59 protein-coding genes and 4 tRNA genes (2 of these 63 only partly in view) are annotated in these 54,143 nt (G+C 73.4%); 39 read left to right on the forward strand and 24 right to left on the reverse strand.

What is annotated here, in order from left to right:
- The 3 genes from EUA98_RS03695 to EUA98_RS03705 form a co-directional block, all read left to right on the forward strand.
- Positions 1-522, forward strand: the 3' portion of a protein-coding gene (locus tag EUA98_RS03695; protein WP_130101320.1) for an enoyl-CoA hydratase/isomerase family protein. 240 nt of this gene lie to the left of the window's left edge; the window shows 522 of its 762 coding nt (coding positions 241-762); its start codon lies beyond the left edge, outside the window; its stop codon occupies positions 520-522.
- A gap of 78 nt (positions 523-600) precedes the next feature.
- Positions 601-1,560, forward strand: a complete 960-nt coding sequence (locus EUA98_RS03700) for a phosphodiester glycosidase family protein (protein WP_130101321.1) — start codon at positions 601-603, stop codon at positions 1,558-1,560.
- A gap of 9 nt (positions 1,561-1,569) precedes the next feature.
- Positions 1,570-2,652: a glycosyltransferase gene (locus EUA98_RS03705; RefSeq protein ID WP_130101322.1), complete on the forward strand. Its 1,083-nt coding sequence runs from the start codon at positions 1,570-1,572 to the stop codon at positions 2,650-2,652.
- Here the strand turns inward: EUA98_RS03705 and EUA98_RS03710 are convergent.
- Entirely contained in the window at positions 2,621-3,532 is a 912-nt protein-coding gene (locus tag EUA98_RS03710; RefSeq protein WP_130101323.1) for a LysR substrate-binding domain-containing protein, read from the reverse strand. The genes EUA98_RS03705 and EUA98_RS03710 overlap by 32 nt on opposite strands.
- Positions 3,533-3,637: 105 nt before the next feature.
- Here EUA98_RS03710 and EUA98_RS03715 point away from each other — a divergent pair, with 105 nt between their 5' ends.
- Positions 3,638-4,708 (forward strand): YeiH family protein, encoded by a 1,071-nt coding sequence (locus tag EUA98_RS03715; protein WP_130101324.1) that lies wholly within the window; start codon positions 3,638-3,640, stop codon positions 4,706-4,708.
- Positions 4,709-4,748: 40 nt separating this feature from the next.
- Here the strand turns inward: EUA98_RS03715 and EUA98_RS03720 are convergent, their stop codons facing one another.
- Positions 4,749-5,582 (reverse strand): pentapeptide repeat-containing protein, encoded by an 834-nt coding sequence (locus EUA98_RS03720; RefSeq protein WP_130101325.1) that lies wholly within the window; start codon positions 5,580-5,582, stop codon positions 4,749-4,751.
- Between the two features lie 76 nt (positions 5,583-5,658).
- Between EUA98_RS03720 and EUA98_RS03725 the strand changes: the two genes are divergently transcribed.
- A complete protein-coding gene (locus EUA98_RS03725) occupies positions 5,659-5,877 on the forward strand; it encodes a hypothetical protein (RefSeq protein WP_242511254.1) in 219 nt (72 codons plus the stop codon).
- Positions 5,878-5,943: 66 nt separating this feature from the next.
- On the opposite strand, the gene EUA98_RS03730 is transcribed toward EUA98_RS03725, so the two are convergent.
- From EUA98_RS03730 to EUA98_RS03740, 3 genes are all read right to left on the reverse strand, one after another.
- Positions 5,944-7,779 (reverse strand): carbohydrate-binding domain-containing protein, encoded by a 1,836-nt coding sequence (locus tag EUA98_RS03730; RefSeq protein WP_130101326.1) that lies wholly within the window; start codon positions 7,777-7,779, stop codon positions 5,944-5,946.
- A 62-nt stretch (positions 7,780-7,841) separates the two neighbouring features.
- A complete protein-coding gene (locus EUA98_RS03735) occupies positions 7,842-8,657 on the reverse strand; it encodes a polyphosphate polymerase domain-containing protein (RefSeq protein ID WP_130101327.1) in 816 nt (271 codons plus the stop codon).
- A complete protein-coding gene (locus EUA98_RS03740) occupies positions 8,654-9,262 on the reverse strand; it encodes a DUF4956 domain-containing protein (RefSeq protein ID WP_130101328.1) in 609 nt (202 codons plus the stop codon). The genes EUA98_RS03735 and EUA98_RS03740 overlap by 4 nt, the downstream gene beginning before the upstream one ends.
- A 151-nt stretch (positions 9,263-9,413) precedes the next feature.
- Between EUA98_RS03740 and EUA98_RS03745 the strand changes: the two genes are divergently transcribed.
- The 3 genes from EUA98_RS03745 (at position 9,414) to EUA98_RS03755 (ending at position 11,637) form a co-directional block, all read left to right on the forward strand.
- Positions 9,414-10,247 carry a DUF72 domain-containing protein gene (locus tag EUA98_RS03745; RefSeq protein ID WP_130101329.1) on the forward strand — a complete coding sequence of 278 codons (834 nt, stop codon included), beginning with the start codon at positions 9,414-9,416 and terminating at the stop codon, positions 10,245-10,247.
- A gap of 106 nt (positions 10,248-10,353) precedes the next feature.
- Positions 10,354-11,109 carry an ANTAR domain-containing protein gene (locus tag EUA98_RS03750; protein WP_130101330.1) on the forward strand — a complete coding sequence of 252 codons (756 nt, stop codon included), beginning with the start codon at positions 10,354-10,356 and terminating at the stop codon, positions 11,107-11,109.
- A 99-nt stretch (positions 11,110-11,208) separates the two neighbouring features.
- Positions 11,209-11,637, forward strand: coding sequence for an ATP-binding protein (locus tag EUA98_RS03755; protein ID WP_242511255.1), 429 nt, complete (start codon positions 11,209-11,211; stop codon positions 11,635-11,637).
- Positions 11,638-11,671: 34 nt separating this feature from the next.
- On the opposite strand, the gene EUA98_RS03760 is transcribed toward EUA98_RS03755, so the two are convergent.
- Positions 11,672-12,037, reverse strand: coding sequence for a GntR family transcriptional regulator (locus EUA98_RS03760; protein WP_130101331.1), 366 nt, complete (start codon positions 12,035-12,037; stop codon positions 11,672-11,674).
- A 177-nt stretch (positions 12,038-12,214) separates the two neighbouring features.
- Here EUA98_RS03760 and nagB point away from each other — a divergent pair, with 177 nt between their 5' ends.
- The 4 genes from nagB to EUA98_RS03780 all read left to right on the forward strand — a co-directional run bounded on the left by nagB (position 12,215) and on the right by EUA98_RS03780 (position 15,519).
- The gene (gene nagB / locus EUA98_RS03765; protein WP_130101332.1) at positions 12,215-12,997 is read left to right on the forward strand and encodes a glucosamine-6-phosphate deaminase; all 783 of its coding nucleotides are present in this window, start codon (positions 12,215-12,217) and stop codon (positions 12,995-12,997) included.
- Positions 12,998-13,024: 27 nt separating this feature from the next.
- The gene (locus tag EUA98_RS03770; RefSeq protein ID WP_130101333.1) at positions 13,025-13,267 is read left to right on the forward strand and encodes a hypothetical protein; all 243 of its coding nucleotides are present in this window, start codon (positions 13,025-13,027) and stop codon (positions 13,265-13,267) included.
- A 63-nt stretch (positions 13,268-13,330) separates the two neighbouring features.
- On the forward strand, positions 13,331-13,690 hold the full coding sequence (locus EUA98_RS03775; RefSeq protein WP_130101334.1) for a DUF3039 domain-containing protein: 360 nt from the start codon (positions 13,331-13,333) through the stop codon (positions 13,688-13,690).
- Complete coding sequence (locus tag EUA98_RS03780) at positions 13,687-15,519, forward strand: DEAD/DEAH box helicase (protein WP_130101335.1); 1,833 nt, start codon at positions 13,687-13,689, stop codon at positions 15,517-15,519. The genes EUA98_RS03775 and EUA98_RS03780 overlap by 4 nt, the downstream gene beginning before the upstream one ends.
- A 27-nt stretch (positions 15,520-15,546) precedes the next feature.
- Here EUA98_RS03780 and EUA98_RS03785 read toward each other — a convergent pair whose 3' ends face one another.
- A complete protein-coding gene (locus EUA98_RS03785; protein ID WP_130101336.1) occupies positions 15,547-16,941 on the reverse strand; it encodes a nicotinate phosphoribosyltransferase in 1,395 nt (464 codons plus the stop codon).
- A 114-nt stretch (positions 16,942-17,055) separates the two neighbouring features.
- Between EUA98_RS03785 and clpS the strand changes: the two genes are divergently transcribed.
- The 6 genes from clpS to rdgB are packed head-to-tail and all read left to right on the forward strand — an operon-like array spanning position 17,056 to position 21,229.
- Complete coding sequence (gene clpS, locus EUA98_RS03790; RefSeq protein ID WP_130101337.1) at positions 17,056-17,349, forward strand: ATP-dependent Clp protease adapter ClpS; 294 nt, start codon at positions 17,056-17,058, stop codon at positions 17,347-17,349.
- Entirely contained in the window at positions 17,349-18,047 is a 699-nt protein-coding gene (locus EUA98_RS03795) for a DUF2017 family protein (protein ID WP_130101338.1), read from the forward strand. The genes clpS and EUA98_RS03795 overlap by 1 nt, the downstream gene beginning before the upstream one ends.
- 38 nt (positions 18,048-18,085) lie before the next feature.
- Complete coding sequence (gene murI / locus EUA98_RS03800) at positions 18,086-18,901, forward strand: glutamate racemase (RefSeq protein WP_130101401.1); 816 nt, start codon at positions 18,086-18,088, stop codon at positions 18,899-18,901.
- Complete coding sequence (locus tag EUA98_RS03805) at positions 18,898-19,686, forward strand: MBL fold metallo-hydrolase (RefSeq protein WP_130101339.1); 789 nt, start codon at positions 18,898-18,900, stop codon at positions 19,684-19,686. The genes murI and EUA98_RS03805 overlap by 4 nt, the downstream gene beginning before the upstream one ends.
- 50 nt (positions 19,687-19,736) lie before the next feature.
- Positions 19,737-20,504 carry a ribonuclease PH gene (rph, locus tag EUA98_RS03810; RefSeq protein WP_130101340.1) on the forward strand — a complete coding sequence of 256 codons (768 nt, stop codon included), beginning with the start codon at positions 19,737-19,739 and terminating at the stop codon, positions 20,502-20,504.
- Between the two features lie 11 nt (positions 20,505-20,515).
- A complete protein-coding gene (gene rdgB, locus EUA98_RS03815) occupies positions 20,516-21,229 on the forward strand; it encodes an RdgB/HAM1 family non-canonical purine NTP pyrophosphatase (RefSeq protein WP_130101341.1) in 714 nt (237 codons plus the stop codon).
- On the opposite strand, the gene EUA98_RS03820 is transcribed toward rdgB, so the two are convergent.
- Positions 21,138-21,572, reverse strand: a complete 435-nt coding sequence (locus tag EUA98_RS03820; RefSeq protein WP_130101342.1) for a DUF3054 domain-containing protein — start codon at positions 21,570-21,572, stop codon at positions 21,138-21,140. The two genes, rdgB and EUA98_RS03820, sit on opposite strands and share 92 nt — an antisense overlap.
- A gap of 114 nt (positions 21,573-21,686) precedes the next feature.
- On the opposite strand from EUA98_RS03820, the gene EUA98_RS03825 reads away from it, so the two are divergent.
- The gene (locus EUA98_RS03825) at positions 21,687-23,309 is read left to right on the forward strand and encodes an ABC-F family ATP-binding cassette domain-containing protein (protein ID WP_242511264.1); all 1,623 of its coding nucleotides are present in this window, start codon (positions 21,687-21,689) and stop codon (positions 23,307-23,309) included.
- 106 nt (positions 23,310-23,415) lie between these two features.
- Here EUA98_RS03825 and EUA98_RS03830 read toward each other — a convergent pair whose 3' ends face one another.
- Positions 23,416-23,967, reverse strand: coding sequence for an NUDIX hydrolase family protein (locus EUA98_RS03830; RefSeq protein WP_130101344.1), 552 nt, complete (start codon positions 23,965-23,967; stop codon positions 23,416-23,418).
- A 131-nt stretch (positions 23,968-24,098) separates the two neighbouring features.
- Between EUA98_RS03830 and EUA98_RS03835 the strand changes: the two genes are divergently transcribed.
- On the forward strand, positions 24,099-24,473 hold the full coding sequence (locus EUA98_RS03835; protein ID WP_130101345.1) for a thioredoxin family protein: 375 nt from the start codon (positions 24,099-24,101) through the stop codon (positions 24,471-24,473).
- Positions 24,474-24,525: 52 nt separating this feature from the next.
- On the opposite strand, the gene EUA98_RS03840 is transcribed toward EUA98_RS03835, so the two are convergent.
- Both EUA98_RS03840 and bcp read right to left on the reverse strand, forming a co-directional pair.
- A tRNA-Leu gene (locus EUA98_RS03840) sits at positions 24,526-24,609 on the reverse strand.
- Between the two features lie 52 nt (positions 24,610-24,661).
- Positions 24,662-25,132 carry a thioredoxin-dependent thiol peroxidase gene (gene bcp / locus EUA98_RS03845; RefSeq protein ID WP_130101346.1) on the reverse strand — a complete coding sequence of 157 codons (471 nt, stop codon included), beginning with the start codon at positions 25,130-25,132 and terminating at the stop codon, positions 24,662-24,664.
- Between the two features lie 91 nt (positions 25,133-25,223).
- Here bcp and EUA98_RS03850 point away from each other — a divergent pair, with 91 nt between their 5' ends.
- The 5 genes from EUA98_RS03850 (at position 25,224) to EUA98_RS03870 (ending at position 28,822) form a co-directional block, all read left to right on the forward strand.
- Positions 25,224-25,520 carry a GroES family chaperonin gene (locus EUA98_RS03850; RefSeq protein ID WP_207218965.1) on the forward strand — a complete coding sequence of 99 codons (297 nt, stop codon included), beginning with the start codon at positions 25,224-25,226 and terminating at the stop codon, positions 25,518-25,520.
- Between the two features lie 110 nt (positions 25,521-25,630).
- On the forward strand, positions 25,631-25,852 hold the full coding sequence (locus EUA98_RS03855) for a hypothetical protein (protein ID WP_130101348.1): 222 nt from the start codon (positions 25,631-25,633) through the stop codon (positions 25,850-25,852).
- Between the two features lie 65 nt (positions 25,853-25,917).
- Positions 25,918-25,990: transfer RNA gene (locus EUA98_RS03860), tRNA-Lys, on the forward strand.
- A gap of 172 nt (positions 25,991-26,162) precedes the next feature.
- The gene (locus EUA98_RS03865; protein ID WP_130101349.1) at positions 26,163-27,380 is read left to right on the forward strand and encodes a cation:proton antiporter; all 1,218 of its coding nucleotides are present in this window, start codon (positions 26,163-26,165) and stop codon (positions 27,378-27,380) included.
- On the forward strand, positions 27,377-28,822 hold the full coding sequence (locus tag EUA98_RS03870; RefSeq protein ID WP_130101350.1) for a DUF2252 domain-containing protein: 1,446 nt from the start codon (positions 27,377-27,379) through the stop codon (positions 28,820-28,822). The genes EUA98_RS03865 and EUA98_RS03870 overlap by 4 nt, the downstream gene beginning before the upstream one ends.
- A gap of 10 nt (positions 28,823-28,832) precedes the next feature.
- Here EUA98_RS03870 and EUA98_RS03875 read toward each other — a convergent pair whose 3' ends face one another.
- From EUA98_RS03875 to EUA98_RS03885, 3 genes are all read right to left on the reverse strand, one after another.
- Complete coding sequence (locus EUA98_RS03875) at positions 28,833-29,840, reverse strand: glycine betaine ABC transporter substrate-binding protein (RefSeq protein WP_130101351.1); 1,008 nt, start codon at positions 29,838-29,840, stop codon at positions 28,833-28,835.
- A 98-nt stretch (positions 29,841-29,938) separates the two neighbouring features.
- Complete coding sequence (locus EUA98_RS03880) at positions 29,939-30,664, reverse strand: ABC transporter permease (protein ID WP_130101352.1); 726 nt, start codon at positions 30,662-30,664, stop codon at positions 29,939-29,941.
- Positions 30,661-31,332 (reverse strand): ABC transporter permease, encoded by a 672-nt coding sequence (locus tag EUA98_RS03885; RefSeq protein WP_130101353.1) that lies wholly within the window; start codon positions 31,330-31,332, stop codon positions 30,661-30,663. The genes EUA98_RS03880 and EUA98_RS03885 overlap by 4 nt, the downstream gene beginning before the upstream one ends.
- Positions 31,333-31,437: 105 nt before the next feature.
- Between EUA98_RS03885 and EUA98_RS03890 the strand changes: the two genes are divergently transcribed.
- Together EUA98_RS03890 and EUA98_RS03895 are read left to right on the forward strand one after the other, a co-directional pair.
- On the forward strand, positions 31,438-32,511 hold the full coding sequence (locus EUA98_RS03890; protein ID WP_130101354.1) for an ABC transporter ATP-binding protein: 1,074 nt from the start codon (positions 31,438-31,440) through the stop codon (positions 32,509-32,511).
- Positions 32,512-32,584: 73 nt separating this feature from the next.
- Complete coding sequence (locus tag EUA98_RS03895) at positions 32,585-33,496, forward strand: ATP-grasp domain-containing protein (RefSeq protein ID WP_130101355.1); 912 nt, start codon at positions 32,585-32,587, stop codon at positions 33,494-33,496.
- Positions 33,497-33,578: 82 nt separating this feature from the next.
- Here EUA98_RS03895 and EUA98_RS03900 read toward each other — a convergent pair.
- The 4 genes from EUA98_RS03900 to EUA98_RS20430 all read right to left on the reverse strand — a co-directional run bounded on the left by EUA98_RS03900 (position 33,579) and on the right by EUA98_RS20430 (position 34,926).
- A tRNA-His gene (locus EUA98_RS03900) sits at positions 33,579-33,651 on the reverse strand.
- Between the two features lie 65 nt (positions 33,652-33,716).
- The gene (gene orn / locus EUA98_RS03905; protein ID WP_255424270.1) at positions 33,717-34,370 is read right to left on the reverse strand and encodes an oligoribonuclease; all 654 of its coding nucleotides are present in this window, start codon (positions 34,368-34,370) and stop codon (positions 33,717-33,719) included.
- 10 nt (positions 34,371-34,380) lie between these two features.
- Positions 34,381-34,680, reverse strand: a complete 300-nt coding sequence (locus EUA98_RS03910; RefSeq protein ID WP_130101356.1) for a hypothetical protein — start codon at positions 34,678-34,680, stop codon at positions 34,381-34,383.
- 120 nt (positions 34,681-34,800) lie between these two features.
- On the reverse strand, positions 34,801-34,926 hold the full coding sequence (locus EUA98_RS20430) for a hypothetical protein (RefSeq protein ID WP_255424271.1): 126 nt from the start codon (positions 34,924-34,926) through the stop codon (positions 34,801-34,803).
- 242 nt (positions 34,927-35,168) lie between these two features.
- Here EUA98_RS20430 and EUA98_RS03915 point away from each other — a divergent pair, with 242 nt between their 5' ends.
- Together EUA98_RS03915 and EUA98_RS03920 are read left to right on the forward strand one after the other, a co-directional pair.
- The gene (locus tag EUA98_RS03915; protein WP_165372705.1) at positions 35,169-35,732 is read left to right on the forward strand and encodes a DUF998 domain-containing protein; all 564 of its coding nucleotides are present in this window, start codon (positions 35,169-35,171) and stop codon (positions 35,730-35,732) included.
- Complete coding sequence (locus EUA98_RS03920) at positions 35,729-36,439, forward strand: phosphatase PAP2 family protein (RefSeq protein ID WP_242511256.1); 711 nt, start codon at positions 35,729-35,731, stop codon at positions 36,437-36,439. Before EUA98_RS03915 ends, EUA98_RS03920 begins: the two co-directional genes overlap by 4 nt.
- A 12-nt stretch (positions 36,440-36,451) precedes the next feature.
- On the opposite strand, the gene EUA98_RS03925 is transcribed toward EUA98_RS03920, so the two are convergent.
- A tRNA-Arg gene (locus EUA98_RS03925) sits at positions 36,452-36,527 on the reverse strand.
- Between the two features lie 81 nt (positions 36,528-36,608).
- On the opposite strand from EUA98_RS03925, the gene EUA98_RS03930 reads away from it, so the two are divergent.
- The 7 genes from EUA98_RS03930 to EUA98_RS03960 all read left to right on the forward strand — a co-directional run bounded on the left by EUA98_RS03930 (position 36,609) and on the right by EUA98_RS03960 (position 46,419).
- A complete protein-coding gene (locus EUA98_RS03930; RefSeq protein WP_130101358.1) occupies positions 36,609-38,270 on the forward strand; it encodes a GTPase in 1,662 nt (553 codons plus the stop codon).
- Complete coding sequence (locus EUA98_RS03935) at positions 38,267-39,820, forward strand: GTPase (protein WP_130101359.1); 1,554 nt, start codon at positions 38,267-38,269, stop codon at positions 39,818-39,820. Before EUA98_RS03930 ends, EUA98_RS03935 begins: the two co-directional genes overlap by 4 nt.
- Before the next feature lie 85 nt (positions 39,821-39,905).
- The gene (locus EUA98_RS19670; RefSeq protein ID WP_165372706.1) at positions 39,906-40,433 is read left to right on the forward strand and encodes a single-stranded DNA-binding protein; all 528 of its coding nucleotides are present in this window, start codon (positions 39,906-39,908) and stop codon (positions 40,431-40,433) included.
- A gap of 114 nt (positions 40,434-40,547) precedes the next feature.
- Positions 40,548-42,230, forward strand: coding sequence for an energy-dependent translational throttle protein EttA (ettA, locus tag EUA98_RS03945; protein WP_130101361.1), 1,683 nt, complete (start codon positions 40,548-40,550; stop codon positions 42,228-42,230).
- A 15-nt stretch (positions 42,231-42,245) separates the two neighbouring features.
- Entirely contained in the window at positions 42,246-44,225 is a 1,980-nt protein-coding gene (locus tag EUA98_RS03950; protein WP_165372707.1) for a GTPase family protein, read from the forward strand.
- Entirely contained in the window at positions 44,222-45,817 is a 1,596-nt protein-coding gene (locus EUA98_RS03955) for a GTPase (protein ID WP_130101363.1), read from the forward strand. The genes EUA98_RS03950 and EUA98_RS03955 overlap by 4 nt, the downstream gene beginning before the upstream one ends.
- A gap of 71 nt (positions 45,818-45,888) precedes the next feature.
- Positions 45,889-46,419, forward strand: a complete 531-nt coding sequence (locus EUA98_RS03960) for an acyl-CoA thioesterase (protein ID WP_130101404.1) — start codon at positions 45,889-45,891, stop codon at positions 46,417-46,419.
- On the opposite strand, the gene EUA98_RS03965 is transcribed toward EUA98_RS03960, so the two are convergent.
- The 3 genes from EUA98_RS03965 to EUA98_RS03975 all read right to left on the reverse strand — a co-directional run bounded on the left by EUA98_RS03965 (position 46,416) and on the right by EUA98_RS03975 (position 49,393).
- Positions 46,416-47,990 (reverse strand): SDR family oxidoreductase, encoded by a 1,575-nt coding sequence (locus EUA98_RS03965; protein WP_130101364.1) that lies wholly within the window; start codon positions 47,988-47,990, stop codon positions 46,416-46,418. The genes EUA98_RS03960 and EUA98_RS03965 overlap by 4 nt on opposite strands.
- Entirely contained in the window at positions 47,983-48,903 is a 921-nt protein-coding gene (locus tag EUA98_RS03970; RefSeq protein WP_130101365.1) for an acyl-CoA thioesterase, read from the reverse strand. The genes EUA98_RS03965 and EUA98_RS03970 overlap by 8 nt, the downstream gene beginning before the upstream one ends.
- 70 nt (positions 48,904-48,973) lie before the next feature.
- Positions 48,974-49,393, reverse strand: coding sequence for a globin (locus EUA98_RS03975; RefSeq protein ID WP_130101366.1), 420 nt, complete (start codon positions 49,391-49,393; stop codon positions 48,974-48,976).
- Between the two features lie 115 nt (positions 49,394-49,508).
- Between EUA98_RS03975 and EUA98_RS03980 the strand changes: the two genes are divergently transcribed.
- Positions 49,509-49,769: an HPr family phosphocarrier protein gene (locus tag EUA98_RS03980; RefSeq protein ID WP_130101367.1), complete on the forward strand. Its 261-nt coding sequence runs from the start codon at positions 49,509-49,511 to the stop codon at positions 49,767-49,769.
- 14 nt (positions 49,770-49,783) lie between these two features.
- On the opposite strand, the gene ptsP is transcribed toward EUA98_RS03980, so the two are convergent.
- Positions 49,784-51,496, reverse strand: a complete 1,713-nt coding sequence (gene ptsP, locus EUA98_RS03985) for a phosphoenolpyruvate--protein phosphotransferase (RefSeq protein ID WP_130101368.1) — start codon at positions 51,494-51,496, stop codon at positions 49,784-49,786.
- A gap of 113 nt (positions 51,497-51,609) precedes the next feature.
- Positions 51,610-52,971 (reverse strand): PTS transporter subunit EIIC, encoded by a 1,362-nt coding sequence (locus EUA98_RS03990; protein WP_130101369.1) that lies wholly within the window; start codon positions 52,969-52,971, stop codon positions 51,610-51,612.
- Between the two features lie 199 nt (positions 52,972-53,170).
- On the opposite strand from EUA98_RS03990, the gene EUA98_RS03995 reads away from it, so the two are divergent.
- Positions 53,171-53,950 (forward strand): GntR family transcriptional regulator, encoded by a 780-nt coding sequence (locus tag EUA98_RS03995; RefSeq protein WP_242511257.1) that lies wholly within the window; start codon positions 53,171-53,173, stop codon positions 53,948-53,950.
- Positions 53,947-54,143: the 5' portion of a PTS sugar transporter subunit IIB gene (locus EUA98_RS04000; protein ID WP_130101370.1), read on the forward strand. It continues 37 nt past the right edge of the window; the window shows 197 of its 234 coding nt (coding positions 1-197); its start codon is at positions 53,947-53,949; its stop codon lies off the right edge, out of view. Before EUA98_RS03995 ends, EUA98_RS04000 begins: the two co-directional genes overlap by 4 nt.

Below are 54,143 nucleotides of genomic sequence, written 5' to 3' on the forward strand. Positions count from 1 at the left end.
GACCTGCTCGCCGCGCTCGGGCGGTGCCCCGTCCCGGTCGTCGCCGCGGTCACCGGCCACAGCCCCGCCGGCGGTGCGGTCCTGGCGCTGTTCTGCGACTACCGGGTCATGGCGCGCGGGGACTTCCGGATCGGCCTGAACGAGGTACAGGTGGGTCTGGCGGTGCCGGAGCTGGTCCAGTTCGCGCTGCGACGCCTGGTAGGGCCCCATCGCGCCGAGCGGCTGATGGTGGCCGGCGCGATGGTCGATCCCGACGAGGCGCTGCGGGTGGGCCTGGTCGACGAGCTCGCCGACGTCGAGCACGTGGTGGGTCGCGCGCTGGCGTGGTGCCGAGCGCACCTCGACCTGCCGCCCGCGGCGATGGCGCAGACGCGCCGGATCGCCCGCGCCGACCTGGCAACCGTGCTGGCCGCGGCGGTCGACGACGAGAGCACCGAGTTCTTGGACCGGTGGTTCTCCGACGAGACGCAGGCCACGCTCACCGCCCTCGTCGATGCGCTGCGGAGCAGGTCCTTGACCTGAGCCCGCCGGGCCGGGGCTCATAGCCCCGGCACAGCCCGTGCACGTCTGGGCAGTAGGCGGGCCACCTAGAACTGCCGTATGACCCCACGCCTCCTCCGCCCCCGCAGTCGGGCCCGCCGCGCGCTCCTGGTGGGTGCGCTCTCCCTGTCCCTCACCGGCGCCGTCGCGGCCGTCGCGCTCGACCGGTTCGTCATCGAGCACGTCGAGATCGCCGACGTCGCCGCCTACGAGGCCAGCCAGTCGGAGAGCACGAGCCAGTCGGAGAACGCCGCCTCGACCGAGGCGGTCGTGACCGGATCCACCGCGCAGTCCGACACCGCCGGCATCACGATCTCCACGGTCACGACCGGCACGGGCGACGACACGGTCACCTACTACGTCGCCGACGTCGTGCTGACCGACGCGACGGCCCTGCGGTCGGCGTTCGCCCAGAACAGCTTCGGGGAGAACATCACCGAGACCACCTCGGACATCGCCGCGGACAACGACGCCGTCTTCGCGATCAACGGCGACTACTACGGCTTCCGGGACACCGGCATCGTGATCCGCAACGGCGTGGTCTACCGCGACTCCGGCGCCCGCGACGGCCTGGCGTTCTACCGCGACGGGACGGTGGAGGTCTACGACGAGACGACGACGACGGCCGCGGACCTCGTCGCCGACGGCGTCTGGAACACGCTGTCGTTCGGCCCGGCCCTGCTCGCGGACGGCGAGATCATCGACGGGATCGAGAGCGTCGAGGTCGACACCAACATCGGCAACCACTCGATCCAGGGGGAGCAGCCGCGCACGGCCGTCGGGGTGATCGACGCGAATCACCTCGTCTTCGTCGTCGTCGACGGACGGAGCCCCGGGTACAGCGCGGGCGTCACGATGACCGGGCTGGCCGAGATCATGCAGGGCCTGGGTGCCACCACCGCCTACAACCTCGACGGCGGCGGGTCGTCGACCATGTACTTCGACGGAGCGCTGGTGAACGACCCCCTGGGCAAGGGCGCCGAGCGCGCCACCTCCGACATCCTCTACATCGCGGGTTGAGGACCGGCGATGATCCTGCTCATCCCGGCCTACGAACCGGACGACCGCTTGATCGCCCTGGTCACCTCGATCCGCACCGCGGCCCCCGACGTGCACATCCTGATCGTCGACGACGGCAGCGGCGGCGCCTACGGCGCGGTGTTCGACGGCGCCCGCGGGCTCGGTGCGACGGTCATCGGCCATCAGGCCAACCGGGGCAAGGGGGCCGCGCTCAAGTCCGGGTTCCGCCACGCGGGGCGCACCCACCCCGGCGAGGCGATCGTGTGCGCGGACTGCGACGGGCAGCACGACGTCGACGACATCCTGCGGGTGGCCGATCGGGTCCGGACCGCGCGCACCTCGATGGTGCTCGGGGCGCGGCAGTTCTCCGGCCGGGTGCCGGTGCGCAGCCGGTTCGGCAACGCCGTCACCCGCCTCCTGGTCCGCCTGGCCACCCGGCTGTCGCTGCAGGACACCCAGACGGGCCTGCGCGGCTACCCGGCCTCGATGGTCGCCTGGCTGCAGACCGTCGACGGCGACCGGTTCGAGTACGAGCTCAATCTGCTGCTGCACGCGACCGGGGCGGGGTATGCGGTGGAGGAGGTCGAGATCGCGACCATCTACCTCGAGGGCAACGCCTCGTCGCACTTTCGTCCCGTGGCGGACTCGGTGCGGATCTATGCGCCGCTGCTGAGGTTCCTGCTGTCCTCCCTCGGTGCGTTCGTCGTGGACACCGCGGCGCTGCTGGTGCTGGTCGCCCTGACCGGCGCGCTGCTCCCGGCCGTGGTCGGGGCGCGGGTGCTCAGCTCGACGGTGAACTTCCTGGTCAACCGCACCCTGGTGTTCGCCCGCGGCACCGACAAACCGGTCCGGACGGCGGCCGCGCAGTACTGGCTGCTGGCGGGGGTGCTGCTCGCGGCGAACTACGGCCTGCTCCTGGTGCTGACCCAGCTCGGGCTCGGGCTGCTGCCTGCGAAGGTGCTCACGGAGGCGGCACTCTGGGTGACCGGGTACCAGGTGCAGCGGCGGTTCGTCTTCGCCCCGCCCCGGGCGTCCGCCGTCGAGCGGCCGGTCGCGGAGCCTAGCCGCGCCCTCGGCGCGGACGTGCGGTGAGCAGGAACTGATCGGCGGCGGCTCCCAGCCGGGTGCCGCGGCGCCAGACGGCGTTCAACGACCGGCTCAGCTCGACGTCGCGCAGGGGGACCTCGACGAGCCGGCCGTCCCGCAGCTCGTTCGCGACCGCGAGCTCGCTGATCACCGCCGGATAGCTGCCCGAGCTCACCAGGACCTTGACCGCGGCGTTGGAGTCGAGCTCGACGGCGGCCGGTGCCATGGCGTGCTCCATCGCGACGTGCAGGGTGTCCCGGGTGCCGGAGCCGTCCTCGCGGGAGGCGAGCGCCATCGTGGACAGCTCCGCACGCGAGACCGGGTTGCGGCGCCGGGCCAGCGGGTGGTCGGGGGCCACGACGAGCACCAGGCGGTCGACGGCGACCCGACGGCTGCGCAGATCGGAGGGGATGGTGGGCGTCTCGACGAAGCCGAGCTCGATCTCGCGCGCGCGCAGGGCCGCGATCACGCCCTGCGAGTTGGCCACGCGGAGCTGGACGGTCGGCTTGCCGCCCCGTCGGCGGAACTCCCCGAGCCAGGACGGGGCCAGGTACTCGGCGATGGTCTGGCTCGCGCCGATGCTCAGCTGTTCGGCGGCGCGGGCAGACAGGGCCTGGCTCCCGGTCACCAGGGCGTCCGTGGCTTCCACGACCGCCCGGCACCAGCCGGTGACCATGCTGCCGTGCGCCGTGAGGACGGCGCCGCGCGTGCGCCGGTCGAGGAGCTCGAGGCCGAGCTGGCGCTCCAGGACCTGGATCCGCTTGCTGGCCGACGGCTGGCTGATCTGCTCCGCGCGGGCCGCGGCCGAGATGCTGCCGAGGTCGGCGACGAGGGTGAGCACGCGCAGCGCCTCGAGGTCCAGGCCGGGCCGGTGGTCGGTCGCCATCCGCTGCTCCCTCCATCACTTTCTGGCATAGGTATAGCCATAGGCTATGCCGCTATCGCGTTCTGACCGCTACCGGCCGGCGCCGATCAGGACGAGAGTCGCCGGGTGAGTCATGAGCGCGCGGTCCGGGAGCGGGCCTCGGGCGTCGCCTCGCAGGCGCGGCGGGCGCGGGCGGTGGCGCTCCTGCCGGGGCTCGCGCTGGCGGTCGCGGTGGCCGTGGCCGCGACGTTCGTGGGGCGTCTGGTCCCGGTCATCGGCGGGCCGGTCTCCGGGATCGTGCTCGGGGTCGCGCTGGCGGCGCGGATCGCGCCCCGCGTCCGGCTCCGTCCGGGGATCGCCGTCGCGAGCACCACGGTGCTGCAGGCGTCGGTCGTCGCGCTCGGGGCCCAGCTGTCCCTCGGGCAGGTCGCACGGGTGGGGCTCGCCTCGCTGCCGGTGATGGTCGGCACGCTGGCCGCCGTGCTGGCCTCCGCCTTCTGGGTCGGGCGATGGCTCGGCGTCTCGCGCAACCTGCGCACCCTGATCGGCGTGGGGACCGGGATCTGCGGCGCGTCGGCGATCGCCGCCGTGACGCCCGTCATCGGTGCAGCCAGCGCGGAGGTCGCCTACGCCGTGTCGACGATCTTCGTGTTCAACGTCGGCGCCGTGCTGATCTTCCCGGCCCTGGGCCACCTGCTGGGGATGAGCGAGCAGGCATTCGGCCTGTTCGCGGGGACTGCCGTCAACGACATGTCGTCCGTCGTGGCGACGGCCACCACCTACGGCCCGGTCGCGGCCACCTACGCGGTGGTCATCAAGCTCACCCGGACCCTGTTCATCATCCCGATCAGCCTCGGCCTGGCGGCCCTGACCGCGCGACGCGAGCGCCGCAGCGAGGCGACGGCGCTCGCGGACCTCCCGCGCGTGCGGATCGCCGGGCTCGTCCCCCGGTTCCTCATCGGCTTCCTGGTCGTGGCCGCGGCGAACACCGCCGGCCTGATCCCCGACGGGTGGCACCCCGCGCTGAGCCAGGCGTCGGGGTTCGGCATCACCGTGGCACTGGCGGCGATCGGGCTCTCGACCGACCTCGGCGCGCTGCGCCGGGCCGGGCACCGCCCGCTCGTGCTCGGCGCGGTGCTGTGGATCGTGGTCTGCCTGACGAGCCTGGGGCTGCAGCACGTCACCGGCACGCTCTGACGCGGGTGGCGACCGCTACCAGGGCGCCGGGTCGTCGCTGCTACCAGTGCGCCGGATGGTGGAGCGACTGCGGCAGGGTCGTCGTGCGATCGCCCCGGGCGGCGTCGAGCTGGGACTGGATGAGGAACAGGCTCCCGGTGAGGTCGGCGCCGGTGAGATCCGCGCCGCGCAGGTCGGCGCCGGTGAGGTCGGCCAGGCGCAGGTCGGCGCCGCGCAGGTCGGCGCCGATGAGGTACGTCCCGCGCAGGCTGGCGCCGCGCAGGTCGGCGCCCCTGAGCTTCGCCCCGATGAGGTCGGCGCCCCGGCGGTCCTTCGCGGTGCGGATCCCGGCGCGCGCGCTCTCGCTCGCGCGCAGCAGCAGGGCGTTGACGTCCTGCCGGATGGCGGCGACGTCCAGCTCCAGGATCGAGGCCGGATCCCCCTGGACGCAGCGCTCGGTCGTGACCAAGGCCTCGCTCAGCTCGGCGTGCAGCGGCTCGGACGACACCAGGGTGAGGGCCTCGGTGAGGTACCAGAGCAGCTCGTGCAGGTCCCGCACGATCGGGAAGACCGTGAACATCTGCCGAGCGGTCTGCGGTGCCCGCCGCCAGTCGGTCCCGCCGAAGGTGCCCTGGGCGACGCGTTGACCGGCTCCGAAGCAGTCGTACACGGTGCACCCACGGAAGCCCCGCTCGGGCAGGCGCGTGTGGATCGCGCAGCGGAAGTCGTCCTGCAGGTTCGGGCAGGCCTGCCCGGCGGGTTTGGTGATCGCGAAGTCCGCCGAGGCGGCGAACGCCGGCACGACGCAGCACAGGGCGAAGCAGCGGCTGCAGTCCGCGCGCAGCCGGCGATCGTCTGTCGCCGCGGCCGGCGCGGCGTCGTGCTCCTCGGTCATGGGTGCCCGGTCTCCTGCGCTGGGTGAGGTTGCCGGCCACCGAATCGGTGGGCGCAACGAGTGCAATCTTAATTGGTTGGCTGCCACGATCCTGAAGGACGAGAACGGCATCTCGGCTGTCGGCCTAGGCATTCTGTCGAATGCCTTGCTCATCGCCTACGGGCCGAGCACGTTTCTCAGTGCGGTGGTCTCCGACCGGTCCAACGCCCGGTTTCTCCTCCCGCTCGGGCTGGCGCTGTCCGCGCTGGCCAACTTCGCCATCGCCTTCATTCCGGCGGCCGGCGTGCTGTCCTGACGAGCAGCGGACCGGGTCGGCGCCGACACGAGGTCGAGCGCCGACCCGGTCCGCCCGGGCGGGTCGTCAGCGGCGGCCGGGGCCTGCGCCCATGCCCATGCCGCCGGCGGCTGCCTCGCCGGCCGTGGCCGTCGCGACCTCGGTCGCACCGGTGCGGTCGCCGTCGGCCGTCATCCCTCCGACGCTCACGCCGGAGATGCTGCCGCCGGCGTACACCGTGTACGACTCGCCGCTGGTGATCTGCGCGGCGGAGAGCACGAGGGACTGGAAGTCCTTGGTGGACTCGAACGCGGCGATCTCCGTGCCGTCGGCCGAGACCACGTGGACCACCGTCCCGGCCACCTGGGTGGAGTCGAACGCCACGGACACCCAGCCCTGGGCGGACGTGTCGCCGGGGGACATGGCCATCCCGGCGCTGCCGGCCGCGAGCAGCACGCCGCCGGACACGTCGAACGTGCCGTCGACGTCGAGCGCGCCGTTGCCGGAGGTCGTCGGCCCGGAGACCACTGTCGTCCCGCCGCTGATCGTCATCGAGCCATTCGAGTCGAGCCCGTCGCCGTCGGAGTCGACCACGATCGTGCCGCCGCTGATCGTCAGGGAGTAGTCACCGGTCGTGGCGAACTCGTCCTCGGTGCCACCCACGGGTGCTCCGCCCGGCCCCTGCTGGCCCGACCCGTCGGCCCCGCCCGCGACGTTGATGCCGTCGTCGCTCGCCGTGATGCTCACGTCGCCGCCGCTGATCGTGATGGTGGCGCTCTCGAGCCCTTCGTAGGACTCGGTCACGGCGACCGTCCCGCCGGACACGCTCAGGGCGCCGTCGGCGTGGACGCCGTCATCCCCGCTGGCCAGCGTGAGCTCGCCGCCCACGATCGTCACGGCGCCGCCGGAGTGGACGGCGTCGTCCGCCGCGTCGACGGCGACCTGGCCGCCGCCGACCACGACGCTCACGTCCCCCTTGAGCCCCTTCGCCGAGGCATCCGCGGCGACCGTCGCGCCGCTGCCCCCGCCGGCGTCGACGGTGACCTCCCCATCGGCGATGATCACGTCGGTCGTGGCCTGGAGGCCGTCACCGCCGGCCGTGACCGCGACCGTCCCGGCCAGGATCGCGATGTAGCCCGCCGCCGCGTCATCCACCACGTCGGACTTCAGGCCGTCGCCGCCGGCGGTCGCGGTGACGGTCGCGCCGTCGATCACGAGGTAGTCCTTGCCGCGGATCGCGTCGTCGACCGCGTCGACCGTGAGGGTGGCGGCGGTGATCACCAGCCCGTCGGTGCTGGCGATGCCGTCGTTCGCGTTCCCGTCGACGCTCAGTGCACCCGTCCCGGTGATCGTCAGGTCTGCCGTGGAGTAGAGGGCCGCGTTCGGTGCCTCGGTGTCGGCTGCCGCCCCGGCGGAGGTCGCCGCGTCGGCCAGCGTGTTCGTGGAACCGTCCGCGAGGACGACGACCACCTCGTCGGCGTTCGTCACGGCGACCGCCGCGGTGGTCGAGCTGGTCACGTCGACCCCGTCGAGGATCAGCCGCACGATCCCGTCGTCGGCGCTGTCGACGACGATCTGGCCGTCGTCGAGCGTGCCCGAGATCCGGTAGGTCCCCGCGGCGGTGATCGTCACGGTGGCGCCGTCGACGGTGACCGAGGCGGCGTCGGCCGTCGCCCCGTCCCCGGTGAGGGTGATCGGGATCTCGTCGGCCTCGGCCCATTCGTGGTCGGCAGCGTCGTCGTGGTCGGCCGTGTTCGCGGCCAGGGCCTCGGCCACGGTGACGTCGGCGCTCACCGAAGTCGCGCTCGTGGCGGGGCTGGTCGTCGTCGTGCCGGCGGTCGTGTCGGCCGTGCTCGCGCAGCCGGTGAGCAGGGCCGCGACGAGCAGGGCGGGGATGAAGGTGCGGGGGGTCGGACGTCGCATGAGGAGCTCCAAGGATGAAGGGGGTTCGGGCGGTCAGGAAGAGGGGGACGACGGCGCGCGGGTCAGGGCTGCGGGCGGTCGGGGGTCGCGAAGTGGTGGTTCAGGACCCGCTGCCAGCGGTTCGCGGGCAGGTCGGGCTGCAGTGCGGCCAGGCCGGTGGCGAACTTGGAGATCGGCGTCGGGCGGTGTCCGCGGGACCAGAGCAGGCGGTCGACCGGCGAGGCCGTCGACCCCGTCTTGGTCTCGAGGATCACGAGCTCCGGCAGCTCGAGGCACCGGCCGGCGTCGTCGAGCCAGGAGAGGTCGGTGTCCACCGTGACGCGGCTGCCGGATCCGGGCAGGTAGAGCGTGCTGCGGTGGTACCGGGTCACGAGGGTCGCGGTGAGGTCCAGCGCGCCGGCGGCCGGACCGCCCATGACGGCGGCGTCGACGAGCACCTCGGCGGCGAACGTGCGGCCCGGTGCGGTCAGCACCGCGCCGGCTCCGACGGGGTGCGCCGCCCGGTGCTTGACGGTGCGACCGCGCCCGTCCCGGGTCTTGACCTCCAGCCAGCACTCGGCGGAGTCCAGGTAGGTCCGGGTGCGGATCTTGAACCGCCGCCGTCGGCGGTGGGCCGCGAGCAGGTAGCTCGTCAGGTCCGGGGTGTCGAAGTACACCGACTCGTAGCCGAACGAGCGGGCGCCGTCGATCTGCAGCGCGCGGGTGTCTCGCGAGACCCGGCGCAGCAGGTCGCGCGCGTCTGCCAGCGGGAGCACGTACTTGCGGTCGACCCGGGTCTGCAGCGCCGCGCGATCGTTGAGCTCGTCGAGCCCGATCGGGGCGAAGCGGGTGAGGGCGTCCGCCAGGTCGGGCGCCTCGCGCAGCTCGAGCGCGGTCATCGCACGCCCCCGGTCGCGGTTCCGGCCAGCGCACCGGCGCGCGGGCGGCTCGGGCTCCCGGTCGGCGGCAGCTCGAACCGCACCTCCACGATGGTCGTGTCGTTCACCAGGTCGACCCGCTGCACGTTGGCGGCGTGCACCCGGGCGCCGAGGAGATCCTCGAGGCGATCGACCAGGGCGGTCTGGTCGGTGAAGGCGGAGTCGAGCACCATGACCTGGGACCGGTAGTGCCGCAGCATCCGGGGGTGGTCGCCGACGAACATGACCGCGAGGATCAGGGCCATCAGCGCGACCGTGAGCCAGGTGGGCGTGACGCTCAGCCCGCCGAGCAGGCCGAGCGCCAGCGCCGAGAAGTAGTACGCCACCTCGAGCTGGTCGAGCTCGGACGACCGGAGCCGGATGATCGAGAGCACCCCGAACAGCCCGAGCCCGAGGCCGGCGCCGACGGTGCTCGAGGCGAGCGTGCCTGCCACGGCGAGGACCCCGATGTTCACACCGAGGTAGGCGACGACGAGGTCGCGTCGACGGTGCCGCGGGAAGTACATCCCGAAGGTGAGCAGGGTGATCGCGATCAGGTCGATCGCGAACATGACGGGCTGGGTCATCGTGAACTCCGAATGTCGGTGGAGTGAACATCACCTCATCCGGGCCTGGGGCTCGGCTTTGTCCTTCCTGTGCGCCAGCCCATCGTTCGGGCGACCTCGACGCCGGGGCCCCGCCGGGCGGGCCGGGGCGGGCGCTCGTAGAGTCGCGGGGGTGGCCGACATCCGCATCGGGATCTCCGGCTGGCGGTACGCCCCGTGGCGCGGCACGTTCTACCCCCCGGGACTGCCTCAGGCCCAGGAGCTGGAGTACGCCGCTCGTCGCCTGTCGTCGATCGAGATCAACGGCACCTTCTACGCGCTGCAGCGACCGGAGAGCTACCGGTCCTGGTGCGCGCAGACCCCGCCGGGATTCGTGTTCGCCGTCAAGGGCCCGCGGTTCGTCACCCACCTACGCAAGCTCGCGGGCGTGGACACCGCGCTGGCCAACTTCTTCGCCTCCGGGGTGCTGGCGTTGGGCGACAGGCTCGGCCCGGTGCTCTGGCAGCTCCCACCGACGCTCGCGTACGACGCCGATCGGCTGGCGTCGTTCTTCCGGCTCCTGCCCCGCACCACGAGCCAGGCCGCCCGGCTGGCGGGTCGGCACGACGAACGGCTCGAGGGACGGGCCTGGACCGAGACCGACGCTGATCGACCGGTGCGCCACGCGATCGAGGTCCGGCACCCGTCGTACGAGCGACCCGAGTTCGTCCGGCTGGTCCGCGACCACGACGTCGCGCTCGTGGTGGCCGACAGTGCGGGGCGGTGGCCGCGGTTCGAGGAGGTGACCGCCGACTTCGTCTACGTCCGCCTCCACGGCGACGCTGAGCTCTACGTCAGCGGGTACGACGACGAGGCCCTGGACCGGTGGGCGGCGCGCCTGCGACGGTGGAACGCGGGGGCCGGACCCGCCGGCCGGGACGTTTTCGTGTACCTCGACAACGACGCCAAGGTGCGGGCACCGTTCGATGCCATGAATCTCGCGCGGCGGGTAACCGGGCGAGAGTGAGCTCGGCGTGCAACAGTGGTGGGTCGTCGGCAATTCTGTGCGCCTGAAATCGGGCGTACGTCAGCGATGCACCGGGCGCATTTCTGCGTCCGGCAAAGGGGGAGCAATGACTGACGAATTTGAACCGGATGCTGTGACGACGTCGCAGGCCCGAGCCGAACTGGGCTCGATCCTGCTCGAAACCGCGAGCATCGAGGACTACCTCGAGGAGTTCGCCCAGCACGCACCCGAGCACATCGGCGCGGGTACGCACTGCGGCATCACGCTTCGACACCGCGGCCACGACCGGCGCGCGGCGAGCAGCGACGCGCGGACCGCGCGCTGCGACGACGTCGAGGTGGCCGCCGGGTCGGGGCCGTGCATCACCTCGCTCGACGAGCAGCGCACGGTGATGGGCGACGAGATCTGGCACGACGAGCGCTGGGTCGAGTGGCGCGAGGCGGCCGTCCGCGCGGGATTCCGGTCGGCGGCTGCGTTGTCGGCCACCGCTGGGCCGGGGGCCGCGATCGCGCTGAATCTCTACTCGGAGGACGAGGAGCCCTGGGAGCAGGAGCGCCTCGTGCGGGCGGCCGTGTTCGCCCAGCAGGTCGCCCGGGTGATGGCCCTGTGCATCCGGATCTCCGAGCAGACCGTGATCAACGGTGACCTGAGCGCGGCGATGGCGTCCCGGGCGATCATCGACCAGGCGATCGGGGTGATCATGGCGCAGAACCGGTGCACCTCCGAGGAGGCGTTCGAGATCCTGCGCAGCGCGTCGAGCCACCGCAACATCAAGCTGCGCGACGTGGCCGCCGCCGTCGTGCAGGGGATCGCCGGCTCGGTGCCCACCACCGGCCAGTTCCGCCCGCGCGCGGAGAGCTGAGCCGGTCCGCGACCCCGCCGGGCGAGCGACGCGCGGGGTCGCGGGGAGGTGCACGTTCGCCATCCCGGCGCCGAGTTGGTGATACTTGACCTCAGGACGATGACCGTCACGACTCGCGTGTCGGCCGGACCGGGCTGGGGTGGGGTGTTGGAGCTGCAGCTGGTGGCCCAGCCCTCGGCGGCACGGGCCGGACGGCAGTGGGTGGTGCGCGCGATCGCGGCGCAGGGCGTCTCGGCGGAGGCGTCGGACGTCATCGAGCTCCTCGCCGGCGAGCTCCTCGCGAACGCGGTGCTCCACGGTCCCGCCGCCGGTGACATCCAGATCCGGATGTGGCGCTCCGGGCACCTGGTCAGCGTGGCCGTGAGCGACCGGGGCGTGGGACAGCCGGTGATCCGGCGTCCGGTGCTCCTGACCGCGAACGGGCGGGGCATGGTGCTGGTCGACACCCTGTCCAGCGCCTGGGGGGTCGACGACCATGGTCCGGACGGCAAGACCGTGTGGTTCACCCTCGACGTCGGCGTGGCCTGACGGCCGCGCCTCGCCAGCCGTTGGCGCGGACCGGTCAGTCCCGGGCCACCCGCAGGGCGTCCAGGACCCAGCGCACCGCGCCGTCGTCGTCCATCCCGAGCGCGCGAACCCGGCTGACGTAGTCCTGCGCCGCGGCGAACGCCGCGCGCTCGGTCGCCTCGCCGGACGTCTCGACGAAGGTGCCGGCCCGCCCGCGGGTCTGCACGACGCCGGCCTGCTCGAGCTCGCGATAGGCCCGCGCGACAGTGTTCGTGGCCACACCCAGGTCGTCGGCCAGCGCGCGCACCGTGGGCAGGCGCGTGCCCGGGACCAGCGCGCCGGTGCGGATCGCGGCGACGAGCTGCGAGCGGATCTGCTCGTACGGGGGGAGTGCGGAGTCCGGGTCGAGGACGGGGATCATGTCCGAGCTCCTCGTCTCCGGCCGGTCGCGGCCATCGTGCGGCCGGTGTGCAGCCACTGTGCCGGCGCGATCCGCGCAGGCGGGCTCAACCTAGTCGCCCGCCGCCGTCGGGCCCGCGTCCCGCGCCGCGCGGGCCGCGATTGGCGCCGCTCTCACGGGCCGTGACACGGTGGCCTGATGGAGGTCATCATCGCTGCGCCCGACGAGCTCGCAAGACTCGCCGCCGGCGCCATAGAAAAGCTCATCCTCGCCCGTCCGGCCGCGGTCCTCGGGCTGGCGACGGGGTCGAGCCCGCTCGGCATCTACGACGAGCTGGTCCGCCGGCACGAGGAGGGCGGGCTGTCGTTCGCGAAGGCGCGGGCGTTCATGCTCGACGAGTACGTCGGACTGCCGGCCGACCACCCGGAGCGGTATCGGAACGTGATCGAGAAGGAGATCGCCGGGCGGGTGGACTTCGCACCCGGTGCCGTCCGGGGACCGGACGGGCTCGCGTCGGACCTCCCGGCGTCCTGCGCCGAGTACGACGACGCGATCGCGGCCGCCGGCGGCGTCGACCTGCAGATCCTCGGGATCGGCACGGACGGGCACGTGGCCTTCAACGAGCCGGGCTCCTCGCTCGCCTCCCGGACCCGCATCAAGACGCTCACCGAGCAGACCCGCGCGGACAACGCCCGCTTCTTCGGCGGCGACATCGACCAGGTGCCGCAGCACTGCCTGACCCAGGGGCTCGGCACGATCATGCGCGCCGCGCACATCGTGCTGATCGCGACCGGCCGGGCCAAGGCGGACGCCGTGCACCAGCTGGTCGAGGGGCCTGTCAGCGCCATGTGGCCCGCGACCGTCCTGCAGCACCACCCGCACGTGACCGTGCTGGTCGACAACGCCGCCGCGAGCCGGCTGCAGCTGGCCGACTACTTCCGGAGCACCTACGCCGCGAAGCCCGTGTGGCAGGGCCTCTGACCAGGGGTGAGCGGCTAGGGTGACCCGATGGCCCTCCAAGTCGGCAACAGCACGACCACGGTTCGCGCGGGCGACCTCAACGACACGTACGTCGGTCTCCCGTTCGCGATGGAGATCGGCCAGGCGGACTACTTCCTCAAGATCGAGGGGATCCGACGGATCTTGAGCGTCGTGCGGATCTTCGTCGGCGTTCCCGTGGGGCCCAGAGGCGAGATCTACCTCGACGTTCAGCCGGAGCAGCTCCTCAACTTCCAGCCGCATCGCGGGTAGGGACGGCGGCGGGCGGTCCGCCGTGATCACGGGTGTCAGAGGGTCGGTCGTAGACTCGCCTGCATGAGTGAGCCGCTTCCCCCCACCACCGGTCCCGACGATCCCTTCGGTGCGCAGCCGGACTCGGGCGGGGGTACCTCGACGAGTGTCCTCGAGCGCGAGGAGACCTCCGAGCAGGTTGAACCCGGCGACCACGAGCGCTTCGCGCACTACGTGCGCAAGAACAAGATCATGAACTCTGCGATGTCGGGCAAGCCCGTGATCGCGCTGTGCGGCAAGGTCTGGGTGCCGGGTCGCGACCCGAACAAGTTCCCGGTCTGCCCCATCTGCAAGGAGATCTACGACGGGCTGCGAGCGCCCAAGGACGGCGACGGCTCCGGCGGTAGCGGCTCCGGCGGCAACGACTCCTCCGGCGGAAAGTGAGCCCCGGGAACCGTCCCAGCGCACGACCCGCTTCCGCTGCTTCGTCTGCAGCGGCCTCCCACCTGTCGCCGGCCTTTCCTGGGCGCGCGCCGTGGGGGACCGCCGAGAAGCTGCGCGCCTGGCAGGCCGAAGCGCTGGCGATCTACCGCGCCCGAGCGCCCCGGGACTTCCTCGCCGTCGCGACACCGGGTGCCGGCAAGACGACCCTGGCGTTGCGCGTCGCGACCGAGCTGCTGGAGGCGGGGGTCATCCGGCGGGTGACGGTGGTCGCCCCGACCGAGCACCTCAAGAAGCAGTGGGCCGACGCCGCCGCGCGGGTCGGGCTGCGCCTCGACCCGAACTTCAAGAACGCGCAGGGGCGGCACGGCGCGTTCTACGACGGCGTGGCGATCACGTACGCCCAGGTCGCGATGAAGCCCGCCCTGCACGCGGCTCGGACCGCGGCGGCGCCGACCCTGGTGATCCTCGACGAGATCCACCACGGTGGCGACGCACTGTCCTGGGGCGACGGCATCCGGGAGGCCTTCGACGGCGCGACCCGGCGGCTGTCGCTCACCGGTACCCCGTTCCGGTCGGACACGGCCGCGATCCCGTTCGTCCGCTACGACCGCGACGAGCACGGGATCCGCCGCAGCGCGGCCGACTTCAGCTACAACTACGGCGACGCCCTGCGTGACCGGGTGGTCCGACCGGTGATCTTCCTCACCTATTCCGGCCAGATGCGCTGGCGCACCAAGGCGGGCGACGAGATCAGCGCGCGGCTGGGCGAGCCGCTGACCAAGGACATGACCGCGCAGGCCTGGCGCACCGCGCTCGACCCGAACGGCGAGTGGATCCCCTCGGTCCTCGCCGCCGCGGACCGGCGCCTCACGGAGGTCCGGCGCACCGTCCCGGACGCGGGCGCGATGATCATCGCCACCGACCAGACCGACGCGCGTGCCTACGCCGGGCACCTGGCCCGCCTGACTGGCCAGTCGCCCACCGTGGTGCTCTCCGACGACACCGCCTCGGACGTGGGGGCCTCGGATGCGATCGATGCGTTCTCGGCCGGCACCTCGCGGTGGATGGTCGCCGTCCGGATGGTCACCGAGGGGGTCGATGTCCCGCGCCTCGCGGTCGGGGTCTATGCGACGTCGGCCTCCACGCCGCTGTTCTTCGCGCAGGCGGTGGGCCGGTTCGTGCGCGCCCGGCGGCGCGGCGAGACGGCGTCGATCTTCCTGCCGAGCGTGCCGCAGCTGCTCGAGCTCGCGGGAAGCCTCGAGATCGAGCGGGACCACGCGCTGGACCGCCCCCCGTCGGCCGACGAGCTCGGCGACATGTACAACCCCGAGGACGCGCTGGTCGCGGCCGCCAACGCACCCGACTCGGGAGCGGATGCGGTAGGCCCCGGCGGGATCCAGGGGGCGTTCGAACCGCTCGAGGCGCAGGCCTCGTTCGACCGGGTGCTGTTCGACGGCGGTGAGTTCGGGACCGGCGCCGACGTCGGCTCGGCCGAGGAGCTGGACTTCCTCGGCCTGCCCGGGCTGCTCGACGCCGACCAGGTCACCCAACTGCTGCAGCAGCGGCAGGCCGACCAGCAGACCGCCAAGCGGGGCCGGGCGAACACCGACCAGGTGCGCGCGGAGGCCGACCACCGGCGCCTGGCGGAGCTGCGCAAGGAGCTGTCCGCGCTCGTGTCCGCCTGGGCCCGGCGCAGCGGTCAGCCGCACGGGACCGTGCACACCGAGCTGCGCCGTCGGGGCGGCGGTCCTGAGGTGGCGCTCGCGAGCGCGACCCAGCTCGAGGAACGCGTGACGATGGTGCGGGGCTGGTTCGTCGGCAAGCGCTAGCGGGCCAGCGACCAGCGGGCCAGCGGGCTAGACGAGCTCCCGCACGATCGTGGGGATCGCAGCCTCGTCGGCGGACAGCCGGCGGGCACCCCGCGGCAGCTCCGCGCGCGAGGCCTCGTGCCGCAGCGCCGCCAGGCGCACGCCGGCCGCCCCCGTCCAGCGGGTGTCCACGGCGCCCTCGACGACCAGCGGGACGTGCAGCGCGCGCATCTCGCGGTCGTCCTCGGCCCAGTCGGTGATCGCCGCCTCCGAACCGACCACCAGCACCTCCTCGACCGCGCGGCCCTCGCCGTCCAGCCGGCGGGCGGCGCCCTTGCGGCCGCCGACGCCGACCTTGGCGGCCGACGTCTTGGCGACCGCGGCCAGCGCGCCGTCGGACCCGGCCCGGGCGACCAGCTTGTAGACCATGCCGCAGGTGGGAGCGCCGGAGCCGGTCACGACCGAGGTGCCCACGCCGTAGCTGTCCACGGGTGCCGCGGCCAGCGCCGCGATGCCGTACTCGTCGAGGTCGGACGTGACGGTGATCTTGGTCGCCGTCGCGCCCAGCTGGTCGAGCTGGTGCCGCACGTCCTGGGCGAGGGAGAGCAGGTCGCCCGAGTCGAGCCGCACGGCCCCCAGCTCGACACCGCCGGCCTTGATCGCGGCCGTGACGCCGCGGCGGACGTCGAACGTGTCGACGAGGAGTGTCGTGCCGCGGCCCTGCGAGGCGATCTGAGCCGCGAAGGCCGACTCCTCGTCGTCGTGCAGGAGGGTGAAGGCGTGCGCGGCGGTGCCGATCGTGGTCAGGCCCCAGCGCCGCCCGGCCTCGAGGTTCGACGTCCCCGCGAAGCCGGCGATCACCGCGGCCCGGGCGGCCGCCACCGCGGCCTGCTCGTTCGCGCGGCGCGAGCCCATCTCGAGGACCGGTCGGCCGACGGCGGCGCTCGTCATGCGCGACGCGGCCGACGCGACCGCCGAGTCGTAGTTGAGGATCGACAGGATGAGCGTCTCCAGCAGCACCGCCTCGGCGAACGTCCCCTCGACGACCATCACCGGCGAGCCTGGGAAGAACACCTCACCCTCGGCATAGCCCCAGATCTCGCCGGTGAACCGGTAGTGCGCCAGGTAGTCGATCGTGGCCGCGTCGACGACCCGCTCGGCGGCGAGCCACTCGAGCTCGGCCGCGCCGAAGCGGAAGTCGGCGAGCGCCTCGAGCACCCGTCCCGTCCCGGCGAGCACCCCGTAGCGGCGGCCCGGCGGCAGCCGGCGCGTGAAGACCTCGAACACGCAGTGCCGGCCGGCCGTGCCGCTCGCGAGCGCCGCCTGCAGCATGGTCAGCTCGTAGCGGTCGGTGAGCAGCGCTGTGCTCGGACGCGGGGGAAGGGGGGCAGTCGCGGGGCGGACAGCGCCGCCCACCTGCGCCGAGGGCTCCGGTGCACTCATGGGATCACCGTAGGCCGTCGGGGCCGCCGGTCGGTCCGCGCCGGGCCCCGACCGGCCCCCGCCGGACCCGACCGGTGCACGACACCCGCCGACGCCGCCACCTACAGTGGGGGCGTGCCCGTCCAGACCCTTCCCCAGCAGGACGAACAGGTCCACGAGGACGAGCGGCTCGCCGACGCGTGGATCACGATCGTCTGGAACGACCCCGTCAACCTCATGAGCTACGTGAGCTTCGTGTTCCGGTCGTACTTCGGCTACCCGGCGGCGAAGGCCGACACGCTCATGCGGCAGGTGCACGAGCAGGGTCGCGCGGTCGTCTCGACCGGCAACCGCGAGCAGATGGAGGTGGACGTGCAGGCGATGCACTCGTTCGGCCTGTGGGCCACGTTGCAGCAGGGCGGCGCCTGATGCGCGCCTTCCGGTCCGAGCCGGCGGGGTACGTCGCCGGGCTCGACGCCACCGAGCGCGAGGTGCTCGCCACGGTGGTGGCCGACGTCGCCGAGCTGCTGGGCGCCGATCGGTTCGAGGCGACCACGGCCGCGGCCCGCGGGGCCGATGCGCCCGACGAGTCCGCCACCCGGTCGCTGCTCGGGTTGCGCCCGCTGCCCGCCGTCGTGCCCGCACCCGTCGACCCGGCAGTGCACCGCCTGCTCCCGGACGCCTCCGACGACGACGACGAGCTCGCCGCCGAGTTCCGCCGCCTCACCGAGGGCGACCTGCGACGGGTGAAGATCGATCGCCTGCGCGTGCTGTGGCAGGCCCTCGTGGGGGACGCGCCGGACGCACCCGCCGTCGGGCACGGCGCGGCGCCCGACGACGGCGAGGGCACGGACCTGTGGGTGCGCCGCGAGGACGCCGTCGACCTGGCCGCCACCCTGACGGACCTGCGCCTCGTGCTCGCCGACCGCCTCGGGGTCGAGTCGGAGGAGGACTCGGACGCGATCTACGAGGCGCTCGACCGCCGCGAGCGCGGTGAGCAGGACCCCGACCGCAGCGCCCGGGAGGTGCTCCAGGACGAGATCCGCGAGTACCTCGGGTCCGTGTTCGCCGCGCTCGGCTGGCTGCAGGAGTCGCTCATGGCCGTGCTGCTCGAGGATCTGCCGTGATCGGCGACCCGACGGAGCCGCCGGTGAACCCCGAGTCCGTGACCGACCTGCCGATCGGGATCTTCGATTCCGGGGTGGGTGGGCTCACGGTGGCCCGGTCGGTCATCGACCAGCTCCCGCACGAGTCGATCCTGTACATCGGTGACACGCTCAACACGCCGTACGGTCCCAAGCCGTTGGCGGCGGTGCGCGCCCACGCGCTCGAGGTCATGGACGACCTCGTCGACCAGGGGGTGAAGATGCTGGTCATCGCGTGCAACACCGCCTCGGCGGCCGTGCTGCGCGATGCGCGCGAGCGGTACACCAAACGCCGCGGGCTGCCCGTCGTCGAGGTCATCCTGCCGGCGGCCCGGCGTGCGGTGGCGGCCAGCCGCTCGGGACGGATCGGCGTGATCGGGACCCGCGCGACGATCGAGTCGCGGGCCTACGAGGACGCGTTCGCCGTCGCGCCCCGGTTGACGCTCGTCACCCAGGCCTGCCCGAAGTTCGTCGAGCTGGTCGAGGCCGGCATCACCTCCGGACCCGAGGCGCTGGCGATCGCGCATGAGTACCTGGACCCGGTCCGGGAGGCGGGGGTCGACACCCTGGTGCTCGGCTGCACCCACTACCCGCTGCTGACCGGCGTGATCTCGTACGTGATGGGGGACGAGGTCACCCTCGTCTCGAGCGCGGAGGAGACGGCCAAGGACGTCTACCGGACGCTGGTCGCCCACGGTCTGGAGCGGCTCGTGTCCTCCGGGCCGCCGGTGCACCGCTTCCTCGCGACGGGCGACACCGCCTCGTTCCAGCTCCTGGCCCGCCGGTTCCTCGGCCCCGAGGTCGGCGCCGTCGAGGCCGCAGGGGTGCTGCGGTGAGGCTCACGGTGGTCGGGTGCGCGGGTTCGTTCCCCAGTGCGGTCTCGGCCGCGTCGAGCTATCTCGTCGAGGCCGACGACGCCGACGGCCGCACCTGGCGGGTCGTGCTCGACCTGGGCAACGGCGCGTTCGGCCCGCTGCAGAAGTACTGCGACCCGAACCGCGTCGACGCCTTCGCGATCTCGCACCTGCACGCGGACCACGCCGCCGACCTCGTCGTCCTGGGCGTCTACCGGCGCTACCACCCGGGCGGGCCCTGCGGGCCGGTGCCCGTCCACGGGCCGGCGGGCACGACCGAGCGGCTCGCGCAGCTGGCCGGCACCGACCCGGCCACGGACATCAGCGGTCAGGTCGAGGTCCGCCGGTGGGATCCCGCCAGCCCGGTCCAGGTGGGGCCGCTGCGGCTCGAGCCGGTCCCGATGGCGCACCCGGTCCCGGCGTTCGGGATCCGGGTGACCGGCCCGGCGGAGGCCGATCCGGCGCGGCGGGTGACCCTCGCGTACACCGGGGACACCGACGCGTGCGCAGGGCTCGACGCGCTGGCCACCGGCGCAGACCTCCTGCTGTCCGAGGCGGGCTTCCTCGAGGGGCGCGACGACGCCGTCCGCGGGGTGCACCTCACCGGCCGGCGGGCCGGGCAGGCGGCCACGGCGGCACGGTCCGGTCGGCTGGTGCTCACCCACGTGCCCGCCTGGAACGACGCCGGGGTGACGCTGCGCGAGGCGCAACAGGTCTACGCGGGCCCGATCGACCTCGCCCGGCCGGGGTCCGTCTACCTGCTCTGAGCGGCCCGCCGCAGAACGTCGTGGCGACCCGGACGGTAAACTCCCCGGCCATGACCACTATCACCACGGATGCCTTCCTGCGCCCCGACGGGCGCCGTACCGACGAGCTTCGCCCGGTCACGATCACCCGCAACTGGCTCGACGCCGGTGAGGGCAGCGTGCTCGTCGAGTTCGGCAACACGAAGGTCCTCTGCGTCGCCTCGTTCACCCCGGGCGTGCCGCGCTGGAAGAAGGGGTCGGGCCAGGGCTGGGTCACCGCGGAGTACGCGATGCTCCCGCGGGCGACGTCCACCCGGTCCGACCGCGAGTCCGTCAAGGGCCGCGTCGGGGGCCGCACCCACGAGATCTCGCGCCTGATCGGCCGCTCGCTGCGCGCCGTCGTCGATGTGGCGGCCCTGGGCGAGAACACCCTCGTGCTCGACTGCGACGTGCTCCAGGCCGACGGCGGCACGCGCACGGCCGCGATCACCGGCGCCTGGGTCGCCCTCGCGGACGCGATCGCCTGGGGTCAGCGGCAGGGGGCCATCAAGGGCACCAAGCCGGTGCTGCTCGACTCCGTCGCGGCGGTGAGCGTCGGGATCGTCGACGGCGTCCCCATGCTCGACCTGCCGTACGTCGAGGACGTGCGGGCCGGGACGGACATGAACGTGGTCGTCACCGGCAAGGGCCTGTTCGTCGAGGTGCAGGGCACCGCCGAGCAGGCGCCGTTCGACCGTCGGGAGCTCGACACGCTGCTGGAGCTCGCCCTCGGCGGCACCGCCGAGCTGACCCGGCAGCAGGAGCTGGCGCTCGCGACGGACCCCGCGTCTCGTCCGTGACGCCCGGGTCCGTGACTCCTGGGTCCGCGCGCGCCCCGCGCGTGGTGCTGGCCACGCACAACGCCCACAAGATCGGCGAGCTGCGCGCGATCCTCATGGACCTGCTGCCCGGCATCGAGCCCGATGACGTCGTCGGCGCGGGCGAGGTCGGCGCCGACGAACCGGTCGAGGACGGGCTCACGTTCGCGGCGAACGCGCTGATCAAGGCGCGGGCGCTCGCGGCGTTCACCGGGCTGCCCGCCATCGCGGACGACTCCGGGCTCGCGGTCGACGTGCTCGGTGGTGCGCCGGGCATCTTCTCGGCGCGCTGGTGCGGGCGGCACGGGGACGACGCCGCCAACCTCGCGCTGCTGCTCGCGCAGCTCGCGGACGTCGCGCCCGAGCACCGCGGCGCGCAGTTCGTGTGTGCCGCGGCGCTGGTGCTGCCGGACGGCTTCGAGCACGTGGAGCACGGCTTCCTGCGGGGCGCGCTGGCGACCGCTCCGCGGGGGGCGCACGGGTTCGGCTACGACCCGATCCTGGTGCCCGCCGGGCTGACCCGCACGAGCGCCGAGCTGACCCCGGCCGAGAAGAACGCCATCTCCCACCGGGGGGAGGCCTTCCGGGCGCTCGCGCCGGTCATCGTGGCGGCGCTCAGCGGCCGGCCGAGCCCGGCTGCGCCGAGCGGCCGGCCGAGCCCGGCTGCGCCGAGCCGCGCGGTGACCTCGCGCCCCGAGTCGCACTGACCAGCGCGACGATGCCACGCCAGCCGAGGAGCAGGGCCGCGAGCGCGGTCGCGGCCACGAGCAGGAACGTGGGCGCGAGCCCGCCGCCGGAGAGCCCCCGCAGGAGCATGCCGACGCCCCAGGTCCCGGCCCAGATGCCCACGCCGACCGGCCACATCGGCACCGGGTCGCGCCAGGCCCGGGTCACGACCCACGTGAGCGCGCCGGCGGTGAGGAACGGCCAGGCGACGCGGAGCACGTCGAGCACGGCGTCGGCCCCCGCGTGCGAGGAGCGGCCCACGGCGGCGAACGTGACGATGCAGGCCGCGTCGGCGACGGCGGCGAGGACGGTCCGGGTGCGCATGCGCCCGACCGTACCCGCCGGGGATGTCGTGGTGACCCGGTGACGGCGGCCCGCACACGCGGTCGGGGGAGCGCGCCGCGCGAGCCCGTCGTCGCGCCCGGCGCCGTCCACCTCGTGGCCGACGACGTGACGTTCGCGTACCCGGGGCGTCCGGTGCTCGCCGGGGTCACGGTCGTGGCCGGGGCCGGGCAGCGGATCGGCGTGGTCGGCGAGAACGGCGCGGGCAAGTCGACCCTGCTGCAGGTGCTGTCCGGGGAGCTCGTGCCGCAGGTGGGGAGCGTGCGCCGGGCCGGCACGCTCGCGGTCGTGAGCCAGGAGCTCGAGAGCACCCCCGGGGCGACGGTCGGCACGCTCGTCGACGAGGCCCTCGGCGCCGTCCGGGCGGCCGGGCACGCGCTCGAGGCCGTCATCGCGGGGTTCGACCACGAGCGCGGGGACCTGGTGACGCTGACCGAGGCGCTCGCGCGCGTCGACCGGCTCGCCGGCTGGGATGCGGACCGCCGCATGGACGAGGCGCTGACCCGCTTCGGTGCGCCGCGGGACCAGGCCCGGGCGTTGGCCGAGATGAGCGTCGGCGAGCGGTACCGGGTCCGGTTGGCCTGCCGGATCGCGCAGCGCGCCGACGTGCTGCTCCTGGACGAGCCGACCAACCACCTGGACGAGGCCGGGATCGAGTACCTCACCGGCCAGCTGCGGACCTGGCCCGGCGTCGTGGTGATCGTCACGCATGACCGCCAGCTGCTCGACGACGTGATGACCGCGATCCTCGATCTCGACCCGACCGTCGACGGAAAGCCCGCGCTGTACGGCGCGACGAGCTATGCGGTCTACCGGTTCGCCAAGGACCAGGCGCTGCGCCGGTGGCGTCAGCGGTACGCGGCCGAGCAGCAGCGCCGCGAGCAGCTGCTGCGCCGCCTGGACGACTCGTACGAGGGCCTGTCCGACGGCTGGCGCCCGCCCAAGGGCAGTCAGCCGAACCGTCGGGCGACCCACGCCCGCATCCACGTCAAGGCCGCGGACCGGCTCGTGGCGCGGCTCGAGGAGACGGCCGTCGAGGTGCCCGTGCCGCCCCTCGCGCTGGCCTTCCCCGACCTGCCCGCCCTGCCGGCCACCGCGGGCGGCACGCCGTCGGGCAGGCCGCTGCTCGAGGTGCGGGCGCCGCTCGTCCCGGGCCGGCTCGATCTCGCCGGGACCCGGGTGTCGGTACCGGCGTGCGGGCGCCTGCTGGTGACCGGTCCGAACGGGTCCGGCAAGTCCACCCTGCTCGGCGCGCTCGCCGGGGTTGTGCCGCTCGAGCGCGGCACCTGGACGCTCGCGCCGGGCGTGCGGCTGGGGATCCTCGCGCAGGACGACCGGCCCGGTCTGGGCGGCGTGCCGGCGGTCGCGACGGGATTCGACGCGTACGCACGCGAGGCGCTCGACCTGCTCGCGGGCGGCCTGCTCGACCCCGACCAGCTGGTCCCGGTCGCGTTCCTCGGCCTGCTCACCGAGGAGGACCTCGACCGCCCGCTCGCGGACCTCTCCGTCGGTCAGCGCCGGCGGTTCGACCTGGCTCGCGCGCTGCTCGCCGCCCCGCACCTGCTGATCCTCGACGAGCCGACCAACCACCTGTCGATCGCGCTCGTCGACGAGCTGACGGCGGCGTTGCGGGCGACGTCGGCCGCCGTCGTGGTGGCGACCCACGACCGGAAGATGCGCGCGGACCTGTCCGACTGGCCAGAGCTCACCCTCGCCTAAGAATTGCCGAGTCGAGATAGTCCTTCCGCGCCGAGATCGTCCGTCTGGATGGACTACCTCGGCACAGATGGACGATCTCGGTATGTCTTGGGGTGGCGGCCGGACCTCAGTGGAGGCGGCCGACGTGGGCCATCGCCTGGCGCAGCAGGGTCCCGGTCCCGCCGGTCATCTCGACCTGGACCTGCTCGCTCGTGACCTCCTCGGGCGTGAGCCAGGCGAGGTCGAGGGAGTCCTGCTGCGGCAGGCAGTCGCCCGCGACGGGGATGATGTACGCGAGGGAGACCGCGTGCTGGCGCGGGTCGTGGTAGGCGGTCACGCCCGGGGTCGGGAAGTACTCCGCCACCGTGAACGGCTGCGGGGACGGCGGGATCTGGGGGAGCGCCATCGAGCCCAGGTCCTTCTCGATGTGCCGCACGAGCGCGTCGCGCACCCTCTCGTGGTACATCACGCGGCCGGAGACCAGCGCGCGGGACATGACCCCCTCGGGCGTCACCCGCAGCAGGATCCCGACGGCGATCACGTCGCCCGAGTCGTCGACGCGTACGGGTACCGCATCGACGTACAGGATGGGCAGGGAGGCACGCGCGCGGTCGATCTCAGCGCGGCTCAGCCAACCGGAGGGACGCTCGGGCCTCGGGAAGTCGACGGTGTCGGTCACGGTGCCGTTCTACCCTGCGACGCGGGCCATCGCCCAATCCGGCGCGCGCACCCCGCCGCCGCCGCGGGAATACCGGGGTGCCGACGATTGCTCTAGCCCCCGGTTGAACCGTGACGAACAGGAGACTTTTCATGGCCACGAAAGAGCTGACCGAGATCACGATCGAGCAGGCGATCAAGGACAACGACATCGTCCTGGTCGACTTCTGGGCCGAGTGGTGCGGCCCGTGCAAGCGCTTCGGGCCGGTCTTCGAGGCGTCCTCGGACGCGAACCCCGAGGTGCTGCACGCCAAGGTCGACACGGAGGCCGAGCAGGGCCTGGCGGGGGACCTCGGCATCACGTCCATCCCGACCCTGATGGCGTTCCGCGAGGGCATCCTGGTCTTCAACCAGGCGGGTGCGCTGCCGGCCCCGGCCCTCGACCAGGTGCTGACGGCCGTCCGGGCTCTCGACATGACCGAGGTGCGCGCGCAGATCGCCGCCCAGGCCGTCGAACCGACCGCTTGACCTCGACCGCTCGGCGTCGAACCGCTGGCGTCGACCGCCCTGCCTCGAACATTGGTGCGGGAGACGGGAATCGAACCCGCACGCCCGAAGGCACGGCGACCTAAACGCCGCGTGGCTACCATTTCACCACTCCCGCGTCGACCACCCTTCCACACCGCAGGGGTCGACCGTGCACGCGCGGCGGGGTGTCAGTCGATCCCGAGGTCGCGGCGCAGCTTGGTGACGTGGCCGGTCGCCTTGATGTTGTACTGCGCGAGCTCGACCTTCCCCGCGGGGTCGACGACGACGGTGGACCGGATCACGCCCGTGACGGTCTTGCCGTACAGGTTCTTCTCCCCGAACGCGCCCCACGCCTGCAGCACCTGCTTGTCGGGGTCCGAGACGAGCGGGAAGGTGAGCCCGTCCTGCTCGACGAACGTCGCGAGCTTGTCCACGCCGTCGGGCGAGACCCCCACGACGCTGTACCCCTTGCCCTGCAGCGCGGCGAGGGAGTCGCGGAAGTCGCAGGCCTGCGTCGTGCAGCCGGGCGTCATCGCCGCCGGGTAGAAGTACACGATCACATGCTGCCCGCGAAGGTCGGACAGGGTCAGGCTGCCGCCATCGGCAGTCGGCAGAGTGAAGTCGGGCGCGGTGTCACCAGGGACGAGACGGGGGGTCATGATGACCAGCCTATCCAGGCGCGGGTACGGTCGGACGGTGACCACCTCCAGGGCCGAGCCGCCACCTGCGCACGAGCCCCCGGCTATCCGGATGCTCGCCGATCGACTGCTCGTGAAGTACGACGCGGAGTCGGCGGAGCGGCGGTCGTCGTCGGGCATCGTGATCCCGGCGACCGCCGTCGTGGAGCGCAAGCTGGCGTGGGGTGCGGTCGCAGCCACGGGTCAGGGCGTCCGCCAGGTGAACGTCGGCGACCGGGTGCTGTTCGACCCCGAGGATCGCGCGGAGGTCGAGCGGACGGGTACCGTCTACGTGGTCCTGCGCGAGAAGGACGTTCACGCGGTGGCCCGCCCCGAGGCGGACGGGCAGCGCACCGGGCTCTACCTCTGAGGGTTCAGATGGCGAGCGTTCGGGTGAGGCGCGACCTCAGGCCGATCCGACGATTGCGGTGCGCCGCCGCCGGATGGTCCTATGGGTGAAAGACGAAGGAGGAAGGCAACATGGCTGACGTGATGAATGTGCCCGACCACGATTCGACGGAGGAGCTCCTCGACCTCCTGGCGGAGCATGTCCCGCTCGCCCTGCTGGCGGACCTGACCGCGCCGTCCGTCCCCGCGTCGGCCGAGATCCTGCGGTCGGAGGGCCTGCCCGACGACGCCTGGTGGGAGAGCACGGACTCCGAGCCGGTCCCGCCGAGCGATCAGGAACCCGATCCGGCGTGACGTGGGCCACGTCCGGGGCCCCTGGTTAGCATCGGGGGCCTGGGCCGTGTAGCGTCATGCATCGCGCGCCATTAGCTCAATTGGCAGAGCAGCTGACTCTTAATCAGCGGGTTCGGGGTTCGAGTCCCTGATGGCGCACAGATAAGGCCCCTCACCAGCGGAAACGCCGGCGAGGGGCCTTCGTTTTTTGGTCGGCCCGTCCCGGTCGCGTCTCATCCCTGCGGGGTGACGCGACGTCAGGTCTGCGGCTGGCAGCGTTTGCCTCCTTGCAACCCGACCGCGCCCCAGGCGGGCTGGTGGAGGATCGGCGATGGAGCTGACCTACGGCCTGTCCACGCTGCTGGCCATCGCGTTCGTCGCCGCGGTCGCCCCGATCGTCGTCGGGCTCGTCCCCGGGCTGCACCTGCCCCAGGTGGTCGTGTTCCTCGTGGGTGGCGCGCTGATCGGTCCGGAGGTCCTCGACTGGGGCGACCCGGCCACCGTGGAGCCGTTCGTCAACCTGGGGCTCGGGTTCCTGTTCCTGCTCGCCGGCTACGAGCTCGACTTCAGGCTCCTGCTGGCCGCGCCCGGGCGGCTCGCGGTCATCGGGTGGGCCGCCAGCCTCGCGCTCGCCCTGGGGGTCGTCGGCGTCCTGGCCGCCACCGGGTTCGTCCGCGCGTTCGTTCCCGTGTCGTTGGCCCTGACGACGACGGCGCTCGGCATCGTGCTGCCGATCCTGCGCGAGAACGCCATGCTGACCGGCGCGTTCGGGACCAACGTCGTCGCGGCCGGCGCGGTCGGGGAGCTGGCGCCCATCGTGGCCATCGCGATCTTCCTGAGCGCGAACGGGCAGTTCATCGGCCTCGCCTCGCTGGTCGCCGTCGCGCTCGTCGCGCTCCTGCTCAGCTACGCGCCCCGGTTGCTCCGGGGGCGGCGTGTCCGGTCGATCATGCTCGCCGGTGAGCACTCCACGACGCAGACCACGCTGCGCTGGACGATCCTGCTGCTCCTGTTCCTGCTCGTGATCGCGGCGGATTTCGGGCTCGACATCGTGCTCGGAGCGTTCCTGGCCGGCGGCGTCCTGAGGCGATGGGCGCCGGGGGACACCGAACAGCTCGAGGTCAAGCTCGACGCCATCGGCTATGGGTTCTTCATCCCGATCTTCTTCGTCGCGGCGGGGATGAGCCTGGACCTGAGGTCGATCGCCGACGCGCCGGCGCGGGTGCTGGTGTTCTTCGTCCTGCTGCTGGTGGTCCGCGGGCTGCCGGCCCTCGTGGTCTACCGGCGCTCGCTCGTGCGGCGGGAGCGGGTCGAGATGACGCTGCTCACCGCCACGGCGCTCCCGCTCCTGGTCGCGCTCACCCACATCGGGCTCGCCAACGGCACCATGCTGCGCGAGAACGCCGCCGCGCTCGTCGGGGCCGGCGTGCTGTCGGTGATCGTCTTCCCCGCTGCCGGCCTGGCGGTGCGCCGCCGCGGCGAGCCGGCGTCGGCGGCCCCCGCCGCGTCACCACCGTCAGATCCGTCGACGATCGGAGAGGCACCATGAGCGGTCCGCCGAAAGCCACCGCGCTCCCGGAGCTCCCCGACCCCGACTACCTGCCGAAGCGGACGCTCAGCGAGCGGGTGGCGCACGGACGGGAGCTGCGTGCACAGCTCCCGCACGAGCGCCAGGCCACCTGGACGCTCTCGCCCACCCGGGCCGACCCGCTCGCGATCCTCGACCGGCAGTCGGCGGAGCGGATCGAGGACCTGGTCCCGATCCGCTACGGGCGGATGGCCGCCTCCCCGTTCGCCTTCTTCCGGGGCGGCGCGGCAATCATGGCCGCCGACCTCGCCGGGACCCCCACCAGCGGGCTGCGCGCACAGCTCTGCGGGGACGCGCACCTGTTGAACTTCGGGATGTTCGACACCCCGGAACGCTCGCTCGTCTTCGGGCTCAACGACTTCGACGAGACCCTGCCGGGCCCCATCGAGTGGGACGTCAAGCGGCTCGCGGCCAGCGTCGAGGTCGCCGCCCGGGATCTGCAGTTCGGGCGCACCGAGCGCCACGCGGCGGTGCTGGCGACCGTCCGCTCCTACCGGGCGGCCATGGCGGGCTTCGCGGCGCTCCGCAACGTCGAGGTCTGGACGCGGCGCCTGCCCGCCAAGACCCTGGAGCGCCAGATGGCGATCGCGGCCGACCACCAGACCCAGCGCGAGGTGCGGAAGGCGATCCGCAAGGCGCTCAGTCGGGACAGTCTCACGGCGTTCGAACGGCTCATCGAGGCGCACGACGGTGCGCTGCGGTTCAGGGCGGCGCCGCCGCTCGTGGTCCCGGTCGAGGCCCTGCTCGATCAGCACGAACGTGAGCGCTACGTCGAGGTGATGAGCTCGTTCCTCGAGCAGTACCGGGGGAGCCTTCCCCCGCACCTGCGGTACCTGGTGGAGTCATACCGTTTCGCGCGGATGGCGCGCAAGGTCGTCGGCGTGGGCAGCGTCGGGACCCGGGCCTGGGTCGTCCTGCTGATCGGCCGGGACGCCTCGGACCCCCTGCTGCTGCAGCTCAAGGAGGCGAAGCCGTCCGTGCTGGAGCCGTACGCGGGTCCCTCGGTCTACGAGACGCAGGGGCGCCGTGTGGTCGAGGGCCAACGCTTCATGCAGACGGCGAGCGACCCCCTGCTCGGCTGGTACCGCCTGAGGGCTCTGGACGACCAGATGCACGACTTCTACGTGCGCCAGCTCTGGGACGGCAAGTCCTCGATCGATGTGGCCCGGCTGTCGCCGGCGGGCCTCGTTGCCTACGGCGAGGCGTGCGGGTGGACCCTTGCGCGCGGGCACGCGCGTTCCGGCGACCGGATCGCCCTGGCCGCCTTCCTCGGCGAGGACGCCGCGTTCGACGACGCGATCGCCGCGTTCGCCGCGACGTACGCGGACGTCAACGAGTCCGACCATCGGCGGCTGGTCGCGGCGATCGCGAGCGGGCGCGTGCCCGCCGTCAGCGGGGTCTGATCTGGCCCGGCTACTTGGCGAGCGCCGCGTCGGAGGAGAACACCAGGCCGACGGCGATCTTGCCCTGCTGCAGGGCCGTCTTGGTCAGCGGCCCACCGGCGTCGAGGGAGGTGAACTCCGCGAAGTCGAGCGCGTAGGTCTCCTCAAGACCCGGCTGGCAGAACGGGCGATCGGGGCACTCCGGCGGTCCGCCGAGGGTGAGGCCCCCGCACGTGGCGGCGAGCTCGCTCAGCGTGGCGACGTCGTACTCCTCGGCGAACGCGGTGGTGACCGCGAACGCGTTCTGGTCCTGCGCGGCTGCCGGGGTGCCGAACGTGAGCCCGACCCCGTCGCCGAGCGTCGTCAGGGCCGCCATCGTGGCGTCGAGGTCCGAGCTCGCGACGGCCGCCGCGTCGGCGCCGTTGACCGACTTGTTGAGGAACTCGGTGAACGTGCCCGCGTACTCCGGCACGATCGTCAGCTCGCCGGACTCGAGAGCCGGTGCGTAGGTCTCGCGGTTGCCGATGGTCTGCGTGCTCGCGTCGTAGCCGGCGGCGCGGAGCACGCCCGCATACAGCTCGGCGAGCGTGGCGCTCTCGGAGAAGTTGCCCGCGCCGACCACGATCTTCTTGCCCGCGCCGACGGCGTCCTGCGCGGAGAGCTCGTTCGCCTCGAGGTACTGCGCCGCCACCTCGGTCGAGGTCTGGCGGTCCACGTCGACGGACTTGTTCAGGGCCACCAGGGTGTCGGTGTCGAGGGTGGCGGACACCGCGTCGAGGAGGCCGACGATCGCCGTGTCGCCCTCGATCGCGGCGGTGTTGATCGCCGGGACGATGTTGTCGACGGTCTGCAGCCCCAGGTCGTCCTCGAGGACGACCAGCTTGTCCCCGGCGACGGGCTCGCAGGTCATCAGCTCGGTGCCGGTGACCGTGGCGGCCGTGGTGGCGCCGCCGCCGGAGGACCCGGCGTCGCCGCACGCTGCTGTCAGCAGCAGGACGGCGGCGGCAAGGGCACCGAGCGTGGTTCGACGTGCTCGCATGGAGAACCTCCGGGAGGATGTGCCGCGCCAGGCGGCATGGGTGACCATTTGATCCCGCGAACGCCTGCCGGGCAACCGTTCGAGGGGTGTCGATCGCGTCACGATTGTGCACGTGCGACCCGCGCGGCCGCGCGCCGGGGTCGTCGTCCGACGGGCCGCATCGGGCGCGGGGTCATCAGATGCTGGAGGCCTGCCATCACGCCCTCGGCGCCCAGGCACAGGCCCGCGACGAGGACGCCCCCGGCCAGCACTTCGCCGAACCGGCGCGTGGCGAGCCCGGTGATGATGTAGGTCCCGAGCCCGCCGCCGCCCACGAGGGCGGCGAGCGGGACCGTCGCGATGACCTGGACCACCGCCGTGCGCAGCCCCGCCCCGATGAGCGGCAGGGCCAGCGGGATCTCGACCAGCGCGAGTGACCGTCGCCCGGACATGCCCATACCGCGGGCCGCCTCGCGCACGTCCTGATCGACGTCGCGCAGGCCGGCATAGGTGTTGGTGAGGATCACGGGGATGGCGAAGATCGCGGCCGCGAGCACCGTGGGCCGGTTGCCGAACCCGATCGCGGTCGACGCGAAGATGAGCAGCAACGCGAAGGTCGGCAGCGCGCGCGAGGTGTTGGCGGCCACGACCGTGAGTGCTCCGCCCCGGCCCCGGTGGCCGAGCCAGATCCCGAGCGGCAGCGCGACCGCGGTGGCCAGCAGGACCGCCAGCGCCGACATCGTGAGGTGCTCGAGGGTGCGGACCGGGATGCCGTCCGGGCCCTGCCAGTTGAGGGGGTCGTTCAGCCAGACCAGGGCCTGACCGACGATGTTGTCGTCGTTCATGCGCCGCTCCCGGTCCGGACCCACGGTGTGGCCAGCCGGCCGGCCACCGCGAGCAGCAGGTCGGCCACGAGCGCGATCGCCAGGCAGAGCAGCGTCGCCGTCATGACCTCCGCGTGGTAGTTGCTGTTGAAGCCCCGGAACATCAGCTGACCGAGCCCGCCGAAGCCGACCACGACCCCGATGGTCACGAGGGCGACCGTGGTCACGGTGGCGAGCCGTAGCCCGACCACGATCGCCGGCAGCGCGGTCGGGAGCTCGACGGTGAGGAGCACGCGGGTCGGGCCGTAGCCGAGCCCGCGGGCCGCGTCCCGGATCTCGGGGTCGACCCCCTGGAGGCCGACGAGGATGTTCCGGACCAGCACGAGCAAGGCGTAGGCCACCAGTCCGATCAGCACGGTGGTGCGGCCGATGCCGGTGAACGGCGCCAGGATCGCGAACAGCGCGAGCGACGGGATCGTGTAGAGCACCCCCGACAGGCCCAGGATCGGCCCCGCGAGCCGGGGGCGGGCGTGGGCCAGCATGGCCAGCGGCAGGGCGATGGCGAAGGCGATGACCACGGCCTGCACGGTCAGCGACACGTGCTGACCGAGCGCCTCGGAGATGTCGGCCCAGTTGTTCTGGACGTAGTCCCACGACAACCAGGGGTTGGCGGGCTCGGACGCGGTCATGCGCCCGGACGCTACCCGCGTCCGCGCCCGACCGTGCGGTTTGCCCGACCGCGCGGTGTGCCTGACCGTGCGGGCTGTCGGCCGACGCGGGTAGCGTCGCTGCGCATGAGCACCCCCGCCGCACCTCGCCCCGCGGGCGCACCGGTCATCCGGTTCGAGCAGGCACGCAAGGAGTACCCGGACGGCACCGTCGCGGTGCACGGGCTCGACCTCGACGTGGCCGAGCACGAGCTGCTCGTGCTCGTCGGGCCGTCCGGCTGCGGCAAGTCGACGACGCTGCGGATGGCGAACCGGCTGGTGGAGCTGACCGCTGGCCGCGTCCTGGTCGAGGGTCAGGACATCGCCCGGACCGATCCGGTCGCCCTGCGTCGCCGCATCGGCTACGTCATCCAGAACGTGGGGCTGTTCCCGCACCGGACCGTCGGGCAGAACATCGCTACGGTGCCCGCCCTGCTCGGCTGGGACCGGCAGCGCACCCGGACTCGCACCGCCGAGCTGCTCGAGCTCGTCGGCCTCGATCCCGGGGTCTACTCGGCTCGGTACCCGTACCAGCTCTCCGGTGGCGAGCGGCAGCGGGTCGGGGTCGCCCGGGCGCTCGCGGCCGACCCGCCCGTGCTGCTCATGGACGAGCCGTTCGGTGCGGTCGATCCGGAGGGCCGACGGCGGCTGCAGCAGGAGTTCTGGCGCATCCAGCGAGAGCTCGGCACCACGGTGATGCTCGTGACCCACGACATCGACGAGGCGGTGCGGCTCGGGGACCGGATCGCGGTGTTCAGCCAGGGTGGCCACCTCGAGCAGCTGACCGATGCCGTGAACCTCCTGGCGCGGCCCGCAGCCGGCATGGTCGCGGACTTCGTGGGCAACGGGCGCGCGGTGCGCCTGCTCGGCATCGGGGAGCTCGTCGCTGTCGACCTCGAGCCCGCAGGGTCGAGCAGCAACGGCCCGGCGCCGGCTCCGCTGCTCGCCCCCGCCTCGGCGCTCCGGCTGGGGAGCCGGTTCGACGACGCATTTGCGGCGCTCGCGGCCTCGGGCGGGCAGGCCGTGCCGGTCCTGGCCGGTGGGGGTGCCGGGGCCGCGATCGCCGGCTGGCTGACCCCTGACGGCCTGCTCGGGGCGCTGCGCCGGATCACCGCCCACGCGGCTGACGAGAGCGACGAGGCGGCCTCGGCGCACCGGTGAGCGGGGCCACCGGCTTTCGGCCGCGTCGCGGTCGCGGACTTCGGGAACGGCGCGCGGCTCGATACCCTGCACCATGACTGCACCGCGCGTCGCCCTGGCAACCTGCTCCCTGTACCCGCAGCTCGAGGCGGACGACTCCCTCCTGCTGCCCGCCCTCGCGGAGCTCGGCGTGGAGGCCGTCCCCGTCGTGTGGGACGCCGCCGACGTCGACTGGGACGCGTATGACCTCGTCGTCGTGCGCAGCACCTGGGACTACGCGCTGCGCCAGCAGGAGTTCCTGGCCTGGGCCGCGAGCGTGCCGCGGCTCGCCAACCCCGCGCCGGTGCTCGCGTGGAACACGGACAAGTTCTACCTGCGCGACCTCGAGCAGGCCGGCGTGCGCGTGGTGCCGACCATCTGGCTCGACCCCGCCCGCAACCTCACCTCGCGGGCCGTGCACACGCGGTTCCCGGCGAGCGGCGAGTTCGTGGTCAAGCCCACCGTCAGTGCGGGTGCCAAGGACACCGGGCGCTACCAGTCGAACGAGGCCGACCAGCGTGGGCTGGCGATCGTGCACGCGCGCGACCTGCTCCGCGCGGGCCGGCACGTCATGGTGCAGCCCTACCTCAAGCAGGTCGACACGATCGGCGAGACGTCGCTGGTCTACATCGACGGGGTCTTCAGCCACTCGGTGCGCAAGGGCCCCCTGCTCGAGGGTCCGAACCGCGGGTTCGAGGGCCTGTACAAGAAGGAGGACATGACGGTGCGTGCGGCGACCGACGCCGAGCGTGCGCTCGCGGACGCCGTCATCGAGGTGCTGCCCACGGTCGCGCCCGGGGCCGACGCCGGTCCGCTGCTCTACGCGCGGGTCGACCTGCTTCCCGACGCCGACGGCGCCCCCATGCTGCTCGAGCTCGAGCTGACGGAGCCGTCCCTGTTCCTGGCCCTCGGCGACGGCGCCACGAGCCGGGTCGCGGGCGCGATCGCCAAGCGCGTCGGGCGCTGATCGGCGGCGCGATCGTCGCCGGCGGACTGCCCCGGAACGAGGAACGGCGCCCGGCTCGATGAGCCGGGCGCCGTCCTGCTTGGGTGGCTAACGGGACTTGAACCCGCGACCCCCTGGACCACAACCAGGTGCTCTACCACCTGAGCTATAGCCACCATGGCCCCGATGAAGCCGGGGCCGACGGAAAGCATACCGGCTCTCGGGCAGTGCTCGGGGCAAGCTACGCGGTGGGAACGGTCCGCTTGACCGACGTCGCCACGACCTCGGCCGCGACGGCCTTGGCGGCCTTGGAGTCCGGGCCTGGCTGGGGCACCAGGATCGCGGCGCGGTAGTACCGCAGCTCGTCGATGCTCTCGAGGATGTCGGCGAGGGCGCGGTGGCCACCGTTCTTCTCCGGGGACGCGTAGTAGGCCCGCGGGTACCAGCGCCGCGCGAGCTCCTTGATCGAGGACACGTCGATGACCCGGTAGTGCAGGTGCCCCATCAGGGCGGGCATGTCGCGCTCGAGGAACGTCTTGTCGGTGCCGATCGAGTTGCCCGCGAGCGGAGCCTTGCCCGCGTCGGGAACCCACTCCTGGATGTACGCGAGCACGATCGCCTCGGCCTCGGCCAGCGTCATCCCCGCGGCGAGGGTGTCCAGCAGGCCCGACGACGTGTGCATCTCGCGCACGAAGTCGCCCATCTGCTCGAGGGCGGCCGGCGGTGGGGAGATCACCACGTCGACGCCTTCACCCAGCACGTTGAGCTCGGAGTCGGTGATGACGGCGGCGACCTCGACGAGGGCGTCGGCGACGCCGTCCAGGCCGGTCATCTCGCAGTCGATCCAGACGATGCGGTCGGCGCTCGGGCCGCTGTTGTTGCTGTTGACACTCACGGGGACAAGACTACGGCTCGCGGTCACCGAGGTCCGTTGTGCGCGGGTTGTCCCGTGGTGCGGGCCCGGTGCGGGCGAGCCAGGCGGCGATCAGGACCACGACGGCGCTGCCGATCGTGCCGAGCGCTGCCGTGCTCGTCGACGCGTCTGCCCAGACCATGACCACACCGGTGCCCGCGGCCGCGGCCAGGGCGAGCACGATCCGGTCGAGCGGGCGATGCTGCGGGCCCGGCGGCGCGGAGCGGCTCGGGTCAGGATCCCGACGCGGCGGGAGCGGGGGCGGCTCTGGGGTGTCGGAGTGGCGACCCATCAGTGACCACCCGTGCCCGGGTGAAGGGTGCGGGGAACGGGCATGCCACATCGTGGCACGCCGAAGGGTCGCGCCCGGCCGGTGAGGCCGGGCGCGCCCGGTCGTGCCCGCCGGACCGCATCAGCGGATCGACAGGAACGTGGGTTGGAAGGCTGCCGGAGCCACGGCGTTCAGGGTGGCTTCCCGGAAGTCGAGGCGTTCGGAGTAGGCCCGCAGCCAGATGAAGTCGGGCAGGAGGGTGGTCATGGGAGATGTCCTTCGTGACGTGGGAAAAGAGGTGGGCCTGGCCGGACCCGAACGTCACCGCGGTGGTGCAACCGAACCACGCGGGGCTGTGGTGGGGCACGTCTTTTTCCGTGTCCGGCCGCTGGCGGCGAGCGGGCGGCACTACCGTCACGTGGATGCCCCCGACTCCGCCGTCTTCGCTGCCTCGCCGGGCGGTGCCAGCTCTGCCTCGCCGGGCGGTGCCCGCTCTGCCGCTGTGGGCGGTGCCAGCCGCACTCCTCGCCCCGATCGGCATGATCGGCGGCTGGACCGTGGCGGCGGCCGTCCAGGGGGAGGGTTTCGATCCGGTGCGCGACACGATCAGCGCGCTCGCGACCCAGGCCGCCGTCGCCCCGGCGATCATGACCGCCGGGCTGGCGCTGACCGCCGTCGGCCACGTGGCCAGCGCGGTGGCGTTGCGCCCGGCGGCCCGTCCCGGGCGACTTCTGCTCGCCGTCGGCGGCGTCGCGACGGCGCTGGTCGCGGCGCTGCCGGTCGACGCCCACCCGCGCGCGCACGGCATCAGCGCGGCGGTCGCGTTCGGTGCCCTCTCGGTGTGGCCGGCCGCCGCCGGTCGTCGCGGGGCCAACGGTCCGCTCTCCCCGGTCGCGGGGGCGGTGGTCACCGGGGGACTGCTGGTCCTGCTCGGCTGGTTCGTCGTCGAGCTGCAGTCGGTGGGGTCCGCCGGTGCCGCGACCGGACTGGCCGAGCGCGCCGTGGCGGGTGCGCAGTCCCTGGTTCCGCTCGCGCTCGTGGTCGCGCTGCGGCTCCGGTCGGGGCGATCGTGAGTCGCCTCGCGCACCTGCGCGGCCGGCTTGCCCATGAGCTCGACCGCCGACCGACGGTCCGGGCGGTGGCCCCCGGGCTGCTGCTCGTCTTCGGGGGCGTCCTCGCGTTCGCGGGGCTGCTCGACGCCGTCTGGGAGAACGACGACGTCTCGCTCTTCGACCAGCCCGTGCTCGCGGCGCTCGTCGCGAGCCGGGGGGCGCTGGCCACGGCCATCTTCGGGGTGATCACGGCCGTGTCCGGCCCGATCGTCCTGCCGGCGATCGTTGCGGTGGCCTGCCTCACCTGGGCCCGGGTGCGCCACGAGTGGTGGCGGCCGCTGCTGCTGATGGGCGCCATGGTGACGTCCACCGCGATCTCGGTCGCGATCAAGGGGATCGTGGCCCGGCCGCGGCCGCCGCTGGACACGATGGTCGTGCCCGGTGCCGAGATGTCGGCGTCGTTCCCCTCGGGGCACACGATCGGAGCGGCGACCCTGCTGCTGGTCACGTGGTACCTCGTGGTGCGGCGGTACCGCTCCACGGCTCGGCAGGTCGGCTGGGCCGTCGGGACCGTGGTGGGGACGCTCGCCGTCGGGCTCAGCCGGATGTACCTCGGCTACCACTTCCTCACCGACGTGCTCGCAGCGATCGCCCTCGCCGTCGCGATCCTCGGCGTCGTGACGATCGTCGACCGGCTGCACACGCTGCGGGGACGGCCGCAGCGGTGACTCCGACCACCGTGGTGCCCCCGGCAGGACTCGAACCTGCAACCTACGGATTAGAAGGCCGTTGCTCTATCCATTGAGCTACGGGGGCTGGCCGACACAGCCTAGACGGCACTCGGGCGACACGGCGCGGGCGTTTGGCCTGATCACGCGGGCGGGAGAGAATGGATCCGTGAGCGCCCAACCGGAGCCCGACGTCGCGACCGCGACCTTCGAGCCAGTCATCGTGGCGCCGTCCCTTCTCGACGCGGTGCGTGACCTGCGCCGCGACGTGCTGGGCACGTCCTTTCCGCTCGAGATCGACGGGGTCGGCGAGGCCCGTGCCTCGCGTGCCCGGCTCCTCGGCCAGCTGAACGACCACCTGCTGCCGCGCCTGGTGGAGCTCTCGGCCCCGGCCGTCGTCGTGCTCGCCGGGTCCACCGGTGCCGGCAAGTCGACGCTGATGAACTCGTTGCTCGGTGCTGAGGTGTCGGAGGCCGGGGTGCTGCGTCCCACGACGCGGCAGCCGGTGATCGCGCACCACCCCGACGACGCCGAGCTGCTCGAGGGTCACCCGGTTCTCGAGGCGGTCCGGGTGATCGCGAACGAGCGGGTGCCGCGCGGGATCGCGCTGCTCGACGCCCCCGACCTCGACTCGGTGCTCGAGGAGAACCGCACCACCGCGCATCGCCTGCTCGAGGCCGCGGACCTGTGGCTGTTCGTCACGACGGCGGCCCGGTACGGCGACGCGTTGCCGTGGCAGGTGCTCGCCGGTGCGATGGAGCGCGGTGCGTCCGTCGCGATGGTGCTCAACCGCGTACCCAAGGAGTCGCTCTCCACCGTGCGCGGCGACCTGCTCACCCGGTTGCGCGACCGCGGCATGCAGGGCGTCCCGCTCTTCGTCGTGCCCGACGTCGGACCGCACGAGGGCCTGCTCGACCCGGGCTCGGTGGCGCCCATCAAACGCTGGCTGACCATGCTCGCCGGACCCGACCGGGCCCGCTCGGTGATCGTGCGGACGCTCAAGGGCTCGCTCGGCGCGTTGCGCCCCTGGGTGGACGCGCAGGCCGAGGCCGTGCAAGACCAGGTCGACGCGGCCGCGGCGCTGCGCGAGGAGATCGCGCGCACGCTGCGCCTGCCGGCTGACGAGGCCCGCACCGGGGTGCTCGCCGGCGCGGTGGCCGACGGCGCGGTGCAGGCGCGGTGGACCGAGCTGTCCATCGGGTCCGGACCGCTCGCACGGCTGGTGCGCCCGTCGGGCCGGATCCGCGGCCTGCGCCGCACCGGCCGCGCCCGCACGGACGCCCTCGCACCTCTGCAGGACGACCTGCGGCGATCGGCCGCCGCCGTGCTGAACGGGGCCGGGGTCGCCGCCGAGCTGGCGCTGCGCGGCCACCTCGGCCAGTCCGGATCGCTCGACGGCGGCCGGGCGCTCATCACCGCGTGGCCGGCAGCGGACCGCCGGTCGGCCCGCGACACCCACGCCGAGGCGAGCGCCGGCGAGTGGATCCTCGAGGCCGAGCCGCGGGTGCGCGCCCTGCTGACGTCCACCGATCCCGGCGTCGCGAAGCGCGCGGCGCGGGTGGTGCGCGCCCTCGGTGAGCGCGGGCTCGCCGTCGTCGTGCTCGCCGCCGCGGCCGGGCTGGCGCCCGCCGAGGACCTCCTGGTCGCGCTGCTGGGCGACTCCGGGGTCGAGCTGCGGGACGAGCTGCGCGACTCGCTCGCCGAGCGCGCGCAGCAGTACGTCGCCGGCGAGGGCGCCGACCTCGCGGCGCTGCTCGACGTCCCCGACCTGGCCGAGGACGCCGCCTCACGCCTCCGGCTCCGGCTCGCCGTGCTCAAGGGACTCACATGACCGCCCCGACCGGCTGGTCGGGCCGGGGCGCGCACCGCTCCGAGACCGCTGACCTGACCGACCGCGTCGAAGCGCTCGAGCGCGCTCTCGTCGTCGCCGACGGACGGCTCCCGCGCGGGGTCACCCACAAGGTCTCGGCCTCGATCGACCGGGTCCGGGAGCGGCTCGCCCTCGGCGTCGACCACACGATCGTGGCGCTGGTCGGGGGGACCGGCTCGGGCAAGTCGAGCCTGTTCAACGCGATCAGCGGGCTGACCTTCGCCGACGTCGGCGTCCGACGCCCGACGACCTCCCAGGTCACCGCGTGCGTGTGGGGCTCGTCCGGGGACCCGCTGCTCGACTGGCTCGGGGTCCAACCCGACCGCCGGATCCAGCGCGAGAGCGCGCTCGACGCCGACGCCCAGGCAGCCCTGCGCGGCCTGGTCCTGCTCGACCTGCCGGACCACGACTCGATCGAGCCGACCCACCGCGACATCGTGGACCAGTTCCTGCCGATGGTGGACCTGCTGGTGTGGGTGGTCGACCCCCAGAAGTACGCCGACGACGCGCTGCACTCGGGCTACCTCAGCCGGCTCGTCGGGCACGAGGCGGCGATGGTCGTCGTGCTCAACCAGATCGACACCGTCCGACCCGAGGCCCGCACCCGGCTCGAGGCCGACGTCGCGCGGCTGCTCCGCGAGGACGGGCTGACCGGGGTCCGGATCCAGTCCGCCTCGGCGCGCACCGGAGACGGCGTCGTGGCCCTGCGGCAGCTGCTCGCCGAGGTGGCGGCGCGGCGCAGCACCGCCGCGGTGCGTGCCGGGGCTGAGGTCACCGACGCGGCGACGCTGCTCTCGGCCCAGGTCGCCCCGAGCGAGCCGTCCCGGGACGAGCTGCCCGTCACGGCCGTCGTGGAGTCGTTCTCCCAGGCCGTCGGCCTGCCCGTGATCGCCGATGCGCTCGAGGCCGCCGTCCGCGGGCGCGGCGGCGCGGTGCCCGCCTTCGGCTCGGTCCATCAGGACACCGTGGAGCTGGCGCGGGCGCGCTGGCTGGGTGACGTCGGAGAGGGTCTACCCGTGCGCTGGCAACGCGCCCTGGCCGCACGGGTGGCGACCAACGCCGAGCTGCGGCAGGCCGTGGACGCCCGGATGGTCGCGGTCGGCATCGCCGCGCGCCGTTCGCGTGGCGCGATCGTGCTCGCGGTCGCAGCGGTGGCCGCGGTCATCGGCGCGCTGGCGACCGGGTCCGTGGCCCTCGGCGCCCGGGTCGGAGCCGACAGCGACTGGATCTCCGGCCTCGTGGTCGCGGGCGCCCTGCTGGGGCTGGCGGTTGTGCTCGTCGTCTCGGCCGTGCTGGTGCGTCGCCGTGATGCCCGACGGCGGGCCACGGTGGTGCGCCGCGACGGCCGGGCGGCGCTCGGGGAGATCGTCGAGGCACGGCTGGTGCAGCCCACCCTCGCCCTCCTCGGTGAGCACCGCGAGGTTCGCGGGTTGGCGGCCGGTGCTGCCACGTTCGCGCCGACCGCCGGACCGTCCACAGGCGAGACCGCCGCCACGGCGTCCCCAACCTGACCGGCTGACCGCGCCCGAGCCCCCGCTCGCCGCGCACCCTCGCCCTCACGGGCCGACACGGGTCGGTCGCGAGCGAGGAGGAACGATGAGCACGAACGAGCTGATCTTGACGCTGGTCGGGTGGGTGGCGACCGAGCCGAAGCGCTACACCAGCACCGGTGCCGGCACCACCGCCTTCACGAGCTTCCGGATGGCCAGCACCCGGCGCTACTTCGACCGGGCCGCCGGCGTGTGGGTCGACGGGCGCACCGAGTGGTTCACGGTCAAGGCCTGGCGGCAGCAGGCATACAACGTGGCGGCCTCGCTGCGGAAGTCGGACCCGGTGATCGTCCAGGGGCGCCTGGTGACCGAGGAGTGGACCGGGCCCGACGGGCCGCGGACCACGCTCGTCCTCGAAGCGGCCGCGATCGGTCCCGACCTGACCTACGGGGAGGCGAAGTTCGCCCGGACCGTGCACGTCGCGGCGGGCGGTGCTGCCGACCAGCAGGACGCCACCGACGAGCCGCCCGGTGACCCGGCCGACGAGTCGACGCTCGTCGGCGAGCCGGCTCGGGCGGTGCTGACGGACGACCTCACGGACGACCTCAACGACGACCTCGCGGGGGTGCCGTGACCGGGCCGCCGAACGTCGGGCGGTGATCACTTAGGCTGGGGCACAGACGACCGCCCGCCCCCGACCGGGCGGGCGGACCCCCATCCTTCAATTTGCAGGGCGGACGATTACCCAGTGGCTGAGTTCATCTACACCATGTACAAGGCGCGCAAGGCGCACGGGGAGAAGGTCATCCTCGATGACGTCACCCTGAACTTCCTCCCGGGCGCCAAGATCGGCGTCGTCGGGCCCAACGGGGCCGGGAAGTCCACGATCCTCAAGATCATGGCCGGGCTCGAGCAGCCGTCCAACGGCGAGGCGCGGCTGTCGCCGGGCTACTCCGTCGGCATCCTGCTGCAGGAGCCGCCGCTGAACGAGTCCAAGACGGTGCTCGGCAACGTCGAGGAGGGCGTCGCCGAGATCAAGGGCAAGCTCAACCGGTTCAACGAGATCTCCGAGCTGATGGCCGAGCCCGACGCCGACTTCGACACGCTGCTCGCCGAGATGGGCGAGCTGCAGGAGGCGATCGACGCCGCCGAGGCCTGGGACCTGGACGCCCAGCTCGAGCAGGCCATGGACGCGCTGCGCTGCCCGCCGCCGGACGCCGACGTGTCGATCCTGTCCGGTGGTGAGCGCCGCCGGGTCGCGCTGTGCAAGCTGCTGCTCGAGAAGCCCGACCTGCTGCTGCTCGACGAGCCCACCAACCACCTCGACGCCGAGAGCGTGCTCTGGCTCGAGGCGCACCTCGCGCAGTACGCCGGCGCGGTGCTCGCAGTGACCCACGACCGGTACTTCCTCGACCACGTGGCCGAGTGGATCGCCGAGGTCGACCGCGGCCGGGTCTACCCGTACGAGGGCAACTACTCGACCTACCTCGAGAAGAAGGAAGCCCGCCTGCAGGTCCAGGGCAAGAAGGACGCCAAGCTCGCGCGCCGCCTGCGCGAAGAGCTCGAGTGGGTCCGGTCCAGCGCCAAGGGCCGCCAGACCAAGTCCAAGTCGCGCCTCGCGCGCTACGAGGAGATGGCCGCCGAGGCCGACAGCATGCGCAAGCTCGACTTCGAGGAGATCCAGATCCCGCCGGGCCCGCGCCTGGGCTCGATCGTCCTCGAGGCCAAGGACCTCAACAAGGGCTTCGACGGGCGCACGCTCATCGACGGCCTGTCGTTCACGCTGCCGCGCAACGGCATCGTCGGCGTCATCGGCCCGAACGGCGTCGGAAAGACCACGCTGTTCAAGACGATCGTCGGCCTCGAGCCCCTCGACGACGGCGATCTCAAGATCGGCGAGACGGTCAAGATCAGCTACGTCGACCAGGACCGTGGCGGCATCGACCCGACCAAGACCCTCTTCGAGGTCGTCTCCGACGGGCTCGACTACATCAAGGTCGGCAACGTCGAGATGCCGTCACGGGCCTACGTCGCGGCGTTCGGTTTCAAGGGCCCCGACCAGCAGAAGCCGGCCGGCGTGCTGTCCGGTGGGGAACGCAACCGGCTGAACCTCGCGCTGACCCTCAAGCAGGGGGGCAACCTCCTGCTGCTCGACGAACCGACCAACGACCTCGACGTGGAGACCCTCGGCTCGCTCGAGAACGCCCTGCTCGAGTTCCCCGGCTGCGCCGTGGTGGTCTCGCACGACCGGTGGTTCCTCGACCGCGTCGTGACGCACATCCTGGCGTACGAGGGCACGGAGGAGAATCCGGCGAACTGGTACTGGTTCGAGGGTAACTTCGCCTCGTATGAGGAGAACAAGATCGAGCGGCTCGGGCCCGACGCGGCGCGCCCGCACCGGGTCACCTACCGCAAGCTCACGCGCAGCTGACGGTCCCGTGACCTGGTGACGCAGGACGAGGGGGTGGCGGCGTCTGCCGAGCAGGCGGCCGCTGCCCTCGTCGCGTCGCTCGTGGGGTTGCGGGCCGCCGCCGGCGAGGTGCGGGCACCGCTCGACCTGCCCGACGCCGAGCGGGTGCGGACCGAGCGGGCCGAGGTCCTCGACCAGCTCGACGACTACCTGCTGCCGCGGGTGCGGGCGATCGGGGCACCCCTGCTGGTGGTCGTCGGCGGGTCGACCGGCGCCGGGAAGTCGACCCTGGTGAACTCGCTCCTCGGCGAGGTGGTCAGCGCAGCGGGGGTGCTCCGCCCGACCACGCGCGCCCCCGTCCTGGTGCACCACCCGCTGGATGCGGACTGGTTCCGGGGCGATCGGGTGCTGCCCGGGCTCGCGCGCGTGACCGGCCCCGACGCGTCGGCCGGTGGCGCCGGTGCGCTGCGGCTCGTGGCCTCCGCGGCGGTGCCGTCGGGGATGGCGCTGCTCGACGCTCCCGACATCGACTCGGTCGTCCGGGAGAACCGGCGGCTCGCCGCCCAGCTCCTGGGTGCTGCGGACCTCTGGCTGTTCGTCACCACGGCGGCGCGGTACGCCGACGCCGTCCCGTGGGACCTGCTGCTCACCGCCGCCCGCCGGCGCACCGAGATCGCCCTCGTGCTCGACCGCGTGGACCCCGGCACCGAGGGACCGGTGGGCACCCACCTCGCCCAGATGCTCGCCGAGCACGGGCTCGCGCGCGCCCCGGTGCTCCTCGTCGCGGAGGCCCCGGTCACCGATGGACTCCTGCCGGCGAGCGTGGTGGCACCGGTGGCCGACTGGTTGACCGCGCTGGGCGGCGACGCCGTCGCCCGGGCGGCCGCGATCGCCCGGACGCGTGATGGCGCCATCGCCGACCTCCTGGTGCGCTCGGCCGTCCTCGCCGACGCGGCCGATGCGCAGCGCGCGGCCGACGGGCGCCTGCGCGCCATGGTCACGGCGGGGTACGACGACGCGCTCGCCACGGTGCTGCGGGCGACGTCGGACGGCACGATGCTGCGCGGCGAGGTGCTCGCGCGCTGGCAGGACGTGGTCGGGACCGGGGAGTTCTTCCGGGCCATGGAGAGCCGGGTCGGCCGGGCCCGGGACCGCCTGGTGGCCGCGATGCGGGGGCGGCGCCCCCCGGAACCTGAGCTCGCAGCCGCCATCGGGCACGGGCTCGAGGCCGTCGTGCTCGACGCCGCCGGTGAGGCCGCCGATCGCGCGGAGACGGCCTGGCGTGCGGATCCGGCCGGCGCCGGGCTGCTCGCCGGTCCGCAGCCGCCGAGCGGGTCGGCCGATCTGCGCACGCAGGTCGCGGCCGAGATCCGCGCATGGCAGTCCGACGTCCTCGCCCTGGTGGGGGAGGAGGGCGCCGGCAAGCGGGCGACCGCGAGGGTGCTGTCGTTCGGGGTGAACGGGCTCGGTGCCGCGCTCATGGTCGTCGTGTTCGCCTCGACGGGTGGCCTGACCGGCGCCGAGATCGGGATCGCCGGCGGCTCGGCGCTGCTGGCCCAGCGCTTGCTCGAGGCGGTCTTCGGCGACGACGCGGTGCGCCAGCTCACGCGCACCGCAGCCGACCGGCTCACCGTGCGGGTCCGCGACGTCCTCGACGGGCAGGCCCGCCGATTCACGGTGCAGCTCGACGTGCTCGGCACCGCCCAGGCGAGCGGCGAGGCGTTGCGGGCTGCGGCGGACAGGGTCGCGGGCGCAGCGCGGGATGCCGCGGCGGCAGCGGCGTCGGCGACCGCCGACCTGGGCGGCGGGCCGAGCGCGGAGCCGGGCGAGCCGGTCGTGCTGCGCGGTACCGGTGCGGTGCGCGGTGCCGGTGCGCTGCGCGGTACGACTGGGCTGCGCGGTGCCGGTGCCGGTGGGCTGCGCGGTGCCGGCCTCGCGGCGCCCGACGACGCCCGGGGTGCGCTGCCTGCCCGTCCCTGGTGGCGCCGCCGCCCGCGCGGACCGGAGGCACCGTGACCACGCGGGGACTCGATCTCGCCGCGCGGGTCGCCGCGCTGGACGAGGCCGTCGAGGCGGCGGTGGGCCGCCTTCCCGCGGTTGACCTCGAACCCGCCCGCCGCGCGCTGATCCATGCGCGCGAACGGCTCGCGCTGTCACCCGACCACACCGTCGTCGCGCTCGCGGGGTCGACCGGTTCGGGCAAGTCCTCGCTGCTCAACGCGATCGCCGGCGAGCAGATCGCCGAGACGGGCGTGCGGCGGCCGACCACCGGCTTCCCCGCGGCCGCGGTCTGGGGTGCGGACGGCGCCGCCGAGCTGCTGGACTGGCTCGGCGTCGACGAACGCCGTCACCTGGCCGGACCGGCCGCCGAGGCAGCGACCGGTCTCGTGCTGATCGACCTGCCCGACCACGACTCGGTCGTCGTCGAGCACCGGGTGCGGGCCGAGCGCCTGCTGGAGCGGGTGGACCTGTTCGTGTGGGTCGCCGACCCCCAGAAGTACGCCGACGCCGCCCTGCACGAGCGCTACCTGCAGCCCCTCGCCACCCACGCGGACGTCGTCGTGCTCGCGCTCAACCAGGTCGACCGGCTGACGCCCGCCGAGCGAGACCGGTGCGTTGCTGATCTGCGCCGGCTCGCGGCCGAGGACGGCCTTGCCGGCGGCACCGTCCTGGCCGTCTCCGCGACCACGGGGGAGGGCCTGGACGAGCTGCGCGAGCTGCTCCGGCAGGCCGCGAGCCGGCGCGTGGCAGCCACCGCGCGGCTCGTGGCCGACATCCGGGCCGAGGCGGCCCAGATCGCGGCCGCGTGCGGCGAGGGCGTCCCCCCGCGGATCCGGCGGGCCGCGCGGGACGAGCTCGTCACCGCGTTCGAGACCGCGGCGGGGGTCGGGGTCGTGGTCGACGCCGTGCGCCGGTCGGCCGCCCGGCGGGCACGCGCCGCCACCGGCTGGCCGCCGACCCGATGGCTGGCACGGTTCCGCCCCGACCCGCTGCGCCGGTTGCACCTCGACGGTGTCCCGGAGCGGCCCGAGCTCACCCGCTCGTCGCTGCCCGGTCCCGGGGCTGCGGGTCGGGCCCAGGCCGGCAATGCGGTGCGGGAGTACACCGCGACCGCGACCGCCGGAGTTCCGCAGGTCTGGTCGCTGGCGGCGCGTGCGCGAGCGCGCGCCGCGGCGGCGACCTTGCCCGATGCGCTCGACCAGGCCGTCACCGGCACCCGGCTCGATGCGGAGCGGGTCCCGTTGTGGTGGCGCGCGGTCGGGGCGATCCAGTGGGTGCTGCTCGCCGCGCTCGCCGCCGGGCTGCTGTGGCTCGCGGGCCTCGTCCTGCTGACGTACTTCCGGTTGCCCGAGCCGACGACGCCCGTGTGGTTCGGTCTGCCGGCACCGACGGTGCTCGCCCTCGGCGGTGCGGCCGCCGGGATCCTGCTCGCCCTGGGTGCGCGGCTCACGGGCACGTGGGGCGCCCGTCGGAAGGCGGCACGGGCCCGCTCGCGGTTGCGCGCCGCCGTCGGGCAGGTGGCCGACGAGCGGCTCGTCCGGCCGGTGAGCGAGGAGATGCGCGCGCTCGAGCGGTGCCGGGCGGCGTCCCGGCTGGCGGCGCTGTGACGACCACGCCCCACCGGACCACGCACGTGACGACCACCACCACCACGATGACGACGCAGGGGAGTGACCGGATGAGCCGGCTCAGAGTTCCGGTCCAGCTGCGCTGGTCCGACATGGATGCCTACGGGCACATCAACAACGTCGAGATGTTCCGCGTCCTCGAGGAGGCGCGGATCGCGGCGTTCTGGGCCCACCCGCACCCCGGGGACGACGGCGGCTGGCCGACGGCGGTGATCGACGCCGGTCCGGGCTCGCAGACGGTGATGCTGGTCGCGCGGCAGGAGATCGAGTACCTCCGCCCGCTCGGGTACCGCCGTGCGCCGATCATCGTCGAGCTGTGGATCGGTCACCTCGGCGGGGCCAGCGTGGAGGTCTGCTACGAGGTGCACGACGGCGAGGGCGGCACCGAGGAGCACGATCTGCCGGCGACCGACGTGCCGGAGGGTGAGCCCCCGATCGTCTACGCGCGCGCGGCCACCACGCTCGTGCTGGTCGACCCGGCCACCGGGTCGCCGCGACGCCTGACCGACGCCGAGCGGGCGTCCTGGTCGCCCTACTTCGGTGACGCGGTCAAGCTCCGGCGGCGCGGGTCGACGACCTAGTCTGCCGGCGGCGCCTCGGCGCGTTCGGCCGCCCGCGCGATCCCCTGCTGCATGCCGCCGAACACGATCCCGTGGAACGGGGCGACCGACCACCAGTACAGCTGGCCGGCCAGACCGTGCGGGTGGAACAGCGCGCGCTGCGCGAACCTGGTGCCGCCCGCGCCGTCGTCCTCCACCCGCAGCTCGAGCCAGGCCAGGCCCGGCAGGCGCATCTCGGCCCGCAGCCGCAGCAGGCGGCCGGGTTCGACCTCCTCGACCCGCCAGAAGTCCACCGCGTCGTCGACCCGGAGCTCGCGCGGGTGCCGTCGGCCGCGGCGCAGCCCCGGCCCGCCCCAGAGGCGGTCCAGCACGCCGCGGACCTGCCACGCGAACGCCCACGAGTACCACCCGCGCTCGCCGCCGATCGCCTGGATCACCGCCCACAGCGCCTCGGGGGAGGCATCGACGGCCGTGCGGCGCTCGTCGACGTACAGCGAGCCGCCCGCCCAGTCGGGGTCGCTCGGCAACGGGTCGCTCGGGGCGCCCGGGAGGGACGCGGACGACCACCGGGTGTCCACGGTGGCCGCCTGGACCCGTTCGAGGGCCAGCCGCACGGCGCGGTCGAAGCCGACCAGACCGTCCGGTGGGTCCGGGACATACGTCGCGATGTCGTGCTCGTCGCAGACCACCTCGTGGATCAACGACTCCACGAGCGGCTTGGCGAGCCCGGCCGGGACCGGGGTCACCACGCCGACCCAGTGGCTCGACAGGCGGGGGGTCAGGACGGGCACCCGGACGATCAGGCGGCGCGGCAGGCCCGCGGCGCGCGCGTAGCCCTGCATCATCTGGCGGTACGTGAGGACGTCGGGCCCGCCGATGTCGAACCCGCGGCTCACCTCCGCGGGCATGGTCGCCGAGCCCACCAGGTAGCGCAGCACGTCCCGGATCGCGATCGGCTGGATGCGGTTGTCGACCCACTTCGGCACGGTCATGGCCGGCAGACGCTCGGTGAGGTAGCGCATCATCTCGAAGCTCGCCGAGCCCGAGCCGAGGATGATCGCCGCGCGCAGCACCGTCGTCGGGACCCCCGACGCGAGCAGGATCTCCCCGACCTCCCGTCGCGACTCGAGGTGCGGGGACAGGTCCTCGCCCTCGGGGAACAGCCCGCCGAGGTACACGATCCGCTGGACGCCGGCCTCCCGGGCGGCGCGCGCGAAGGTGAGTGCGGTGGCGCGGTCGCGGGCCTCGAACTTGGCCCCCGAGCCCAGGGAGTGGACGAGGTAGTAGGCCACGTCGACGCCCTCGAGCGCGGCCCGCGTCTCGTCCAGCACGGACACGTCGGCCTGCACGATCTCGACCTCGCCGTACCAGGGGCGTCCGCGCAGCCGGCTGGGGTTGCGCGCCAGGGCGCGCACGTGGTGCCCGACGGCGAGCAGCTCGGGCACGAGCCGTCCGCCCACGTACCCGGTCACCCCGGTCACGGCGACGGTCAGCGGTGCGACCCCCGCGAGGTCGGGGGTGACCACCACCGGCGTCGGCGCGCCGGAGTCGTCACCGGAGCCGGTCAAGAACGGTGCCGCAGCGTCACTCATGCCCGCCAGTGTGTCCGACGAGCTGGGTTTCGCCCAGCGGTTCGGGGACCCGGAACATGCCCTCCTGGGCGATGCTGGCCACGAGGGAGCCGGACTCGGTGTAGACCTTGGCCGTGCCCAGGCCCCGCCCGCCCTGGGCGCTCGGCGTGCCCTGGACGAAGAGGAGCCACTCGTCCACGCGCGCGGGGCGGTGCCACCACATCGCGTGGTCGAGGCTCGCCACCGACAGCCCGGGGGTGGTCAGGCTCAGGCTGTGCCGACGCATGACCGGCTCCAGCAGGATCTCGTCGCACGCGTACGCCAGCAGGGCGCGGTGCATCAGCTCGTCGTCGGGGACGACCCCCCGGGCGCGCATCCAGAGCATCTGTCGGCCGGTCTGCTCGGGGGCCGGGTGAAGGTACAGCGACGCCTCGACGTGGCGCAGGTCGAACGCGCTCTCCTGGAGCCAGAAGCGGGCGAGCGGGTGGTCGATGTTCTCGAGCAGGTCGTGCGCGGAGCCCAGCTCGGACGGCGGCGGGGCGGCCGGCATGCGGTCGGAGTGCTCGAACCCCGGCTGCTCCTCCTGGAACGACGTGATCATCGACAGGATCGGCTGGTCCGGCCGGCCGTTCTGGTAGGCGTGCGTGCGGCGTGCGCTGAACGACCGGCCGTCGCGCATGCGCTCGACCCCGAAGCTGATCGGGAGCTGGGCGTCGCCGGGCCGCAGGAAGTACCCGTGCAGCGAGTGCGGCAACCGTCCCTCGGGCACGGTCCGGCCGGCGGCGAGGAGCGCCTGCGCGAGGACCTGGCCGCCGAAGACCCGACCGCCGGGCCGGTTCAGGCTGGTACCGGAGAACGTGTCCTCACCGTCGGTCGACAAGGTGAGCGCGGCGAGCAGCCGGGCCATCGGGTCCGGGGTGAGGGGTTCGGTCATGTGCTAAAGGGTCACACAGTCTCCCGGCCGGAACGCCAGAAACCCGTCGTGGCCGGCGGTGATTCACGACTCAGGTGTCGGCGGAATTTTGCATCGAGTGCGCCGCGCGCTCGAGGTAGTCCCAGAGCTGGGCCTGCGGCATCGGCGCGAGCCCGAGCGAGGCCACCGCCGTGCGCATGTGTGCCAGCCAGCGGTCCCGGGCCAGCGCGTCGACCCGGAACGGCGCGTGCCGCATCCGCAGCCGCGGGTGGCCGCGCTGCTCGGAGTACGTCGTGGGACCACCCCAGTACTGCTCGAGGAACATCGTCAGGCGGACCTTGGCGGGGCCGAGGTCCGCCTCGGGGTACATCGGGCGCAGCACGTCGTCCTGCGCCACGCCGTCGTAGAAGGCGTCCACGAGCCGCACGAACGTGTCGTGCCCGCCGATCACGGCGTACAGGGAGCTCGGGTCGGGGGCGGCGGGGTTCGGGGTGCTCTCCACACCGGCCATTCTCGCATCGGGCCGGCCCGGGGGAGCGCGACCGGGGGCCCGGGGGAGTGCACGTGCGCACGAGGGGCACTAGGGTGGTCTAGACAAGTTGTCGTCGGCTCACCTGGAGGCCACCGTGCTCGAACGTCGTGTCACCGTCGCGATCGCCGAAGGGCTGCACGCGCGCCCGGCGGCCATGTTCGCCAAGCTCGCCGGTGAGCAGTCCGCGAAGGTCACGATCGGCAAGGTCGGCGGTGAGCAGGTCGCCACCGACAGCATCCTCGGCGTGATGACCCTCGGTGCCGGGTTCGGTGACGTCGTCCTGCTCCAGGCCGACGACGAGGGCGCCGCGGAGGCGCTCGCCGTGCTCGCCGAGTACCTCGCGACCGAGGACTGACCGCTCGAGCTGAGCTACAGCCCCAGCTCGTCGAGCACGGGCAGGTGCGCGCGCACCGCAGCGCGCGCACCGTCGGCCGACTCGGCCGTCAGAGCCAGCTCGGCCAGCTGGCGGCACTCGTCCGCGCTGACCGAGGCGAGGACCGCGGCGACGTCGGGCAGGGCGGGCGTGCTCATCGAGAGCGTCGCGACCCCGAGCCCGACCAGCACGACGGCGAGCGCGGGATCGGCCGCGGCCTCGCCGCACACCCCGACCGGACGGCCCTGCTGCGCGCCGCCGCGGCAGGTCGCCGCGATGAGCTGGAGCACCGCGGGCTGCCAGGAGGTCGACAGCACGGCGAGGTCGCCGAGCAGCCGGTCGGCCGCCATGGCGTACTGGGTGAGGTCGTTGGTGCCGATGCTGGCGAACTGGGCGCGGGCGAGGATCGGCCCGGACTGCAGCGCGGCGCTCGGCACCTCGACCATGACCCCGGCGGTCATCAGACCATGCGCGTGGCAGCGGCCGACGAACTCCTCGGTCTCGGCCACGGTCGACACCATCGGTGCCATCACCCACACGTCGGCGCTCTCGGCCTCGGCCGCGCGGGCGATCGCGGTGAGCTGGTCGTCGAGGATCTCCGGGTTGCGCGTTGAGGTGCGCAGCCCTCGGACGCCGAGGGCCGGGTTGGGCTCGTCGGTGTTGGTGAGGAACGGCAGCGGCTTGTCCGCCCCGGCATCGAGGGTGCGGACGACGACCTTCTTGCCGGCGAACGCCGCGAGCACCTGGCGGTACTGCTCGACCTGCTCGTCGATGGTCGGCGCCTGGGCGCGGTCGAGGAAGCAGAACTCGGTGCGGAACAGGCCCACGCCCTCGGCGCCCGCGTCGGCCGCGGCCTGGGCGCCGGCCGGCTTGCCGATGTTGGCCAGCAGCGGCACGAGGTGCCCGTCGCTCGTGCGCCCGGTGCCGTCGAACGTGCGCACCCGCGCAGCCAGCTCGGCGGCCCGGGCGAGCTGGGCGTCGGTCGGGTCGAGCGTGACCGTCCCGGCCGCGCCGTCCACCAGCACGAGGGTGCCGGCGGTGAGCGAGGTCACTCCCGCGGCGCCGACCACGGCGGGGATGCCGAGCGAGCGGGCGATGATCGCGGTGTGCGACGTCGGGCCGCCCTCGCTGGTGATGATCGCGACGACCCGGGCCGGGTCGAGCGTGGCGGTGTCGGCCGGGGCCAGGTCCACCGCGAGCAGCACGAAGGGGTGCCCCGGGTCCGGGACGCCGGGCGCGGGTCGGCCGGTCAGGACGGCCACGATCCGGCCGCGCACGTCGGCGACGTCGCCGGTCCGCTCCGCCATGTACCCGCCGAGGCTCTTGAGCTGGTCGATCACGACCGAGGCCGCCTGCCAGACGGCCCGGGCAGGGTCGATCCGGTCCGTGCGCACCAGGCGCTGGGCCGCCTTCACCAGGGTCGGGTCGGCGGCCATCATGGCCGTGGTCTCGAGGATCTCGCGACCGGTTCCGCTCGCGCGGGTCGCGGCCTGCTCGAGGTCGCGGCGCACCGCGGCGGAGGCCGCCGCGATCCGCTCGGCGGCGGCGTCGGCGTCGTCGGTGGCCCCGAGGCTCGCGCCCACCGGGGGCTCCGGGAGGGCGTCGGGCATGGCCACGAGGACGCCCGACGCGCGGCCCGGGCTGACGCCGATCCCGGTGAGAACCTGCTGGTCGCCGGCTCTGGTGCTCTCGTCCGGGCTGGTGCTCATGGGGTCCTCGGTTCGTCAGGCTCGGTGGCACGGGGTTCGGGTGGGCCGGTCACCACCACCGTAGGGCGAGCAGCGGGCCGGTGCGGGGATCGGGCCCCCGCACCGGCCGACCGTCAGGCCCTGGGGGTCGAGCCGCCCGAGCCACCCGAACCGGTGGGCGTCGCGTCCGTGCTCGGCGCCACCGTGGCGACCACGTCGTCCTCGGGCTGGTCGACGAGGAAGTTGTTGGCGCCGCTGTCGCCGTCGACCTCCCGGCCGGGGGTCCGCAGGTTCCACTTGACGATGACGAACCGGAACAGGAAGTAGTACACGACCCCGTACCCGAGCCCGATGAGCAGCAGCAGCACGGGCTGCTGCGCGATCCGGAAGTTCAGCAGGTAGTCGATGGCGCCGGCCGAGAAGCCGAAGCCCGCGTGGATGTCCAGCGCGTTCACCAGAGCCAGCGAGGTCCCGGTGAGGAGCGCGTGGATCACGTACAGCGGGTAGGCCACGTACATGAAGGAGAACTCGAGGGGCTCGGTGACGCCCGTGACGAACGAGACCAGCGCGGCCGATCCCATGATCCCGGCGATGACCTTGCGCTTGGACGGCTTGGCCGTGTGCACGAAGGCGAGGGCGGCGGCGGGCAGCGCGAACATCATGATCGGGAAGAAGCCGGTCATGAACGTGCCGGCGGTCGGGTCACCGTGCAGGAAGCGGGCGATGTCGCCCTCCCAGACCTTGCCGGACGCGTCGGTGAACTCGCCGAACTGGAACCAGGGGAGCGAGTTGAGCAGGTGGTGCAGGCCCACGGGGACGAGCAGCCGGTTCGCGGTGCCGTAGACGAAGCCGCCGAGGACGGCCGAGCCGGTGACGAACTCGGCGACCGCGGTCAGGCCGGCGTCGAACGCCGGGTAGATGAGCGCGCCGATGACGGCGACGACGATCGCCATGCCGGCGGTGACGATCGGCACGAAGCGCCGTCCGCCGAAGAACGCGAGGTAGGGCGGCAGCTTGATCCGGTAGTACTTCTGGTAGAGCAGCGCGGCGATCAGGCCGATGACGATCCCGCCGAGCACGCCGTAGTTGATGAGCTGCTGGGTCTCGCCCTCGGCGGCCTCGCCGAGCACGTACGGCGACAGGGCGGTCGAGACGCCCTTGAACACCAGGTAGCCGATCAGGGCGGCCAGCGCGGTCGAGCCGTCGGACTTGCGGGCGTAGCCGACCGCCACGCCGAGCGCGAAGATCATCGGCAGGTTCGCGAACAGGGCGTCCCCGGCCGCCGCGAGCGTCGCGGCGACGGGCAGGAGCCAGTCGCCCCAGGCGCCGGCGAGGCCGTCGGCGCCCAGCATGTCGGGCTGACCCAGGCGCAGCATGAGCGCGGCGACGGGCAGAGAGGCGATGGGCAGCATGAGCGAGCGCCCGATGCGCTGGAGCTGGGCCAGGCCCGGGATGGTCCGCTTCTCGCGGACCTCGCCGGCGGTGATGGCGGTCATGGTGGAGGCACTCCTCGTTGTGTGCGGTCACGCCGCCGGGGCTTCCGGCGCTCGCCGGTCCGACGCGCCGAGCCGTCGGCTCACGAGTGCGCTAGTTGTCTGGACCAGTTGGTGCACACTGTGGTGGAATGGAACCTGCGGTGTCAAGGCGTGCAGGGCACGGACCCGATGGCGGGCGATCAGGGGTGGTGGAGCAATGGTGCGGCACTCGGTCCTGAAGTACGTCCGGGTCCGCGACTACCTGCGTTCGCTCGTCACCCACGAGCTCGCGGTGGGCGATGCGATCCCGTCCGAGCGCCTGCTGTGCGAGCGTTTCGGGGTGTCCCGGATGACCGTGCGGCAGGCCGTCGACGCGCTCGTGGTCGAGGGGCTGCTCGAGCGCGAGCAGGGCCGGGGCACGTTCGTCGCCCCGACCAAGATGGATCTTGAGGTCCGCCTGTCGTCGTTCGGCGAGGAGATGCGCCGCCGCGGCATGGAGCCGTCGTCGAAGGTGCTCGCCGCCGAGGAGGTCGCGGCCTCGCCCGACATCGCCGACGCGCTCGACCTCCTGCCCGGCGAGCAGGTCTTCTACCTGCACCGCGTGCGCTACGCCGACGGCGAGCCGATGGCGATCGAGCAGTCCTGGTTGCCCAGCCGGCTCGCCCCCGGCCTGTTCGACGACGGTGCCCCCGCCAGCGTGTACGGCGAGCTCCGGCGGCGCGGCCTCGAGCCGGACTGGGGTGAGGACATCGTGGCGGCCAGCGAGGTCGACTCGCAGGACGCGGACCTGCTCGGGCTGCGCACCGGGCGGGCCGTGCTGCGGATGACCCGCCGGACCTTCGCGGGCGACACGGCCTGCGTCTACTCCCGCTCGTCATACCGGGCCGACCGGTACGTGCTGTGGGTGCCGCTGCGTGCACCGCGCCGCGCCCTCACCCCCACCCCCGCGACCGAGGAAGCGCCCCGCGCGGCGCCCTCACTGGAGAGCGAGCACTCGTGACGGACCAGGCGGCACTCATCTTGGCGGCGCTGGGCGGGGTCGCGAACATCATCGACATCGAGCCGTGCACCACGCGGCTGCGGTCGGAGGTGCGCGACCCGGCGCGCGTCGACGTCCCGGCGCTGCGCGCCGCCGGCGCCCACGGCGTGATGATCTCCGGGCACGTCGTGCAGGTGGTGGTCGGCCCCAGCGT

Origin of the sequence: Pengzhenrongella frigida, from assembly GCF_004168625.1 — a bacterium.
GTDB classification, from domain to species: domain Bacteria; phylum Actinomycetota; class Actinomycetes; order Actinomycetales; family Cellulomonadaceae; genus Pengzhenrongella; species Pengzhenrongella frigida.

Coding starts and splice junctions, on each gene's coding strand:
- EUA98_RS03755 (WP_242511255.1), top strand. CDS start 11,209: ATGACCGTCACGACTCGCGTGTCGGCCGGACCGGGCTGGGGTGGGGTG.
- EUA98_RS03720 (WP_130101325.1), bottom strand. CDS start 5,582: ATGACCGAGGAGCACGACGCCGCGCCGGCCGCGGCGACAGACGATCGC.
- EUA98_RS03890 (WP_130101354.1), top strand. CDS start 31,438: ATGAGCACCCCCGCCGCACCTCGCCCCGCGGGCGCACCGGTCATCCGG.
- EUA98_RS03775 (WP_130101334.1), top strand. CDS start 13,331: ATGAGTGAGCCGCTTCCCCCCACCACCGGTCCCGACGATCCCTTCGGT.
- EUA98_RS19670 (WP_165372706.1), top strand. CDS start 39,906: ATGAGCACGAACGAGCTGATCTTGACGCTGGTCGGGTGGGTGGCGACC.
- EUA98_RS03850 (WP_207218965.1), top strand. CDS start 25,224: ATGCTCGCCGATCGACTGCTCGTGAAGTACGACGCGGAGTCGGCGGAG.
- EUA98_RS03795 (WP_130101338.1), top strand. CDS start 17,349: ATGCGCGCCTTCCGGTCCGAGCCGGCGGGGTACGTCGCCGGGCTCGAC.
- EUA98_RS03975 (WP_130101366.1), bottom strand. CDS start 49,393: ATGGCCGGTGTGGAGAGCACCCCGAACCCCGCCGCCCCCGACCCGAGC.
- EUA98_RS03910 (WP_130101356.1), bottom strand. CDS start 34,680: ATGGGTCGCCACTCCGACACCCCAGAGCCGCCCCCGCTCCCGCCGCGT.
- EUA98_RS03750 (WP_130101330.1), top strand. CDS start 10,354: ATGACTGACGAATTTGAACCGGATGCTGTGACGACGTCGCAGGCCCGA.
- EUA98_RS03970 (WP_130101365.1), bottom strand. CDS start 48,903: ATGACCGAACCCCTCACCCCGGACCCGATGGCCCGGCTGCTCGCCGCG.
- EUA98_RS03735 (WP_130101327.1), bottom strand. CDS start 8,657: ATGACCGCGCTCGAGCTGCGCGAGGCGCCCGACCTGGCGGACGCCCTC.
- EUA98_RS03730 (WP_130101326.1), bottom strand. CDS start 7,779: ATGCGACGTCCGACCCCCCGCACCTTCATCCCCGCCCTGCTCGTCGCG.
- EUA98_RS03740 (WP_130101328.1), bottom strand. CDS start 9,262: ATGACCCAGCCCGTCATGTTCGCGATCGACCTGATCGCGATCACCCTG.
- EUA98_RS03770 (WP_130101333.1), top strand. CDS start 13,025: ATGGCCCTCCAAGTCGGCAACAGCACGACCACGGTTCGCGCGGGCGAC.
- EUA98_RS03875 (WP_130101351.1), bottom strand. CDS start 29,840: ATGCGAGCACGTCGAACCACGCTCGGTGCCCTTGCCGCCGCCGTCCTG.
- EUA98_RS03760 (WP_130101331.1), bottom strand. CDS start 12,037: ATGATCCCCGTCCTCGACCCGGACTCCGCACTCCCCCCGTACGAGCAG.
- rph (WP_130101340.1), top strand. CDS start 19,737: ATGACCACTATCACCACGGATGCCTTCCTGCGCCCCGACGGGCGCCGT.
- ptsP (WP_130101368.1), bottom strand. CDS start 51,496: ATGAGCACCAGCCCGGACGAGAGCACCAGAGCCGGCGACCAGCAGGTT.
- EUA98_RS03820 (WP_130101342.1), bottom strand. CDS start 21,572: ATGCGCACCCGGACCGTCCTCGCCGCCGTCGCCGACGCGGCCTGCATC.
- EUA98_RS03705 (WP_130101322.1), top strand. CDS start 1,570: ATGATCCTGCTCATCCCGGCCTACGAACCGGACGACCGCTTGATCGCC.
- EUA98_RS03885 (WP_130101353.1), bottom strand. CDS start 31,332: ATGACCGCGTCCGAGCCCGCCAACCCCTGGTTGTCGTGGGACTACGTC.
- EUA98_RS03965 (WP_130101364.1), bottom strand. CDS start 47,990: ATGAGTGACGCTGCGGCACCGTTCTTGACCGGCTCCGGTGACGACTCC.
- EUA98_RS03870 (WP_130101350.1), top strand. CDS start 27,377: ATGAGCGGTCCGCCGAAAGCCACCGCGCTCCCGGAGCTCCCCGACCCC.
- EUA98_RS03710 (WP_130101323.1), bottom strand. CDS start 3,532: ATGGCGACCGACCACCGGCCCGGCCTGGACCTCGAGGCGCTGCGCGTG.
- EUA98_RS03700 (WP_130101321.1), top strand. CDS start 601: ATGACCCCACGCCTCCTCCGCCCCCGCAGTCGGGCCCGCCGCGCGCTC.
- EUA98_RS03880 (WP_130101352.1), bottom strand. CDS start 30,664: ATGAACGACGACAACATCGTCGGTCAGGCCCTGGTCTGGCTGAACGAC.
- EUA98_RS03865 (WP_130101349.1), top strand. CDS start 26,163: ATGGAGCTGACCTACGGCCTGTCCACGCTGCTGGCCATCGCGTTCGTC.
- EUA98_RS03895 (WP_130101355.1), top strand. CDS start 32,585: ATGACTGCACCGCGCGTCGCCCTGGCAACCTGCTCCCTGTACCCGCAG.
- EUA98_RS03935 (WP_130101359.1), top strand. CDS start 38,267: ATGACCGCCCCGACCGGCTGGTCGGGCCGGGGCGCGCACCGCTCCGAG.
- EUA98_RS03785 (WP_130101336.1), bottom strand. CDS start 16,941: ATGAGTGCACCGGAGCCCTCGGCGCAGGTGGGCGGCGCTGTCCGCCCC.
- bcp (WP_130101346.1), bottom strand. CDS start 25,132: ATGACCCCCCGTCTCGTCCCTGGTGACACCGCGCCCGACTTCACTCTG.
- nagB (WP_130101332.1), top strand. CDS start 12,215: ATGGAGGTCATCATCGCTGCGCCCGACGAGCTCGCAAGACTCGCCGCC.
- EUA98_RS03855 (WP_130101348.1), top strand. CDS start 25,631: ATGGCTGACGTGATGAATGTGCCCGACCACGATTCGACGGAGGAGCTC.
- EUA98_RS03960 (WP_130101404.1), top strand. CDS start 45,889: ATGAGCCGGCTCAGAGTTCCGGTCCAGCTGCGCTGGTCCGACATGGAT.
- EUA98_RS03990 (WP_130101369.1), bottom strand. CDS start 52,971: ATGACCGCCATCACCGCCGGCGAGGTCCGCGAGAAGCGGACCATCCCG.
- EUA98_RS20430 (WP_255424271.1), bottom strand. CDS start 34,926: ATGACCACCCTCCTGCCCGACTTCATCTGGCTGCGGGCCTACTCCGAA.
- EUA98_RS03835 (WP_130101345.1), top strand. CDS start 24,099: ATGGCCACGAAAGAGCTGACCGAGATCACGATCGAGCAGGCGATCAAG.